At 35.5% G+C, this 57,671-nt stretch carries 54 protein-coding genes, 5 tRNA genes, 1 other RNA gene and 1 pseudogene (1 of these 61 cut by a window edge); 29 read left to right on the plus strand and 32 right to left on the minus strand.

Annotated elements, in window-relative coordinates; all coding sequences use genetic code 11:
• Nucleotides 1-306 precede the first annotated feature (306 nt).
• From AC6H33_RS00930 to AC6H33_RS00970, 9 genes and pseudogenes are all read left to right on the plus strand, one after another.
• Nucleotides 307-561: pseudogene (locus AC6H33_RS00930) on the plus strand (flagellin); the annotation flags it as partial.
• A gap of 150 nt (nt 562-711) precedes the next feature.
• Complete coding sequence (locus tag AC6H33_RS00935) at nt 712-3,948, plus strand: motility associated factor glycosyltransferase family protein (protein WP_497605121.1); 3,237 nt, start codon at nt 712-714, stop codon at nt 3,946-3,948.
• 77 nt (nt 3,949-4,025) lie between these two features.
• The gene (locus AC6H33_RS00940; RefSeq protein ID WP_497605122.1) at nt 4,026-4,847 is read left to right on the plus strand and encodes a CheR family methyltransferase; all 822 of its coding nucleotides are present in this window, start codon (nt 4,026-4,028) and stop codon (nt 4,845-4,847) included.
• The gene (locus AC6H33_RS00945) at nt 4,844-5,794 is read left to right on the plus strand and encodes a polysaccharide pyruvyl transferase family protein (protein ID WP_497605123.1); all 951 of its coding nucleotides are present in this window, start codon (nt 4,844-4,846) and stop codon (nt 5,792-5,794) included. The genes AC6H33_RS00940 and AC6H33_RS00945 overlap by 4 nt, the downstream gene beginning before the upstream one ends.
• A complete protein-coding gene (locus tag AC6H33_RS00950; protein WP_497605124.1) occupies nt 5,791-8,355 on the plus strand; it encodes a radical SAM protein in 2,565 nt (854 codons plus the stop codon). Before AC6H33_RS00945 ends, AC6H33_RS00950 begins: the two co-directional genes overlap by 4 nt.
• Before the next feature lie 52 nt (nt 8,356-8,407).
• On the plus strand, nt 8,408-9,598 hold the full coding sequence (locus AC6H33_RS00955; protein ID WP_497605125.1) for a glycosyltransferase family 2 protein: 1,191 nt from the start codon (nt 8,408-8,410) through the stop codon (nt 9,596-9,598).
• A 64-nt stretch (nt 9,599-9,662) separates the two neighbouring features.
• The gene (locus AC6H33_RS00960) at nt 9,663-10,676 is read left to right on the plus strand and encodes a glycosyltransferase family 25 protein (RefSeq protein ID WP_497605126.1); all 1,014 of its coding nucleotides are present in this window, start codon (nt 9,663-9,665) and stop codon (nt 10,674-10,676) included.
• Complete coding sequence (locus tag AC6H33_RS00965; RefSeq protein WP_497605127.1) at nt 10,669-11,748, plus strand: glycosyltransferase; 1,080 nt, start codon at nt 10,669-10,671, stop codon at nt 11,746-11,748. Before AC6H33_RS00960 ends, AC6H33_RS00965 begins: the two co-directional genes overlap by 8 nt.
• Nucleotides 11,749-11,816: 68 nt before the next feature.
• Entirely contained in the window at nt 11,817-12,470 is a 654-nt protein-coding gene (locus tag AC6H33_RS00970) for a methyltransferase domain-containing protein (RefSeq protein ID WP_497605128.1), read from the plus strand.
• 12 nt (nt 12,471-12,482) lie between these two features.
• On the opposite strand, the gene AC6H33_RS00975 is transcribed toward AC6H33_RS00970, so the two are convergent.
• The 13 genes from AC6H33_RS00975 to pseB form a co-directional block, all read right to left on the minus strand.
• Entirely contained in the window at nt 12,483-13,847 is a 1,365-nt protein-coding gene (locus AC6H33_RS00975; RefSeq protein ID WP_497606010.1) for a glycosyltransferase family 2 protein, read from the minus strand.
• 9 nt (nt 13,848-13,856) lie between these two features.
• Nucleotides 13,857-14,912, minus strand: coding sequence for a Stealth CR1 domain-containing protein (locus AC6H33_RS00980; RefSeq protein ID WP_497605129.1), 1,056 nt, complete (start codon nt 14,910-14,912; stop codon nt 13,857-13,859).
• Nucleotides 14,902-15,930, minus strand: a complete 1,029-nt coding sequence (gene galE, locus AC6H33_RS00985) for a UDP-glucose 4-epimerase GalE (RefSeq protein WP_497605130.1) — start codon at nt 15,928-15,930, stop codon at nt 14,902-14,904. The genes AC6H33_RS00980 and galE overlap by 11 nt, the downstream gene beginning before the upstream one ends.
• Nucleotides 15,931-15,998: 68 nt before the next feature.
• The gene (locus AC6H33_RS00990; protein ID WP_497605131.1) at nt 15,999-17,429 is read right to left on the minus strand and encodes a CDP-glycerol glycerophosphotransferase family protein; all 1,431 of its coding nucleotides are present in this window, start codon (nt 17,427-17,429) and stop codon (nt 15,999-16,001) included.
• Nucleotides 17,419-17,844: an adenylyltransferase/cytidyltransferase family protein gene (locus AC6H33_RS00995; protein ID WP_497605132.1), complete on the minus strand. Its 426-nt coding sequence runs from the start codon at nt 17,842-17,844 to the stop codon at nt 17,419-17,421. Before AC6H33_RS00995 ends, AC6H33_RS00990 begins: the two co-directional genes overlap by 11 nt.
• Nucleotides 17,845-17,859: 15 nt before the next feature.
• The gene (locus AC6H33_RS01000; RefSeq protein ID WP_497605133.1) at nt 17,860-19,050 is read right to left on the minus strand and encodes an ATP-binding protein; all 1,191 of its coding nucleotides are present in this window, start codon (nt 19,048-19,050) and stop codon (nt 17,860-17,862) included.
• Nucleotides 19,051-19,104: 54 nt separating this feature from the next.
• Nucleotides 19,105-20,148: a pseudaminic acid synthase gene (pseI, locus tag AC6H33_RS01005; RefSeq protein ID WP_497605134.1), complete on the minus strand. Its 1,044-nt coding sequence runs from the start codon at nt 20,146-20,148 to the stop codon at nt 19,105-19,107.
• Nucleotides 20,145-20,816 carry an HAD family hydrolase gene (locus tag AC6H33_RS01010; protein ID WP_497605135.1) on the minus strand — a complete coding sequence of 224 codons (672 nt, stop codon included), beginning with the start codon at nt 20,814-20,816 and terminating at the stop codon, nt 20,145-20,147. Before AC6H33_RS01010 ends, pseI begins: the two co-directional genes overlap by 4 nt.
• On the minus strand, nt 20,806-21,741 hold the full coding sequence (locus AC6H33_RS01015; RefSeq protein ID WP_497605136.1) for an ATP-grasp domain-containing protein: 936 nt from the start codon (nt 21,739-21,741) through the stop codon (nt 20,806-20,808). Before AC6H33_RS01015 ends, AC6H33_RS01010 begins: the two co-directional genes overlap by 11 nt.
• Entirely contained in the window at nt 21,738-22,622 is an 885-nt protein-coding gene (pseG, locus tag AC6H33_RS01020; protein ID WP_497605137.1) for a UDP-2,4-diacetamido-2,4,6-trideoxy-beta-L-altropyranose hydrolase, read from the minus strand. Before pseG ends, AC6H33_RS01015 begins: the two co-directional genes overlap by 4 nt.
• Entirely contained in the window at nt 22,619-23,314 is a 696-nt protein-coding gene (gene pseF, locus AC6H33_RS01025) for a pseudaminic acid cytidylyltransferase (protein WP_497605138.1), read from the minus strand. Before pseF ends, pseG begins: the two co-directional genes overlap by 4 nt.
• Nucleotides 23,311-24,438, minus strand: coding sequence for a UDP-4-amino-4,6-dideoxy-N-acetyl-beta-L-altrosamine transaminase (gene pseC, locus AC6H33_RS01030; protein WP_497605139.1), 1,128 nt, complete (start codon nt 24,436-24,438; stop codon nt 23,311-23,313). The genes pseF and pseC overlap by 4 nt, the downstream gene beginning before the upstream one ends.
• Complete coding sequence (gene pseB / locus AC6H33_RS01035; RefSeq protein ID WP_497605140.1) at nt 24,438-25,439, minus strand: UDP-N-acetylglucosamine 4,6-dehydratase (inverting); 1,002 nt, start codon at nt 25,437-25,439, stop codon at nt 24,438-24,440. The genes pseC and pseB overlap by 1 nt, the downstream gene beginning before the upstream one ends.
• A 150-nt stretch (nt 25,440-25,589) precedes the next feature.
• Here pseB and fliD point away from each other — a divergent pair, with 150 nt between their 5' ends.
• The 4 genes from fliD to ffs all read left to right on the plus strand — a co-directional run bounded on the left by fliD (nt 25,590) and on the right by ffs (nt 27,815).
• Nucleotides 25,590-26,957, plus strand: a complete 1,368-nt coding sequence (gene fliD, locus AC6H33_RS01040; RefSeq protein WP_497605141.1) for a flagellar filament capping protein FliD — start codon at nt 25,590-25,592, stop codon at nt 26,955-26,957.
• A gap of 88 nt (nt 26,958-27,045) precedes the next feature.
• The gene (gene fliS, locus AC6H33_RS01045) at nt 27,046-27,420 is read left to right on the plus strand and encodes a flagellar export chaperone FliS (protein ID WP_497606011.1); all 375 of its coding nucleotides are present in this window, start codon (nt 27,046-27,048) and stop codon (nt 27,418-27,420) included.
• The gene (locus tag AC6H33_RS01050) at nt 27,407-27,661 is read left to right on the plus strand and encodes a hypothetical protein (RefSeq protein ID WP_497605142.1); all 255 of its coding nucleotides are present in this window, start codon (nt 27,407-27,409) and stop codon (nt 27,659-27,661) included. Before fliS ends, AC6H33_RS01050 begins: the two co-directional genes overlap by 14 nt.
• A gap of 56 nt (nt 27,662-27,717) precedes the next feature.
• An RNA gene (gene ffs / locus AC6H33_RS01055) (signal recognition particle sRNA small type) lies at nt 27,718-27,815 on the plus strand.
• 52 nt (nt 27,816-27,867) lie between these two features.
• Here the strand turns inward: ffs and AC6H33_RS01060 are convergent.
• Nucleotides 27,868-28,098 (minus strand): hypothetical protein, encoded by a 231-nt coding sequence (locus tag AC6H33_RS01060; RefSeq protein WP_497605143.1) that lies wholly within the window; start codon nt 28,096-28,098, stop codon nt 27,868-27,870.
• Nucleotides 28,099-28,165: 67 nt separating this feature from the next.
• On the opposite strand from AC6H33_RS01060, the gene rpmI reads away from it, so the two are divergent.
• Both rpmI and rplT read left to right on the plus strand, forming a co-directional pair.
• A complete protein-coding gene (gene rpmI / locus AC6H33_RS01065; RefSeq protein WP_497605144.1) occupies nt 28,166-28,357 on the plus strand; it encodes a 50S ribosomal protein L35 in 192 nt (63 codons plus the stop codon).
• Nucleotides 28,358-28,463: 106 nt separating this feature from the next.
• Nucleotides 28,464-28,817, plus strand: coding sequence for a 50S ribosomal protein L20 (gene rplT / locus AC6H33_RS01070; RefSeq protein ID WP_497605145.1), 354 nt, complete (start codon nt 28,464-28,466; stop codon nt 28,815-28,817).
• Nucleotides 28,818-28,898: 81 nt separating this feature from the next.
• On the opposite strand, the gene AC6H33_RS01075 is transcribed toward rplT, so the two are convergent.
• From AC6H33_RS01075 to AC6H33_RS01110, 8 genes are all read right to left on the minus strand, one after another.
• Nucleotides 28,899-30,578: a response regulator gene (locus AC6H33_RS01075; protein ID WP_497605146.1), complete on the minus strand. Its 1,680-nt coding sequence runs from the start codon at nt 30,576-30,578 to the stop codon at nt 28,899-28,901.
• Nucleotides 30,578-32,554, minus strand: a complete 1,977-nt coding sequence (locus tag AC6H33_RS01080; protein ID WP_497605147.1) for a methyl-accepting chemotaxis protein — start codon at nt 32,552-32,554, stop codon at nt 30,578-30,580. Before AC6H33_RS01080 ends, AC6H33_RS01075 begins: the two co-directional genes overlap by 1 nt.
• On the minus strand, nt 32,551-32,844 hold the full coding sequence (locus AC6H33_RS01085) for a hypothetical protein (protein WP_497605148.1): 294 nt from the start codon (nt 32,842-32,844) through the stop codon (nt 32,551-32,553). Before AC6H33_RS01085 ends, AC6H33_RS01080 begins: the two co-directional genes overlap by 4 nt.
• A 77-nt stretch (nt 32,845-32,921) precedes the next feature.
• Nucleotides 32,922-34,103, minus strand: a complete 1,182-nt coding sequence (locus AC6H33_RS01090) for a replication-associated recombination protein A (RefSeq protein ID WP_497605149.1) — start codon at nt 34,101-34,103, stop codon at nt 32,922-32,924.
• A gap of 3 nt (nt 34,104-34,106) precedes the next feature.
• The gene (locus AC6H33_RS01095; protein ID WP_497605150.1) at nt 34,107-35,090 is read right to left on the minus strand and encodes a pseudouridine synthase; all 984 of its coding nucleotides are present in this window, start codon (nt 35,088-35,090) and stop codon (nt 34,107-34,109) included.
• The gene (locus AC6H33_RS01100; RefSeq protein ID WP_497605151.1) at nt 35,087-36,049 is read right to left on the minus strand and encodes a KpsF/GutQ family sugar-phosphate isomerase; all 963 of its coding nucleotides are present in this window, start codon (nt 36,047-36,049) and stop codon (nt 35,087-35,089) included. Before AC6H33_RS01100 ends, AC6H33_RS01095 begins: the two co-directional genes overlap by 4 nt.
• A gap of 46 nt (nt 36,050-36,095) precedes the next feature.
• Nucleotides 36,096-37,115 (minus strand): cytochrome-c peroxidase, encoded by a 1,020-nt coding sequence (locus tag AC6H33_RS01105; protein ID WP_497605152.1) that lies wholly within the window; start codon nt 37,113-37,115, stop codon nt 36,096-36,098.
• 98 nt (nt 37,116-37,213) lie between these two features.
• Nucleotides 37,214-38,650 carry a catalase gene (locus AC6H33_RS01110; protein ID WP_497605153.1) on the minus strand — a complete coding sequence of 479 codons (1,437 nt, stop codon included), beginning with the start codon at nt 38,648-38,650 and terminating at the stop codon, nt 37,214-37,216.
• A 207-nt stretch (nt 38,651-38,857) separates the two neighbouring features.
• On the opposite strand from AC6H33_RS01110, the gene AC6H33_RS01115 reads away from it, so the two are divergent.
• The 4 genes from AC6H33_RS01115 (at nt 38,858) to AC6H33_RS01130 (ending at nt 42,266) form a co-directional block, all read left to right on the plus strand.
• On the plus strand, nt 38,858-39,244 hold the full coding sequence (locus AC6H33_RS01115; protein WP_497605154.1) for a Fur family transcriptional regulator: 387 nt from the start codon (nt 38,858-38,860) through the stop codon (nt 39,242-39,244).
• 95 nt (nt 39,245-39,339) lie between these two features.
• Nucleotides 39,340-40,074: an ATP-binding protein gene (locus AC6H33_RS01120; protein ID WP_497605155.1), complete on the plus strand. Its 735-nt coding sequence runs from the start codon at nt 39,340-39,342 to the stop codon at nt 40,072-40,074.
• Between the two features lie 2 nt (nt 40,075-40,076).
• Complete coding sequence (locus tag AC6H33_RS01125; RefSeq protein WP_497605156.1) at nt 40,077-41,441, plus strand: NAD(P)H-hydrate dehydratase; 1,365 nt, start codon at nt 40,077-40,079, stop codon at nt 41,439-41,441.
• A gap of 45 nt (nt 41,442-41,486) precedes the next feature.
• Nucleotides 41,487-42,266 carry a thiazole synthase gene (locus AC6H33_RS01130; RefSeq protein WP_497605157.1) on the plus strand — a complete coding sequence of 260 codons (780 nt, stop codon included), beginning with the start codon at nt 41,487-41,489 and terminating at the stop codon, nt 42,264-42,266.
• On the opposite strand, the gene AC6H33_RS01135 is transcribed toward AC6H33_RS01130, so the two are convergent.
• Nucleotides 42,263-42,763, minus strand: a complete 501-nt coding sequence (locus tag AC6H33_RS01135; protein ID WP_497605158.1) for a GGDEF domain-containing protein — start codon at nt 42,761-42,763, stop codon at nt 42,263-42,265. The genes AC6H33_RS01130 and AC6H33_RS01135 overlap by 4 nt on opposite strands.
• 169 nt (nt 42,764-42,932) lie before the next feature.
• On the opposite strand from AC6H33_RS01135, the gene AC6H33_RS01140 reads away from it, so the two are divergent.
• On the plus strand, nt 42,933-44,297 hold the full coding sequence (locus AC6H33_RS01140) for an IS4 family transposase (protein WP_497603908.1): 1,365 nt from the start codon (nt 42,933-42,935) through the stop codon (nt 44,295-44,297).
• Here the strand turns inward: AC6H33_RS01140 and AC6H33_RS01145 are convergent.
• From AC6H33_RS01145 to AC6H33_RS01160, 4 genes are read right to left on the minus strand one after another with little or no spacing between them, the layout of a single operon-like run.
• Nucleotides 44,229-44,660: a response regulator gene (locus AC6H33_RS01145; RefSeq protein WP_497605159.1), complete on the minus strand. Its 432-nt coding sequence runs from the start codon at nt 44,658-44,660 to the stop codon at nt 44,229-44,231. The genes AC6H33_RS01140 and AC6H33_RS01145 overlap by 69 nt on opposite strands.
• On the minus strand, nt 44,657-48,616 hold the full coding sequence (locus AC6H33_RS01150; RefSeq protein ID WP_497605160.1) for a PhnD/SsuA/transferrin family substrate-binding protein: 3,960 nt from the start codon (nt 48,614-48,616) through the stop codon (nt 44,657-44,659). Before AC6H33_RS01150 ends, AC6H33_RS01145 begins: the two co-directional genes overlap by 4 nt.
• A 57-nt stretch (nt 48,617-48,673) precedes the next feature.
• Nucleotides 48,674-48,949: a hypothetical protein gene (locus AC6H33_RS01155; RefSeq protein ID WP_497605161.1), complete on the minus strand. Its 276-nt coding sequence runs from the start codon at nt 48,947-48,949 to the stop codon at nt 48,674-48,676.
• The gene (locus AC6H33_RS01160) at nt 48,946-50,391 is read right to left on the minus strand and encodes an alanine/glycine:cation symporter family protein (RefSeq protein ID WP_497605162.1); all 1,446 of its coding nucleotides are present in this window, start codon (nt 50,389-50,391) and stop codon (nt 48,946-48,948) included. The genes AC6H33_RS01155 and AC6H33_RS01160 overlap by 4 nt, the downstream gene beginning before the upstream one ends.
• A gap of 171 nt (nt 50,392-50,562) precedes the next feature.
• On the opposite strand from AC6H33_RS01160, the gene AC6H33_RS01165 reads away from it, so the two are divergent.
• The 5 genes from AC6H33_RS01165 (at nt 50,563) to AC6H33_RS01185 (ending at nt 51,055) form a co-directional block, all read left to right on the plus strand.
• A tRNA-Pro gene (locus AC6H33_RS01165) sits at nt 50,563-50,640 on the plus strand.
• 22 nt (nt 50,641-50,662) lie between these two features.
• Nucleotides 50,663-50,739, plus strand: a tRNA-His gene (locus AC6H33_RS01170).
• A 36-nt stretch (nt 50,740-50,775) separates the two neighbouring features.
• A tRNA-Arg gene (locus AC6H33_RS01175) sits at nt 50,776-50,852 on the plus strand.
• Nucleotides 50,853-50,862: 10 nt separating this feature from the next.
• A tRNA-Arg gene (locus AC6H33_RS01180) sits at nt 50,863-50,939 on the plus strand.
• Nucleotides 50,940-50,971: 32 nt separating this feature from the next.
• Nucleotides 50,972-51,055 (plus strand) — tRNA-Leu (locus tag AC6H33_RS01185).
• Nucleotides 51,056-51,287: 232 nt separating this feature from the next.
• Here the strand turns inward: AC6H33_RS01185 and AC6H33_RS01190 are convergent.
• Nucleotides 51,288-52,418, minus strand: a complete 1,131-nt coding sequence (locus AC6H33_RS01190; protein WP_497605163.1) for a Fic family protein — start codon at nt 52,416-52,418, stop codon at nt 51,288-51,290.
• 320 nt (nt 52,419-52,738) lie between these two features.
• Here AC6H33_RS01190 and AC6H33_RS01195 point away from each other — a divergent pair, with 320 nt between their 5' ends.
• Nucleotides 52,739-53,176, plus strand: coding sequence for a nucleoside deaminase (locus AC6H33_RS01195; protein ID WP_497605164.1), 438 nt, complete (start codon nt 52,739-52,741; stop codon nt 53,174-53,176).
• Nucleotides 53,177-53,183: 7 nt separating this feature from the next.
• Here the strand turns inward: AC6H33_RS01195 and AC6H33_RS01200 are convergent, their stop codons facing one another.
• Together AC6H33_RS01200 and AC6H33_RS01205 are read right to left on the minus strand one after the other, a co-directional pair.
• On the minus strand, nt 53,184-53,648 hold the full coding sequence (locus AC6H33_RS01200; RefSeq protein ID WP_497605165.1) for a NanQ anomerase/TabA/YiaL family protein: 465 nt from the start codon (nt 53,646-53,648) through the stop codon (nt 53,184-53,186).
• Nucleotides 53,635-54,291: an MqnA/MqnD/SBP family protein gene (locus AC6H33_RS01205; protein ID WP_497605166.1), complete on the minus strand. Its 657-nt coding sequence runs from the start codon at nt 54,289-54,291 to the stop codon at nt 53,635-53,637. Before AC6H33_RS01205 ends, AC6H33_RS01200 begins: the two co-directional genes overlap by 14 nt.
• 106 nt (nt 54,292-54,397) lie before the next feature.
• On the opposite strand from AC6H33_RS01205, the gene AC6H33_RS01210 reads away from it, so the two are divergent.
• Genes AC6H33_RS01210 through AC6H33_RS01220 form a run of 3 tightly spaced genes read left to right on the plus strand, consistent with a single transcriptional unit; the run spans nt 54,398 to nt 56,268 of the window.
• A complete protein-coding gene (locus tag AC6H33_RS01210) occupies nt 54,398-54,619 on the plus strand; it encodes a MoaD/ThiS family protein (RefSeq protein WP_497605167.1) in 222 nt (73 codons plus the stop codon).
• A gap of 3 nt (nt 54,620-54,622) precedes the next feature.
• The gene (locus AC6H33_RS01215; protein WP_497605168.1) at nt 54,623-55,060 is read left to right on the plus strand and encodes a molybdopterin synthase catalytic subunit; all 438 of its coding nucleotides are present in this window, start codon (nt 54,623-54,625) and stop codon (nt 55,058-55,060) included.
• On the plus strand, nt 55,057-56,268 hold the full coding sequence (locus tag AC6H33_RS01220) for a molybdopterin molybdotransferase MoeA (protein WP_497605169.1): 1,212 nt from the start codon (nt 55,057-55,059) through the stop codon (nt 56,266-56,268). Before AC6H33_RS01215 ends, AC6H33_RS01220 begins: the two co-directional genes overlap by 4 nt.
• Nucleotides 56,269-56,283: 15 nt before the next feature.
• On the opposite strand, the gene AC6H33_RS01225 is transcribed toward AC6H33_RS01220, so the two are convergent.
• On the minus strand, nt 56,284-57,276 hold the full coding sequence (locus tag AC6H33_RS01225; RefSeq protein ID WP_497605170.1) for a chromate resistance protein ChrB domain-containing protein: 993 nt from the start codon (nt 57,274-57,276) through the stop codon (nt 56,284-56,286).
• Nucleotides 57,246-57,671, minus strand: partial view of a multiheme c-type cytochrome gene (locus tag AC6H33_RS01230; RefSeq protein WP_497605171.1) — the final stretch only. It continues 894 nt past the right edge of the window; only the last 426 of its 1,320 coding nucleotides appear in the window; its start codon lies beyond the right edge, outside the window; it ends in the stop codon at nt 57,246-57,248. The genes AC6H33_RS01225 and AC6H33_RS01230 overlap by 31 nt, the downstream gene beginning before the upstream one ends.

A 57,671-nucleotide genomic window follows, 5' to 3' on the forward strand; every position in this document is an offset into this window, starting at 1 on the left:
AAAACAGCGGCAACATTTACGTTGGGTACAACAGTTTCCAGTGCTGATTCAACTAGTTTGGATAATGCTCAAGCACTTGCGGATGGTTTTAATGCTTATTCTCAAGAGAAAGATTCAGGTATCCGTGCTAGCGTTGTTGAGACGTCAACAGCTGGAACATATACTATTAGATTGGATGCAGCGGAAGCAATTGATGTTACTTCTGATGCAAGCACGGGTGTGGCTGATGCAACTAAAGATTTTGTTAATGCGCTAAGTACTATTGACGTTGAGTCACGTGATGGAGCGGAAAAGGCTATTATTACAGCCGATTATGCATTGAAAAATTTAGATACGATACGTTCGGATCTTGGTTCGGTTCAAAATCAGCTTGAGTCAACTATCCGTAACATTTCTGTTACACAGGTCAATGTTGCAGCGGCTGAGTCAGGAATCCGTGATGTTGACTTCGCAGCAGAGTCAGCAACTTTTGCAAAACACAACATTCTTGCTCAGTCAGGCGCTTACGCTATGAGTCAAGCAAATGCTGTACAGCAAAACGTTCTTAGACTACTTCAGTAGTTTAAGTAAAGCAGCTTAGGCTGCAAGAACGTTTTTTATGCCCGCACACCGCGGGCATTTTTCTTTTTTAAACTTTTTTTATGAAGTAATAGTGAGTTAAACAATGTAGCGCTATAATGCGCTGTTTTTTAACTAGCGATTTGGACTAAAATGACTATTTTTCAAAAAAATCTCCAAGCACTCTCAGAAAATCAATCTGAATTATCACAAAAAGTTTCTTCCATCCAAACCAATGTTATATATGAAGTTTTTACCGATAACAATCCCATTAACACTAATTTTTTAGACAACAAAACACAAACTCCCATCTACACTAAAAGTCCCGCAGAGGAGACGATAGAGCAGTTTCAAACATACGACAGCTTCTCCTACTATCCATACCTCTACTTCTTTGGTCTTGGCAATGGCATGCTTTACAAAGCTTTGTTAGAAAACCAGAGATTAAAGAAGCTTACTATTTTTGAACCTGAACTTGAGATGATTTATGTCGTTTTAAATCTTGTAGATTTTTCACAAGAACTTCGTGATGGAAGGTTGCTCCTTCTCTACTCCAAAGATGTGACGCTGGATGTAATGACTCATGTTATGGAAGAAGCCAAGCTTTTTATGAAAACGTATGATCTGCATCAGCTACTTCCTTACTATGATTATGCACATGAAGAGATGGTGCGAATCAACAAACTTAACCTTCGTGCGATGCAGTATGTTTTGTATTCACTAGGCAATGACCCTAAAGATGCGCTAGAAGGGGTGGAAAATTTTATAGCAAATCTGCCAGATATGGTGCAAAACCCAAAACTTAGCGATGCGCTTCGTGCTATTAAAAAGAGTAAAACAGCCATCATCGTATCTACTGGACCCTCTTTGGCAAAACAGCTTCCACTTCTTAAAGAGATTGCGCCGTATGTCACCATCATCTGTATCGATGCGAGTTTCCCCATCCTTTATCGCCACAGCATTAAGCCCGATGTCGTAGTTTCGCTGGAGCGAGTTGTCACGACATCTGCGTTTTACAAAAATGTTCCAACTGATTTTTATGAAGGAGTTCTCTTCTTCATCTCATCTTTGGCACATAAAGGATTGCTCCATAGCCTTGAGAGAGGGATTGTGCAGCTAAGCATGCGACCATTTGGCTATATGTCCTACTTTGGACTTGATGAATGGGGGTATATCGGCATCGGGTCAAGTGCCGCAAACATGGCGTTTGAAATCGCTTTTCATGCAAAATTTGAAAATGTAGTGTTCATCGGGCAGGATTTGGCTTACGGTGCGGATGGAAAATCACACTCTGCAAATCACATTTTTGGGGAAAATGAGATTCATGCCTCACGAGAATACATCCAAATCGAAGGCTACGGCGGAGGACACACTGTCGCAACGACATCAGCATGGAAAAATTTTCTTGATTTTTTTGAGAGAAACATCCCGCTTGTAAATGCCCAAATATGGGTAATCAATGCCACAGAAGGGGGTGCACGTATCCATGGGACGATTGAGCAGCCTTTTGCAGAAGTGGCGAAAGAGATTTTAGCGACCAAACATCCAAAGCTCTCTCCTGCTTTGAGTGCTCCCGACACAAAAGAGGTTGGAAAAAATATCCAAAAGATTGAGCAAAAAATTGCCGAGTATCTGTCGTATGGGCAAAAAGTACAAAAACAGATAGAAGCGGTCTTTTTAAATGTCGCTGAGTATTTAAAAAATTACGAAGAGATAGATTTACAAAACACAGCTCTCTCCCCGCTTGAAGTTTTGGTTGCGCAGATTGACACCATAAAAGCTCTGCTTGATGATAGTACATTTACACAACTTTTTCATGAGAGCTATAAGTCGGTGACGATACAGCAAGAGATAGAAAATGCGCCCATACGAGTAATGCCTGAAGATACAGAGCAAGAGAAAAAAGAGAAATATTTTTTATGGGTAAAAGCGCATAGACAGTGGCTCTTTTTTCTCGCAGGAGCTGTAAATGCAACGCTAGGAAGCATAGAGAGAGGAAAAAGCAGTTGGAGCAAAAAGAAGTGTTTTGTCTCCAAAGTGACACTAAAAAACAACTACCTCTGGGGATACATTTACGATATTTACTCCCCATCAGAGAACTTAACGGTCGAGATTTGCATGGATGATGCGCCGATTGTAGAAATGATAGCAAATCGTCCTCAAGCAGCTCTTCAGATACTAAGTGAAGAAAATCGCCATCATGGTTTTTTAGTGGAGATGCCCGTAGAGTTTTTTGATGCAAAACCCCATACGCTGATACTACGAGAAGCTACTACAAAAGAGATGCTCAAATACGGATATGCAAAGTTTCAACTGAGTGAAGCCGATAAGATTCAAGGCAGTGCTGTGTCACGTAACCATGTACTCTATAGCGGCTGGTGCAAAAAAGTAGGCTCAAGTGAAAAACAGCTGGTCAATGTCAACATCGATGAGCAACACGTCGATACGGTAATCGCAAATCGAGCTATACCTGCGTTTAAACACCTACACGGAGACGAAAAACACGGATTTGAGTTCATCATCCCAGAGGCTTACTTTGATGCAAAAGAGCACACTATCAAGTTCACTCCAGTCGCAAACCCTTTAGCTATGAAAGAGAATGAAGATACATTTGTTCTGGGTGAAGCAGATTTGGGAAAACAACGAGAAGCGATGTTCCTACGCTCACTAGAAGAGGTAGACCCAGAGAAGATCAAAGATGTGTACTGCCCAAATGCGATAGGGTTTTTGATGATTGATAAGTATTTTGATAGTTGTTATATTGGGTATTTGCAGAAATTAATGCAATATTTTTCAGATAAAATTTTTAAAGGGGTATGCTTTACTGATAAACAAAAGAAAATCTGTTTAGACCAGTTTAGTGACTATGCAAATTTTCAAATTATTAGTCCACAAGATATTTATGAATTAGCCAATAATATTGAAATTTTAAGTATAGATTTTAGAATAATGCATGAAAAAAATTCGAGATATCAAAGTTTAATTAAGTCTTTTATTGCATCATCTGATTCGATTTTTGTTTCTTTGTACAATGGTACACCTGTGGATAAGCCAGTTCTTAAAAACTCTTATCTTTACGAAGATAATATTGTTGTGAATAGTGTGAATGAACACATTTTAGAGACACTTGGCATAGACAATCAAATACGTGAATTGGCTAATAATAATTTTTGGCTAAGTATCTTAATTTGGGCTAGTCAAAAGAAAATTGTTGATTATCAAATTAATAGGCAGTTGGATAAATTCACTTTTTATTTTTATGATTTAATTGAGTTGAGTTTAAAATATTCTTGTTTCAAAATGATATTGATTGTGGTAAATACAATGAAGTTAGATATGAAAAACGACATCTTAGATATCATACTGATGAAGTTAAAAATAATGGATTAGAATATTAAAAAATAAAAATAATTAAGATTGATCATTTATTTAAAGTGTTTAATTTAAAAAAGAGGAGAAATGTTTTATTGGTAAGTTTTATTGGAACTTCAGAAATTGTAAAGTATAGAATATTTAAATTTTTTCTTTTTTTTGGAATCAATATTTTTAAATCAAAATATGATTTAATACCCCAAGCTACAAGATTTATGAGAAATATACCATTGCTTGAGAATATATTTGAATTACTAAAACTAGAAAATAAAGAAATAAGATGTTTTTTTCATGCCGCTAGTACAGGAGAAGAAGTATATAGTTTTTTAATTTTTAATGACTTGTATTATAAATTAAAGGTGAATGTCATAGCTGGCGAATATGAAAAAACAGCATATGAAAAAATCAAGGAAGCAATGTATACTAGAGATATTATAGAAAAAAACAATAAAGTATATTTAAATAGTGAATTTTTACAATATTTCATTAAAAAAGAAGAAAATTATCATATTTGTGATGAAGTAAAAAGAAAATTAGCAAAAGTTCTATTATGTGATTACATAAAAATGGATGATAAATTCATTCATGAGTATACTTCCGATATAGTATTTTGTAATAATACATTACTTTACCATGAGCATAATATACAAAAAAAGGTGCTTGAAAAGCTATGTGTTCAGTCAAAAAAGTATTTGGTGATTACTGGTGCGGAAAATAAAGTCTTAGAAAATGTATTAGTTAGGTATGGTTTTTATCCATATAAAAAAGATTGGGAATTGATTTATGATAATTGGAAGTTGAGAAGAAGAGTTTCTGGGCGAATATATCCAACACCTACTACACCATACTTGACAGATGATGATAAAAACAAAGATCATTATTTTAAGTATTCAATTTTTATAAAGAAAGAGCTATGAAAAATGTAATTATTCTAAATGATACTCGAAGAGAAAAAACACATATTGGTTGTAGGCATGTTATGGAGAATCTACTACTTTTGTGCGAAAAATATTACTTGAAAATTGATAGCACTTATCAGCAGTTAGATTTAAAAGAGTTTGATGAGATACAGATTAAAGCAGTTAAACTAGATGCTATTATTGTGAATGGTGAAGGAACCTTTCATGATGATCAGGCAACAGCTGTAAATATCGTAAAAGCTGTAATGATTGCAAAACAAGCAAATAGCAATTTAAAGGTATATTTAATAAATACCGTATGGCAAAATAATATGATTTTGGATCATTTTACAGGATTGTTTGATTTGATTTTTGTTCGAGATGATTATTCTAAAAAATTTTTACTATTAAACAATGTTTCTTCAACCGTTGTTCCTGATTTGATTTTTTATGGAAATCCTAATATGTTTACAGACAATCGGTTTGATGTTGTAGTCATTGATAGTGTAATAAATAGAAATGCAAAAAAATTAGCAAGATTTGCTGTAACTTATTTTCTACCTTTTTACAGAATGGGAACCAGTAGACTTGATCAACAACTTAGGGATGAATTAATACAAACAATAGGTGGAGAAAGGGTATTGTATGGAGACAGTGTTATTTATAATTCACGCATGGTAGTAACAGGAAGATTTCATGTAGTTTGTTTGGCATTGATGTATAAAGTATATTTTCAATATTTGCCTTCAAATACACATAAAATAGAAGCATTAATTGATGAAATTGGATTAAATCGTGATATTTTCGAATTAAATTTTGAAAAAATAGAGAATTTAAATCCAAGACGAACTTATCAGTATACAGAGACGGAGTTAATTTTAATTAATAAATTTCTTCAAACTGCAAAATATAGAATTGAGAATATGTTTGAGCAAATAATTAATCATCTTGAAGCCGATACATGAAAATTGTTTTTTTTATAACCTCTAAAAAACATTTAGACTATATAAGATTAGTGAAGACATCAGAACTTTTTCTTCAAACTGAAATATTAATCATTTCGGACTGTATCGTAGATAGTGCTGTAAAAGAATGTGGGGCAGTAGTGGATTTTGAGCCAGATAAAATTGTGTTGTTTATGGCTTATCCAAAAAACGAAGTTTTGAAACTTCAAGAATATGCATTGGAAAAAAATATACCATGTATTGGTGTACAAGAGGTACATCAAATGAGTTTGACTCACTCTAGAGTAAACCACTATTTTTCTCCACTAGATAAACTCATTGTTAATTCTAATCATGAAAAAAACTTATTATCTTCAGTTAGTATATATTGCACAGATGTAAAAGTAGCAGGATTTGGTTTTGTAGAGCCAAATATTGCAGATTCAAGTATTTTGTCGAGCAGTAAAAAAGCACTATTGTTTTTGTCTCCATTAATGGTTGATGATATGGTATCTGACGAGACTTTTGAACGCAGAAAAACAAATATCGAAAAAACTTGCAGTATGTTAGGAAAAGAATGGACGTTATTTATTAAGTTTCATCCCATAGATGTACACAAATATATTGATCCACTTCTAATTAACAATGGTGTCAAAATATTAACTCTGAATAAAGAAGAGGATGTTAAAGACTTTTTAGATATCTACGACATTTATTTTAATTATGGCAATTCACAAACTACATTTGATGTATTATCACACAATAAGTCTCTTTGTATATTAGATGAAAACAATAGCTTTTTTCCTAAACATATGATTTACAAAAAAAATATGTCTGTAGAAGATTTTTTATTGGCATATAATACTAAGGATTGCCAGTTTGTATTAAAAGAGTTTTTATTTGAAAATCTTCAAAAGGGCAAAGACAAGAAAAGAGCTCTAAATTATGTTGCAGATGAAATAAGGAGTGGTATTACAATACAAAGGGATGAAGAAAGATTTGCATTACATTTGGCATTACTTTATTTAATCAATAATAATATAGACAAAACAATGTGTCTTATAAATAAATTCTGTACGAAGCAAATTTTGAAAAAAATAATTATTCATTTTATATATAGTAGGAATTACTTAACATATAAGTTTCTTGCTTTTTATTTTAGAAAAGATTTTTTGTTGGTCTATTATTTTGGCATGTTGGTTGCAGCTTCAAGTGTCATAAAACCTCAAGGAGGTTATGTTCCATATTTTTTCAAAAGAAAATCTATTATTCTTAAGCCAGTGTTTTTTGTATCGGCATTTAAACAGGCGACTATATATAAAAAATATAGGTTATTAAAAAGAGATTTCTACAGGTTTTTAGCGTCCTATAAAAAGTTTAAAACTTTATTGCCGAAAGATCTTCGTACAAGATTTTTAGTATTGCCTACTACATATCGGTGTGATTTGAGCTGTTGTATGTGTACGTGTCCTCAACAGGCTAAAGAGATTGGAGAGATGGACCTCGATCAAATAGCAGTTGTGATCAAAAATTTTGGATCAGAGATTGAGCATGTGAACTTGACAGGTGGTGAGCTTTTCCTTCGTGAAGATATTGAAAAGATTGTTGAGTTACTATTAAGTAGTGGTACTAAAACTATAGGTGTATCATCTAATTTTTTTGCCAAGTATATTTCTGCATTTAGATTTCTTACTCTTGTAGAAAAATATCCAGCGATACGATGGTCGATTCAGACATCCCTTGATGGAGATGAGGAAGTTCATAATCAAGTGAGAAACAATAAAAAAGCTTTTCAAAATACTTATGAGACCCTTAGACTTTTAAAGTCATATCAATCCAGATTAAAATTTGGCTTATCTGTCAATACAACAGTTAGTCCTATCAATATATCTTCTGTCAGAGAAGTTGAGTCTAAATTAGCAGATATCAAGATTCCAATGGGATATACATATGCGATAGATTCAGATGTATATATTAACTCGGATAACAGTAAAGTTTCACATCGTTTACATGAGAATGAATACATTAGCGCATTGAAAAAACTTTCAAAAGAGCTATTTTTGACCAGAAAAGATCTTTTTTCATTAGATGTGTATTTAATGCTACATAGATATGCAAGATTTTCTCCATGTTCGTTCTACTATGGAGGATATTTTTTGGAACCAAGTGGTGAAGTGTATAAATGTTCTGTAAGTAAACGATCTTATTTATGCAATGGGCTTACTCAATGTTTACCTGAAAAATCTGATATAGAAAAAGTTGTTAGAGATTTACAAAAAAAAGAATGTGATTTTTGTATGAATAATTGTGGTAACGCATTGTATTCCTCAGAGTATAGAGATTTTTATAATTCAAGTTTTATTCGAAGTCGAACAAAAATATATGTAGATACAAAAGAAAATGATTTTATAACTACAAATTCCTTGCGGCAACAAGGCTTAGATGTGCATAAATATAATAGAGAAAGTCTAGAAGAAAATGAATTGGTACTCTATACAAAGTTTTCTGAATTTTTTGAGAAGAATGATGATTTGTTGCATTATATATTGATACCTGTTGGAGGTTTAAGCTATGCAATATAGTTTAATGAAATATGTCAATAAAACGATTTAAAGATTTGTTAGGTGTGAATCTATGGTAAAAATTACTGTACTTATGCCAGTTTATAATGCTGAAAAATATCTTAAAGAAGCAATCGAAAGTGTATTAAATCAAAGTTTTACAGACTTTGAATTTATTATTATCAATGATTGTTCAAGTGATGATAGTAAAAGTATAATTTGTTCATTTCATGATAGTCGTATTAAATACTTTGAAAATACTGATAATCTTGGAGTAGCTAATTCTCTAAATCAAGGGCTTTCTTTGGCACAAGGAGATTATATTGTACGCATGGATTCAGACGATATAGCTTTGCCTGACAGATTCGAAAAGTTAATTTTTTATATGAATAATCATCCAGATGTCTCAATATGTGGTAGCTGGATTGAGTATATAGGTCTTAAAAAAGAAAAGCATTTGTGGTTCACTTACGAGGAGCACAATGATATTAAGACGGCTTTATTATTTGGAAATGCGATAGCTCATCCTGCGGTCATACTTAAAAGAGATATATTTCTTAAAAACCAGGAGTTTTACAATCCTTTGTTTTCTAAAAGTGAAGATTATGAACTATGGACTCGTTTAATTTTCAAGCTTAAATTTGCTAATTTACAAGAATCCTTATTGAAATATAGATTACATGATGAACAATCAAGTAAAAAAATTCAATATATTGGTGATGATCAGGTTGAAAGAATCAAACAGCAGTATCAGAAAGGTATTTTAAAAAAGATTGGATTAGATATAAGTTATATGGATATCCTAGAGGATCTACGCAAAAAAGATATTAAGAACTATTGTAAAACAAAAATACTGATTGAAACTATGAGTAAGAATGCTTTTAATAAAAATATTTTGTTAAGTGGTATGAATTTTAATCGAAATTCTTTTTATTATATGAGAGATAATATCGACGTGGGGGTAAATCAGATTGCTGAACTTCTGATTAATATTTTTTGCGGTTCTGAAGTAGTGCTAATTGGATATGGAACGCTGGGAAAAAAAATTCATAATGTGCTTTTAGATAAGATTAATTTTTGTGCGATTGCAGATAAAAATATATCCGAAGATGGAGACATATGCAATCTTATTAGTAAATTAGATAAGTGCTATAAATATACATTCTTAATGAGTATTCTATCTATTGATGAACATATAAAGATTGAAAAGTATATCAAAATCAACTTTGAACATTCTACAATTATTGGTTTTTATATCTCATAAGATGGATATTGGTAGCTTTGTTTTGGCTCAAAAGTTGGAAAAGATGAACTGGAAGGGATTTTTAATGAAAGTTTTTATTGTTAATTTAGCTCAAGATGAATTGCGTAGAAAACACATGAAAACGCTAATAGAATCATTAGGACTGTCATATGAGTTTATCAATGCGATTTATGGAAAATCCCTCTCAAATATTACTGATTATGTGGAAAAAGGTAAGGAGAAATCGATTAGCTTGATTGGACGAGAGCTTGTGCCTGGTGAAATCGGATGCATTTTAAGTCATCATCTTATATATAATAAAATGATAGAGAATCATATTGAAATGGCATTGATTCTTGAAGATGATATTGAGATATTGTCCGATATTAATCATATAATTGCTCAAATTAAAATATTTAAAGATGATTGGGATGTTGTTTTACTGGGTTATCATGGGGTTTCTTCTAGAGCGCATGTTGACCTTTCGGGAATACATGTTAAGGATTTTAATCAGCAATATCAAATCAAGCAATTAGCTGAAACGGCACACGGCACATATGGGTATGTTATCTCTTTGGAAGGTGCAAAAAAAATTCTAAAACAAAGTGTAGATTTTATTTTACCAATTGATCATTACACAGGCGATGTCATCACCAACAATGTTTATGGTGTATATCCGCAAGTGGTGAGAATCAAAAATGAATTAAGTGATCAAAGTTTGTTAACTGTAGAACGTGAAGAATTGAGACAAAAGTATAGATTTAAAAAAGTTTACAAGTATTATGAATTACTGAAACCAGAAATAGACAAAAGAGCTACAAGCCAAATTATTTTATATGGATTTAACGACTTGGCAAAATTAATATATCTCAAGTATCATAATGATATTCATGCTATTTTGGATCAACAAAAATATGGTCAATGGTATGAGAATATGAAAGTTATGACAATAGACGAGATAAAAATAAATAATTTTGTATTTATTATTTGTGCAATTAATAGTAATGCTATTGAAGAAATTACAAATATTATTATGAAATATTACAAGGAAGCAACGATAATTAGTTGGCTTGAACCTAAAAGGATTGCCTATGCATGAGATGCCATTGGTATCTATCATCGTTACAACTAGAAATAGATCTGAATTATTAAAAAAGTGTTTAACATCGCTAATATGCCAGACATATAAAAATATAGAAATTATTATTGTTGATGATGCATCGTCTGATTCAACGCAGGATGTGATTGAATCATTTCAAAAAGTAGATAATAGAATTTTAACTTTAGCTACTAAATGCCCTATGGGGGCAAATGTTTGTCGAAATAAAGCGATTAAAGTAGCAAATGGTGATTTTATTGCAGGGATTGATGATGATGACGAATTTTTGCATTTCAGAATAGAAGCGCTTATAAAAGAATATGACGATAATTTTGCATTTATTACGTCCAACAATTTAATCGTAAGTGATGTAGACACAAACTGGGTGAGTAATATCCCAAGGTGGGTGTCGGTAGATCAGATGATGCGTAATAATATTATCATGAATCAAGGGCTCATTAAAAAGCAAAGAATTATTGAGGTGGGTTGGTATGATGAAGCGTTGACTGCTTGTCAAGATTATGATATGTGGATGAGGCTGATGTTGAAATATGGTCACGTTAAAGTGCTTAAACAAGTGACGCAAATTATTAATCAATATCAAAACATAGTGAGGATATCAACTAATTCAAAAACGAAAAAAAATGGTTATTTAAAATTTTATCAAAAATATAAGAAATTAATGAATAAGACTGAGCGATTAGTCCATTTGAATAGGATTTATAATATCCGCAAAAATATAAAGAGTTCTCATCAGTTATTAATTAAACTAGGAATATTTAATATTCGAAGACTCGGTTTGGATTCGATTAGCGTGTATGGTTCTGGGGGAATTTTTGAAGAAATGTATCGTAGTTTAATAGCTGAGAATATTCAAATCAACTGTGTCGTCGAAACATTACCATCCAAAACGCACGCCAGCTTTGGGTATCCCATAGAAAAAATTGGGGATGTTCTGAGCAAGGGAGAAAAAAATTTTATTATCGCTTCTTTAGTCTTTTATGATGAAATTAAGGAGACAATACTTGTACAAAGTCAAATGCAGGGGTTGATTGGGATAAATGTTATATAAGATCGTATCAATAAGTTGTCTAATGATCCAAATATCGTGTAAAATCAATCATTATAAAAAGGATGAAGATGCAACCAAACTATAAAAATAACTCAGAACTTGAGTATTGGAAAAAAAGGTTTAGAGCAGAAGGTAATACTTTTCAAAACAGTTGGTATAAGAAGCACATGTTAGATATGGTAAATTCTGGTGAATCTTTTTTTTGTGATAAAGTTATTGCAGATTTTGGATGTGGACCCCGTGGAAGTTTGGATTGGCTGAAAAATTCAAAATTGAATATTGGCATAGATGTTAATGTTGGATTGTATGCAGATAACTTTAAAAGTGGATTTTTAAATAAAAATATGATATTTATACAATCCACTGAAAATACGGTTCCGTTACCCGATAACTATATAGATGTATTGTTAACAATGAATGCATTGGATCATGTTGACAATTTATCTGAGATGTGTTTAGAACTTTTACGTATACTCAAGCCAGATGGTATTTTTGCAGCTTATTTCAATTTAGAAGAGCCTGCCACTTCCTGTGAACCTCAATGTTTGAGTGAAACATTACTTCATGAAGTACTTTTTTCTAAATTAAATATCATTCACTATAAAACCGCTATTGTTCCTGAACCTCCACATACAAGATACGATGCACTTCACAATGAAGGATTTCAAGAATATGTAGCAGGAGAAGAAGGAGTTTTATGGGTGCTAGCCACTAAAAAATAAATTGATAGCTGGTTAAAAGGTTTTGAGAAGTTGTTCATAGGTTATAAAATCAATATTTATTTTTCTCTGATGACATATAGTTTTTAAAATATCTTCTATTTCGCTTGCATGAGTGATACTTGTGACTAGAATCATATCATTATCTTTTAAGGGTGTATGATGAACTGATCTGGAAACATGTATATCCTTATTGTATTGAATTCGCTTTGTTTTTTTGTCGATAATTCCTAAGATATTTATATGTAACTCATCGAAAATTGGTAGTAGGATATTTAAAATATCACTTGCACCATAGATATAGATACTTTTAGCCTGAAGGTTTTGTCTAAAATACTCAATAGCCCCTTCCATGAGCCCTAATGGACTTTGTGTATATCTTTGTAATGTTTGAATATGTTCTTTTGAAAGATTAAAATATTTGAAAAAATCATAATATTCGAAATTTTTAAAATGTATCAGTGTAAGATAAACAAGGTGAAGCTTTTTGGATGTGGAAAGCTTTTGAAAAAGGCTGGATGAAACTGCGTGCTCCCAGATACTTTCTAATACGTCTCTTGTATGTTGGGTAGTATCATCGTTTGAGCCTATTTTATTTAATAGGTATTTGAGATAGTTATAAACACGTTGATGAAGAGAGTTCTTGCAGAGAATATCAAGTTTATGATGAGTTAAAAAAGCTTTTGTTGAGTCAAAAATAAAAAATAAGTCTTCAATGTGTTTGAATGAGATCGTATTGGTAATCGAGCCTTCGTTTAGATGGTAATAATTGTAGAGGGGCTCGTTGCAAATACACACTGATTTTGCATAAAAAATTGCCTTGTATTGAAACTCAGCATCTTCAAAAAACAGGTGGTTTGTAAAAAAAAGGTGATTGTCGCTAAATAGCTTCTTTGAATAAATGCAGATACAGGGGGATGAAGAAACTTCATTTGCCAGCACTTTATGAAAAATGGCATCTTTGGATAATGTGTCATTGATTGCGGGGCTGAATTTTTGTATGTTTCCAGTTGCGTCAAGATGTTTATAGCCCCCCATAACGATATCACTGTATTCTTGTCGAATAGTCTGGTAGAGTGTTTCAATCATAGTTGGTTCGATTGTGTCGTCGCTGTCGACAAACATAATATATATACCAGTGGCTTCTAAAATACCTCTATTTCTTGCTCTGCTTAAACCTTGGTTGTTTTGAGAGATAATTTTGATTCTATGATCAATCAAGGAATAATATTGAAGAATTTCCAAACTATTATCTGTTGATCCATCATTAATGCAGAGGATGTCAAAGTTTTGAAATGTTTGAGAAAGAATTGAGTCTAAACATCGTTTCAGATACTTTGCGGTGTTATAAACAGGAATGATAAGGGTTACTGCCGGCATTCGCAAAGACTATCTTTCAAAGCTTGATTTGTTGGGGAGTAATTTGTCTAAGGCATCGTTAATGACACGTTTGCTTTTTTCAAAATCTGTTTCACTCATATCCTCTTTGGTGTATCTCCCTTTTGAAGTGGCATCATTGATGCAGTACATTTGATAATTTTTATTCTCTATATCTTTGGCAACATTGAGTGCATCGATCTTTGTCTTGATTTCGGCATGTTTTCTTTTGGTTAGAAATTCTTTATATTTTCCTGGTGTAAATTGGCCAGTGATCAGTTGCCAGTAGCGAAAAAGATATTGATTGACGTCTTGATTATCTCTGAATTTGGAAGTTGAGGTTTGTAAAAGCCTCTCTTGCTCTTTTGCCCAAACCTCTCGGAGAGTACTTTTTAGATAAGGTTGAGGATGGTGGTTACTAATGAATCCCGTATGCCCTTTCCATCGCAGTAAAAAAAAGGTTTGCAATGATTTGAAGCCATAATTTGGATGGAACCATTTAGAAAAGTTATCCAAGATCACATTCTTTTTAGAAAATTTTGGATTTACATGGCGGTTAAAGTTTTTATTGATGATATCAATGTCATTCAAAATAATATGTGAAATCAAACCATCATGCAATGTATCAAGAACTGCGATATCGACAGGCAGATTATTTTTGAAAAATGATTCCGGTTGGAGTGGTTGAAGAATAAAAAAATCATCATTAAAGTAGACAAAATGTTCGCCCAACTCTTCGATTCGATGTAGATTTATCTCTATGGGATGAGAACTAAACGTGGGTAAATACTCAGTAGGTATATAATCGGTATGTTTCACGATCACGAGCTTAGGATTATCTGTATTTAGCCATGAAGGAAGATGCCCATAGGTGATAAAAAAGATTTTATTCACCCATGGGGTAAACTTTTCGAAAGCTCGAAAAATGTAGTGGAGATTGTCCCAATCTTTATATCTGCTTTGAGTATTCAAGTTAGTATTTATCGGTGAATATTTTTGGAATTCTTCAAGCCATAAAGGATCACTACCATCAACCCATGGGATGACAAAATCAATTTTATAATGCATTGTTTTGCTCCCAAATGTAGGCACTGCGACAAATGAATGTTAAGTCATTATATTTGGATTTCCAATGCATTTTATATATAATTTTTTGATTATCGGCAACTAAAATGGCTGGATCACCTTCTCTTTGTGGTGCGCTACTTACAGTAAAGTTCGTTTTTGACACTTGTTTTACAGTGTTTATCACTTCCTTGACGCTATACCCTTTTCCATATCCTAGATTAAATATATCACTTTCGTTGCTATCGAGATACGTGATAGCTTTGATATGTGCATCGGCTAAGTCTTCTACATGGATATAGTCTCTTACTCCACTACCATCTTTTGTGTCAAAATTATCTCCAAATATATACATCTCTTTTCTTTTTTCAATTGCACATTCACTGGCAATTTTAATTAAATGGGTTGCATTTGGTGTTTGTTGCCCTATTCTGGGTGAGAGTATACCATTGCTAAAGTGCATATCTGCCCCAGCAACATTAAAATAGCGAAAAATTACGTACTTCATTGTTGCTGAAGCTTTTGTGGCATCTTGAAGAATTTGTTCACTCATTAGCTTGCTCATTCCATATGGGTTTATAGGTTTTGTTGCAAATGTTTCATTGATCTTTGCATGCACACTCTCGATTTTTGGCTCCCCATATACTGCCGCAGTACTTGAAAATATGAATTTTTGGACCCCTGTGTTAAGTGCACAATTAATTAGGTTTGTTGTGTTTACAGTATTGTTCATATAATATTTCATTGGATTTTGCACCGACTCAGAAACAATTATATTTGCTGCAAAATGCATAATAACATTAAATTTGTTTTTCTCTAAAAATTGGTTTATTTTTAAAAACTCTTTTAGGTCTAGTTCAATAAAATCAAAATTTCGCATTTTTTGTAAAGTTTGTATAGTTCTTTTATGTCCAGTAGAGAGATTGTCGAGTACTGTAACTTCATAATTAGTTGTTTCTAAAATCTGCTTGACAACATGTGAACCAATGTATCCAGCTCCACCAGTGATAAGAATTTTCATCAGTCGATTCCTAAAATTTGTAAAATTTTCTCGATTATATCATTCATGCTAAAATAAATTCTTCAAGATTACGCATTTAAAATCTCCTTTTGAATTCTCTGCGCATTTTGTGCATCCCTATATGCAAAGAGTTTTTGGCTAAGCATCTCTCTTAGTGCTTTAAATCCATCATTTTCTTGCGTTATAATCATCCTAAGTGCATCATGCAACTCTTCTTGATTTCGAACGTGCAGCCCTGGAGTAAACCCTTCATAATCATATAAAAAACCTTGCATATTTACTTCATACTCTTCTTTGTCGTAATCAAAAAAAATGATGGGGCGATTGAGCAACAAAAAGTCAAAATAGACTGATGAGTAGTCTGTGATGAGTATATCAGTATATTTTAAAAGCGGATAAATATCTCCTTGTGCGGAGTGAAAAAGAATGTTTGAGTAGTTCTCTTGGGTGTAAAGCTCTTGAACAAAGTGATGAAGCTTGAGGATGAGTGTTGTGTTGTTGTTTTGTAAGTGTGTGTTGAGTTTTTCAAAATTCAAAGGGATTTTTGCTGTCTTGCTTGATTCTCTGTGTGTTGGCATATAAAGAGCTATTTTGTGGTTTGTAGCAAAGTTTTTCTTTGCAAATTCATAAATCTCTTTATCACAAAAAAGCAGGTCATAGCTATCGTGACTCTCTTTTAAAAAGAGATCGTTTCGTGGGTAGCCAAAATCTTTGTACTCCTTCGCATGTATCACCTTGCCAAGTGTTGTTTCATTCACAAAATCGCTTGTCGAGATAAGGTAGTCATAAGAGACTGTGGTGAGCTTGTTGAGGCGTTTGAGTGGTATGCCGTGCCACATTTGTACGCTTTTTTGTTTGGGACTTAGAAGGTTTATCTCTTTGGTGAGATTGGCTTGATCTTGAACTATTATCTTGGCATGTGCCATAAGAAAGTATGCATGCCAACTCTCTAGGCAAACAACTGGCATCTCAAGGGCTTGGAGCTCCTGAAGCTGTAGCATGTTGTCTGTGAGCATAACGACATCTAAACCCTCTTTAAAGCAGTGTATAAAAAGTGCTTTGTTATTTGAAGTAATCGAGCCTTTGGAAATAAAGACAATTTTTGTACGTTTGAAATGAAACCAATCAAGAAATTTTGTAAAAGCTTCCAGAAATCTTTGTTTTTGTTTTTTGCTACGCTCATTGGCAAGAGACTTAAGTATCTCTTTTTCTTGAAGAAACTTGTACGCGCCGTTGATTGTCTCTACTTTTATGAGTTTTTGCGCAGGGAACTTTTTGCTAAAATCTTCATAGATAGCGTTACCGTGGTTTTGTGAAAGTATAACAATAAGATCATATTCTTGCATGACATTTTCAGGTTTTACAATATTTTCACCCTCTTGAAAGTTATCGATAAAGCCTAGAAAAATAAAATTATGTTGCTCTTGCAGCTCTTTTGCAAACATCGTTGTTTTCGGGGTATAGGGAGCAATATAGATTTTTTTGTCATTAAACTCCAAAACCTGCTCCATGTTCTTGTAAAAATTTGTTGAGCGCGATTTTAAGCTCAGTTGTTGAGATATCTTCTGTACGAGGTAGATAAAGCACTTCGCAGTGCATTTTTAAAAAATCAAATTTTCCTTCCCAGTCATTTCCCATGGCGAAAATATTAATATCGTATTTCTGGATATCTTCAATCTTTTGCTCCCAAGCCTCTTCAGCGATTACTTTGTCAACGCATTTAATATTGCGCACAATTTCCACTCTTTGTTCATAAGGGATAAGCGTTTTTTTGCCTTTGAGTGCATTAAACTCATCAGTAGAAACAGCAACAATAAGCTCATCGCCTAGTTCTGCAAGACGGCTTAAAAGGTTAAGATGCCCGATGTGAAACATATCAAAAGTGCCGTAAGTGATGACTCTTTTTTTTCCCATTTTCTGCTCTTTCATTTAGTATAAAAACCCAAACATCCAAAGAGGAATCTTGTTGCCGCTTCCTATCTCTAGTCCATCTATGGCGAGATAAGAGTTCTCAATATCTTTGATTTGCTCAAATGTTTTTGAACTTCCACCTACTTCAAAAGTATATGTATCATCGACGATAAAGTCACCTTTTGCAGGATAGTGCAGTGTATGCTCAAAACCTACTTGATTGGCAAAAAATTGCTCTCGCAGGCTTCCTATTTCCCTGCTATCACAATACGAGAAGCTCAAGTTTGTGTTGTGCAAATACAGTTTTTCGGGTTTTGTTAAAATCCCGTCTCCTTTTGCTTTTGACTTGACTGTTTTTATGATAGAACCAGCTTCAAGATAGTGCAAATAACTATAGAGCGTGTTACGATTTATCTCTATTTTCGTTGCGAGTTTTGAGATGTTGAGCTCATAAGGCTTGGCACTACAGAGCATGGATACAAGTTTTTTGAGTTTAAAAATATTTTTCGGTTCAATGTTGAAAACATAAGGTAAATCAGTTTCTATTACTAGGTTGATAATCTCAGAGAGCTTGTGTGAATAGGTTTTTAGATTCTCTTTATAAAAGGGATAGTATCCATATTCGAGATATTTTTGCCAAAATTCATAAGGTTTTAGCTCTTGTGTTATTTTAAATGCTATCTCTATGTGGTTTTTTAAAAGCTCTTGAAGTGAAAAAGACGGAAATGTTTTACCCATTTCTAGTTCGCAAAATTCTCTAAAACTCATTCCATTAACCGTGTATAAAACCGCTCTTCTGCTTAAATCGGCTTTGCTATGAGAGAGTCTTAGAGCAGAGGAACCTGAAAAAATCACTTGTAAATCAAAACTGTCATAGATAGATTTGAGCTCTTTTTCAAAACTTTCATACTTATGAATTTCATCAATCACTAAAAGTTTGCCCCCTTGCTTGGCAAACTCTTTCGCGATGGCGTAGAGTGAACGCTCTGCAACTTCGACATGGTCGGCACTGAAATAGAGTTTTTTTTCAAAATCTAAAGGGTGTTCTTTGAGGTATTGAAGCAAAAAAGTGGTCTTTCCACATCCACGAGGTCCGATAATGCCAATAAGTTTATCATCCATGTTGAGCGTGTTGTGCATAGAACGCTTATAGGTAGCAGTTGTAAGTTTGAGAATAGAGAGAAAATTGTTTCTTAGACTATCGATCATACTGCCACCTTGTTTAGTTAATTAAGCAATTATAGTTTAATTTTGCTTAATTGGTTATTGTTTTTCTAAATCACTAAGCCGTATTGGTGTTGCAAACTCTAAATCACAGCCAGCTTTTTTTCCTAAAATTTCAAAGAGATATTTTGGGTGCAAACCATTGTTTGGACGTACACTTTTAACATTTTCCTCCGTAAAAATCCCCCCCCTTTTGATGGGTTTGCTTACATAGAGGCTACGACAAAAACGGCGGTTATGTTTACGTTTTTCATTGAGCGTGTAATCGACTTTGCCTAAAAGTTTTTCAGTATCACGAACTGCTTGAACCATTGCTTGAAACTCTGTTTCATCAAGAGAAAAAGCTTGGTCGGCACTTGGGATAGATTTGTCAAGGATAAAGTGTTTCTCTATGACTCTCGCACCTAGGCTAACTGCAACAACGGGTGCGACTATCCCTAGTGTATGATCTGAAAATCCAGTGATTACACCAAAAGTTTCCGCTAGATTTGGAATCATTCTTAGGTTGGCATCTTCAAGCGGGGCAGGGTATGCAGAGGTACATTGGAGTAAGATAATCTCATGGTTTCCCTCTGCTTTGCAGATGTTGACCACATCTTGAATCTCATCTGCAGTCGCAACTCCAGTTGAGATAATCATAGGCTTGCCCTTGCTTGCCGTATGGCGGACAAGTTCATAGTCCGTAATCTCAAATGAGGCGATTTTATATGCAGGGGGATTGAACTGCTCCAAAAAATCGACTGCACTTTTGTCAAAAGGGCTTGAAAAACATAACATTCCTTCTTCACGAGCGACACGAAAAAGCTCTTCATGCCACTCCCACGGCGTGTAAGCTTTTTCGTACAAAGAGTAGAGATTTTGGTCATCCCAAAGCTGTGTCCCTTTGATGATAAACTCTTTGTTGTTGGAATCAAGTGTAATCGTATCGGCACGGTAGGTTTGAAGTTTTATAGCGTCAGCACCAGCACGTGCGGCAGCTCTGATGGTTTCTTTTGCAGTTTCTAAGCTTCCGTTATGGTTGGCGGAGAGTTCGGCGATGATGAAAGTACGGGTACTGCTGAAATCAAAAGTTCCTATTTTCACATCTTGACCTTTAGTAATTGTTTGAGTTCTCTAAGTGAGTCTATCTCTTGGTGTGCCTGAAATGCAGCATCTTTTTGTACGCTCTTAAACATCCCTTGGCGTATGCGAATCGTTTGAAAGCCAAGTTTTTTAATCCCCACAAAATCTTTGTTGTTATTATCGCCAATATAGACAATCTCTTTATACTCTACAGCCTCAAAATGTGCGATTTTTTCAAAACAATAAGTAGAGGGTTTGGCATTGATTATACCATATCTGTGGGTGACGAGGCTTTTTTTGACATAGTTTTGTAGTCCTAAAGCTTTGATTTTATTGGCTTGGACGATTTTGTTGCCATCTGTTACAAGATAAAGTGGAATCTTGAGCGCTCCATAATACGCAACTATCTCAAGGGCGTCATCGTTGAGGCTTATCTTTGGTGTGTGGGTTCGGTAGATGTTGAGTGCTTTTTTGATGTTGCATTTCGTGCCAAGTCCAAAATGCGTGAGTGTTGCATCAAACACTTTGCCTCTCCCCTCATTTTCTAAAACAGCCATCATTGTTTCAAACATAGTATCTGAATCGTTTGGCAAAAAGTATTCTGCGACAGCACGAAAACCACTTTTGACAAAAGCTATCTCATCATAAAGTGTGTCGTCCAAATCAAAGACAATAACTTTAACTCTCAAAGTAATAATCCTCTTGTGCGCGCACTTGTCTGATGGTTTTTGGTGTGATATTTACCTCAAAACTTTGTTTATTTGCTTCTAACAAAAACCATAAAAAACTTCTTAGCCCTGCATAGTCACTCAGCGTAGAAGCTCCACCAAAACGCGTGTTGCACTCGATAAGGTAAGAACCACTTTCGTTTTGTAAAACTTGAAGTACGCTGTGCCCTTGAATCTTATGGCATGTGACAAATTCTGCTGCTTTTTGTGCCAACTCCTCATTATGCACGATGGTTGTGACTTTTGACTCCCCATCTATAACAACATCGCGTGAACGCACAACAGCACCTCTGCATACCATGGTTGCATCGACGTAGCAGTCGATACTATATTCACGCCCTTGGATGAATGGTTGAAAAATTGGCTGTTGAAGTTTTTTGGCATGTGCGAGTGCTTCGGTCTTGGTGACGTTGCATGCCATGTTTTTTGCGCCAGCACCAAATCTCTCTTTGACTACAAAAGAGTCCGTTTGCAATGCATCTATACAAAGTGCAGCAGGAATTGCCCAAAGATTCTTTGTGCCCTCATAAAAACGAAGTTTGTCATAGCAGAATCGCACTGCCTCTTCATCCGCGACAAAAACGTCGATGCCCTCTTTTTTAAAAGCTCTTTTATGGAGCGCAAAAAAAAGCAGTTCTTCGTCGCGTGTGGGAATGATATAGCGCACACCATGCTTTTTTGCGTACGCCAAGAGAGCCTCTGGTGTCAACTCCTCTAAGCGTGGCATCTGCCAAAAATCATCGACAAAAAAATGCCCCAAAACATCAAGATTGGAATCAGCACCGAGGATTTTTAAAGAGGGGTCAAAACTCTCCTTTGCTCTTGTAACTGTCTTGATAAGAGGAGTTTTTGCTCCGATACTTGTGATAAGAATCGCTTTTTTCATGACACATGGCCCTTTAAAAGTATTTTGAGTTTTTTGCGTGAGAATTTTTTAAGTACGTCATACCCCTTTTTCTGCAAAAACTGCCTCATATATTTTTGGTTTTGAGCACTTTGAATGGCTATAAATGGAGTTTGAAGTGCATAAAATTCATTCGCCAAAACGCTTGGCGTGATGATGGCAAGGCGTGCTTGTTTTGCAAGTTTGGCAAGCTCGTTTGTTTGGATATGCAGGGATACAGAGGGCTTCTCTCGTACATACTCTTGGAGCTGTTCTAGGTTTTTGTTGGCATGCGTGGTGATAATATTTACATGCCATGAAAAGTTTTTTGGCAGGAGTTTGAGAATTTTTAACGTCATGTTTTTCGTATCGGCTCCCCCCATCGCTATGAGAAGAGAGTCTGTTTTGCTAACTTCTGCAGTCTCTAAAAACTCCCCTCGCAAAAGAGTATATTTTTCCCCGCAGCGAATTTCGCAATGTTTGGGCAGAAGCCCTTTGTAGTGTTTTTTTTTGGCATAAATATTGTGGTTTAGAAGAGTGTCGCAGAAATGTTTTTTGTAAGTGTCCTCAACAACCATTAAAGTAAGGGACGGATGCTCTTTTTTAAGACTTTTTTCAAAGTTGTAGCCAAGTTCATAGTGGTCGATTACAAGTAAATCGATGGCATGATGGCGCACAATCTGACTTAACTCTGCTACGGCATTGGTAGCCAAAGAGTGGATTTGAAAACCAGCCCTTAAGATGAGTGCATCAAGATTGCCCTCAAGCGGGCGTGTTGCAAAGGAGATGGAGTGCGCGGCAAACTCTTTGGCAAGAACGATATCGCGCATCACATGTCCTGTGCCGATGGTGTTAGAAGCGTCTGATCGAATTAAGACATTCATCTTTGTTTCATCGCTTCATAAAGATATTCCGCACGCACCCAATCTTCCATATCGTCGATATCTTGAACTAGATAGCGAGGCAGAATAATTGGGATAGAGTCTTTACCGAAGATGATGTCCTCAGAGTTTTTACTCAAATCGTTCCAATAAAACTGTCCTGCATCTTGGTACGCCCTCTCCAAATCTTGACTGCGTTTAGCAAAGTTTTCTCTCCAAAACATCTCGCATCGACCCTCTTGTGTTATCTTAAAGGTGCGTTGAATCGGAAAAGGCATGGAGGTTGCGCCAAAGGCGTATTTTGCATCGCTTTGTTTGAGTTTTTCAAAACCCTCTTTAAGATATTTCTCATCCAAAAACGGTGCAGTTGCGTAGATAGTGCAAAGGTAGCGAAACTCTTTGCCCCTTGCTTGGAGCCACTCTTTGGCATGTGCGACCACTGCACCTGTACCCGTGAAATCATCACTCAGCTCTTTTGGGCGCAAAAACGGCACGCTCGCGCCGTAACTTTTGGCAATATTTGCAATCTCTTCATCGTCGGTGCTCACTATCACTTCATCAAAAAGCCCACATTTTAAAGACGCTTCGATAGAGTAGGCGATAAGCGCTTTGCCATGAAAAAGTTTGATATTTTTACGCGGTATGCGTTTGCTACCGCCTCTTGCGGGGATAACAGCTATGGCATCTTTTTTCAAAAACTACATCCTCTGTAAGTAAATCCTTCTAGCACTTCCAAAAGGGTATCCGCCACAAAAGCAGCATCATCAAGTGTCATCTTTTGGTGGCAGGGAATCGAGATTTCACTTTTGTAAAAATCATCCGCCACTTGAAGCCTCACATCGCCAAATCGCTCTTTGTAAAAACTGTTTTGATAAATTGGCTTGTAGTGTACTTGAACGCCCAATCCTTTTGCTTGAAGCTCTTTAAAAATATCCTCTTTGACGCAGTGAAACTCTGGATTTAAGATTATAGGGTAGAGATGTCTTGAGCTAATCATGTTTGGCAAAATAGCTTGTGTGAGAAAAAACTTCTTGTTTTTAAAACGCTTGTCATAATAAGAGGCAATTGCGTCTCTTCTTTTGATAAAGCTATCTAGTTTTTTAAGTTGGCTAAGCCCAAGAGCGGCGGCAAACTCAGTGAGTCTAAAGTTGTATCCTAAACTTACCATATCAGAGTTCCATAACTCTTTTTTAACCACACCGTGTGCGCGAAAAAGTCTCAGTTTTTGCGCCCACTCTTCACTGTTGGTTAAAACCGCTCCGCCCTCACCTGTAGTTATGGATTTGATGGCATGAAAACTCAGTATCGTCATATCGGCGAATGAACCCGCTTTTTTACCATCCACGCTTGAGCCTAGTGCATGAGAAGCATCATCTATAAAGAGTAGATTGTGTTTTTTTGCTATCTCTTTTATCTTTAAAAATTCAAGGGGCTTTCCCGCAAAATCAACTCCTACAATCGCTTTTGTGCTGGGAGTTATCAACTTTTCAATAAGCTTTTCGTCCATATTTCCATCAAGCTTGACATCGCACCACACGGGCTTTGCACCAAGAGAGACAAACATATTTGCTGTTGCAACAAAGCTGATGGGCGTGGTAATAATTTCATCATTTTGAGTAATCCCGCAAACCGAAAAAGCTGCCAAAAGAGCCGAGGTTGCAGAATTTAAAACCACTGCATATTTCGCCCCTGTATAACTGCATAACGCCTCTTCAAACTCTGCCACTTTGGCACCTTGTGTTAAAAAAGGGCTCTTTAAAACCTCTACGACGGCGTCTATATCATCTTGTTCTATAAGCTGCGTTGAGTAGGGTAGCATTACACATTATCCGCCAATTTAATCTTCTCAAGAAGTGCTGCGCATGAAAGCCACTCTGTATTGTTTCCAGAGTTGTACTCAAATCCTTGAGAAACACTTGTGCCCCTTTCGCCTAAAGCATTGGTAGAAAAATCAGCTTTTTTTGTAAATTGGATAGTTGGTTTGATGACATAGTGATTCTTGAATTCTAGCGTGAGATGACTATCATCTGAGGGGCACATAATCTCATGGAGCTTCTCTCCAGGGCGGATGCCGATGATTTTTTGAGGAAGGTCTGGAGCAAGTGCGAGAGCGAGTTCGGTTATTTTCATAGAGGGGATTTTTGGTACAAATATCTCTCCGCCATACATCCTCTCAAAGTTTTTAAAGACAAAATTAACGCCATCTTCAAGAGTGATGAGAAAGCGCGTCATCCTCTCATCGGTTATAGGAAGCTCTTTGGCACCCCCATCTATAAGTTTTTGAAAAAACGGCACGACAGAGCCACGAGAACCTATGACGTTGCCATACCTTACAACAGAAAACAGAGTATCTCTATCTCCAGTTAGGTTGTTTGCAGCCACAAAAAGTTTATCGCTTGCCAATTTTGTCGCACCATAAAGATTTACAGGATTTGCCGCTTTGTCGGTGGAGAGAGCAATAACTTTATTAACCCCGTTTTCAATAGCAGCATCGATGACGTTTTGTGCACCCATGATATTTGTTTTGATGCACTCCATGGGATTGTATTCAGCAATGGGAACATGCTTAAGTGCTGCTGCATGAACAACAAAATCAACGCCATGCATCGCTTTTAAAAGTCTTTTTTCATCCCTTACATCACCTATAAAATAACGCATACACTTATCGTTAAAAATCTGCGCCATTTCATACTGTTTTAGTTCGTCACGGGAGTAGATGATAATCTTGTTAGGTTGATATTTTTTTAGAAGAAGCTGTGTGTATTTTTTACCAAAACTCCCAGTTCCACCAGTGATAAGTATATTTTTACCATTAAACATATGCAAACCACCCTCTGTTTTTATCTAATTATACAGCAAAAAAAGTGTCATATAAATTTTTATTTTTTCTAAAGAAATAATAGTTTTAGTCGATTTAGAACTTAGTAAAAAATTGACAAACAATTCAAATTATTTTAAAAAGGATTTGCTATGGCGATAAGTTCATTAGGCGCAGGAGCTGGGGTACTTACACAAGATCTTTTAGATAAGCTAAAAAAAGCAGATGAGTCGCAATACATTGACCCAATTGATGCCAGAAAAACAACAGAAACAAAAAAGAAAGAGGCTTTTAGTGTCATCAATGCTTATATGGATAATGTGACATCTAGTTTGGAAAGTTTAAGAGAGTATGGTGTTTTTGAGTCAAGAATAGCGAGTAGCAGCAATGAAGATGCCGCAACAGTGAGTGCGGCAGAGAGCAGTGATATACAAGATTTTTCTCTCGAAGTTTTAAATTTAGCGACAAAAGAGATAGAGCAAAGTGGTGCATTTACTACAAAAACAGCAACCGTTGCCACAGGTTCTGGAGAGCTTAAACTGACAGTTGGAAGCAATAATTTTACAATAGGTTATGACGCAACAACTACGCTTGAGGAACTTAAAAACTTAATCAACACAGAGGCTGGGGAGAGTGTCAGTGCGACTATTGTTCAGATTGCAGATAATGATTTTAGACTTTTCTTAAGCGCAAAAGAGAGTGGTGAGGGGCAGGAAATCTCCATTACCGATGTAGTCGGCGAGGGCGAAGCTCTCCGCAGCGCGCTTACATCTGGTATGACAAATGTCCAAAATGCAGTTGACGCCACTTTTAAGTATAACTCGCAAACAATTACTCGTACTAGCAATGTTGTAGATGACTTGCTCTCTGGCGTTACCATAACTCTTAAAGAAGCAGGAACAACCAATGTTTCTGTAAAACAAGATATAGAAAATATAGCTTCAAAGATAGAAAACTTTATAACCAAATATAACTCTGCGCTTTATCAGCTCACACAAGATACAAAATCAAGTGAAAATGCTGATGAAAGAGGCGTTTTTTCTGGTGAAAGCGTTATGAAAACCATGAAAGTGGATATGCTCAACATGATAGGAACTGTTGGTGGTGTTGGCAGGGTTCAGGATTATGGCATAGAGGTCAATGACGATGGAAGTCTAAAGCTTGATACTGTAAAGTTAAATGAAAAATTAGAAGAAAATCCAGATAACGTCCAAGCGTTTTTTGCAGGTGGAGCATTTACAAGAAGCGATGGTTCTCAAGTAGAGCTTGATGGCGCTTTTGTAGAGATGCAAGAAGAGATGCAAAAATATACAAAGTACAATGCAACGCTTGATCAGTACAAAAATCTAATTGATCAGCAGCTCGAGAGTTTGACTGAGCAAAGAACCAAAGCGATGGAGAGACTTACGTCTAAGTATGAGATTATGGCAAAGCAGTTTGCAGCGTATGATGCGGTTATCACACAGCTCAACAGTGTCTCATCTATGTTTACAAATCTCGTAAATTCTGAATCGGCATAATAACAGTAAAAAAGCTAAAGTAAATCCTAAAATAGCCGATTTGCTCTGCATGAAACAAGAAGAAAAAGATGATACTAAAGGGTCTAAAATGTATGGAAATACAGCTTACAATATCTACTCACAAAACAATGTAGGGATAGGATCTCCTGAAAAGTTAGTAGAGATGATGTATGAGGGAGTGCTTCGTTTTAACGCACAAGCAAAAAAAGCGATAAGAGACGGCAATATTGAAAAAAAAGTTTACTGGGTTAACCGCTCTATTGCAGTGATAACAGAGCTTATCGCTGTTTTAGATTTTAAACATGGGAAAGTTGCATACTACCTTGAGGGGCTTTATAACTATCAGATTCAGCTTCTTAATTTGGCAAATATCAAAAAAGATGAGTCAAAGATTGATGAAGTGAACAATGTTTTCAAGGGACTTCTTGAAGCGTGGAGAGAGACCACAAATGTGGCTAGATAAACTCAAAATCGCCACTATAGAAAAAGATGTTGCCTCACTTGAAAAACTGCTGAGAGATGTTCCTGAGTTAAAAGAGAAAAGAGAGAGAGAAGAGGCGCTTTATCTTCTTAAAGAGGCAACGTTTCAGATGCAAAAACTAAAAGATGAAACACTTATTTCTATGCAGCAAATAAAAAAAAATCTTGACTTTTTGCGTGCAACAGATTCGCGTTCCTTCAAAAATTTAGATATCCGCCTCTAAAGCTGGCAAATCTTTATTTTGCTATTTTGCTTTTTTTAGGTATAATTCGCCGCTTCTCTTTAGACCTGTGCAATGGTGCTTTGAGGTACTGTGTCAGGGTAGGAATACAGCAGCACACCTTAGTGTATTATGTGCCGCAGGTATCTGGAGAGAAGTACTTCAAGTAAACTCCTCAATAAAATAAAATTTCGCCTCAAATTTGCATTTTAATTATCTTTTCTATGTTTAGATATTCCGCATGCCTGATTTGGTTTTGGCGGGTTGTTTTTTAGGTAGGTTAAATCCTCTAGCGTCTGTGTTAAGACCCTTTTTTGTTGCAAAAGCGGGAGCATGCGGTTGTCTTTTTCGTTCATTGGAAGGCTCATGTCAAGCAGTATTGCCTCCACCTCTTTGTCTAAATCATGAAGTGCGTTATTGATGTGTTTTATGGAATTCATAGCAAAATTATAGCTGATTTGAAAAAAATTTGGGTATAATTGCGCTTCAATTTACAAAGGAGTTTCGATGCCAAAGATGAAATCTGTTAAAGGCGCTGTGAAGCGTTTTAAAGTTAAGAAAAACGGTACAGTTAAACGTGGTACAGCGTTTCGTAGCCATATTTTAACTAAGCAAGATCCAGATACACGTTCAAGACAACATCAACCAAAAGTTATTGCTAAAGTTGATGAAAAAAATGTTAAGGCTATGATTAACTAATTTTAGTTAATTGTTAAATCTCCAACTTTATTAGTTGGGCAAGACCACGTACAGTGTGGCACCTTGAACACAAAAAGTGTCATAGGTAAAGAAAAAAGGAAATAATATGCCAAGAGTAAAAACTGGTGTTGTTCGTAGAAGAAGACACAAAAAAATATTAAAATTAGCAAAAGGTTTTTATAGCGGACGCCGTAAACATTACCGTAAAGCTAAAGAGCAATTAGAACGCTCAATGTACTACTCATTCCGTGACAGAAAGCAAAAGAAACGTGATTTCCGTAAACTATGGATTATCCGTATTAATGCAGCTTGTCGTTTAAATGGAATGAACTACTCAACGTTCATCAATGGTTTAAGCAAAGCTGGTATCGAGCTTGACCGTAAAATCCTTGCTGATATGGCAATGAATGATGCAGCAGCATTTAGTGCAGTTGTAGCTTCATCAAAAGCAGCTCTATAAGTAAATAAATATCGAGTGTAACTATGTTGCACTCGGTTATACACAAATCCACTCACAACCTAACTCTTACTTCTTACCACTTTAAAGTTTATGTAAAAATAGTACGCTTGTTCCTTTGGTGTTGTAGTATATTCCAAGTGATGATTGTCTTGAGATATAGACACCTCTGCCATTGAAGTTTTTTCTATCTCTAAAAATATCACTAAGTATTTGGGTATTAAAGCCAGTTCCCTCATCTCTTATGGTTGTAGTAATGTATTTATTTAGATTGTACTCAATAATATTTATACATACAGATATTTTTTTTTTGCAGTTTTTCTCTAGCTCTTCTAGAGTTGTAAAATAGTTGTCTTCACTTATTAACTTGTGTTTGGTTTGTGAGTCAAGTCCAAGACTTCCGTGCTCATAAGCATTCATAAATAGCTCAGTAAAAACTACACCAGCATTATAAATAAGCTTGTAGTCACTACTAAAAGAGCTCCAAAAATCACTATACCACTCATTTGCTGCCTCTATGGCTTCTAGTGAACTATCAAAGCTTTTTTGAATGTTAGAGGTGTATTTCATCAGATTGAGTCTATTTATAAAGATGAAAGTCATATCATCTTCTTGTGTATCTATTTTCCAAAGAATTTTTTCTCTTAACTCATCTTTGGTAAAAGATGATAGAAAGTCATTTTCTAAATAATTTGCATAAACCTTGTCCTTCTCTCTAACACTATTTTCAATAACACCATCGCTAAAAAAAAGAAATTTTGTTACATCTGATATATCCATCGATGAGACAGTTGAGCTTTTTGTATATTTGCTTAGTGGAGGATTGTTTGATTTTATTTTAATTATTTCACTGTTTGTTGTTTGCATAAGAGAAGAGGGCATTGCAAATTTTGAGTAGTGCATTTTTGAGTTATTGTAGTCTATCAAAATAAAGTCTGCTGCCACAGCTTCTTCTTCAAGTAAAACAGGCTTTATATAATCAATAGCACTGTCTATGATAGTTTTTAAATCAAAATCCCCAACGCTCTTGTCAACAATATGATTTATATATGAAGTTAAAAGCATAGAGCTTAAAGAGGCAGAGAGACCTTTACCCATTCCATCTATGATGAAATAAAACTGAGTATCTTTATCGATTTCTCTAGCACTATAAGCATCCCCGCTTAATACATCAAGCGGCTTGTAAAAAAAGTCTATAAGAGCAATGGATTTATTTTCATGCATCTGATAGTAAAAGTCATTTCTGATAATATTTAACTCTTTAGAAAACGCCAACTCTTCTTGAATGGAGTTATACTTCTCCTTTGATTCAAGATCATGGAGTTTTTTCTCTCTTTGCTCCCTTAGATAGCTATCCGCAATGAGTAGTTTTGATACTTTTTCAATAGCTTGTATAACTTCTTCAATAACGATTGGTTTTTTTAAAAAATTATTTACATTTAGCTTAAGAGCCTCTACTATAATATCAATCTCTTGTACCGCAGATACTAGTATGATAGGAATCTCTTTATTTGTTTCTCTGATAAGCCTTATCATCTCAATACCATTTAAATTTGGCATCTCATAGTCTGTGATAATAATGTCAATTTTTTCTGTTTTTAATTTTTCTAGCCCATCTTTAGCGTTATTTGCAAAGATGATATTTTGTGTGATATTTTTAAATATTGAGCTATATATAAGTTGAGTTGTTTGATTGTCTTCAACACAAAGAAGTGTTAAAGAGTGAAGGTAATCTAATACAGAAGTATCAATATTGCTAGGCATTATATTTTGAATTTATTTAATTCATTTTGTAGTTTATTGGCGTCAATTGAGAGTTTTGTTGCTGCTTCATCTACAAGCCCTCTATGCGCTGTATTTTTCTTAGAGAGCTCTATGATCTCATCCATATCGCGGATAAGTTCTTTAGTTTTTGTTGCTATGTAAGTGCTTTGATGCATTACATTGCTTGATTTATCGCTTGTTTTTGAGAGATTCTCTTTAGTTTGCTCTGAAGAAGATATTAGCTCTTGTGCAGAGTTTGCAATGTTGCCCATATTTTGTGATGTTCTTTGTGTCTCTTCTGATATTTCTATAACATTTTGTGTTATAAGATTTACATTTGCACTAATCTCGCTTAGGCTTTTTTGTGTTCTCTCTGCAAGTTTTCTAACTTCATCTGCAACAACAGCAAAGCCTCTTCCATGCTCTCCAGCACGCGCTGCTTCAATTGCTGCATTTAATGCTAGAAGATTTGTTTGGTCTGCGATATCTGAGATAATTGCTAAAACATCTTTAATATTTTTAGCTTGTTCAGTTAAAGAAGAGACCTTTTGAACCAAATCTTGTTGATGTTGGCTTCCATCTTCAATTGCTCTTACGACTGAATCAAGCTCGTTCACAAAAGAGTCAAGAACATTATATGTATGATTAAGATCCTCAGTAACTGTAATCGAGGACTCCTCAATAGTATCTAGTCTTTCGCCTACTTCAGTTACAAGGACATTGATGTTTGAAATTTTTTTATCTGCATCTTCACCATTTTTTGTAAGTTGATTAACAATATCATTTAATATTTCGCTCTCTTTTGATGTTCTGATGGAGACATCTTTTGCTTGATAAACACTCTCTTTAAATGCTACTACCATGACATGCAGAGCTCTTGAAATTTGAGAAATTTCATCTTTGCCCTCAACTATAATATCACATGTCAAATCTAGGTTGTTAGAGACACAGCCAATTTTTTCTAGAGAGCTTCTAACGCTCTTATTTACGCCTTTACTTATGATAAAAATTATAATAAATATAGCGATAGCAAAAGCTAAGTATCCACCAATAGAAACAGTGGCATTTTTGATAGAAGTAGCTTTTAGCTCTTCTAATAATTGAGTATTGTGTTTTGCAAGTTCATCATCTATATCTTTTAATATATCTATTTTTTTAGTAATTGTTGAAAACCACACAACGCTATCTACATCAAAGCCGCCATCAATTGCTTTTGATTTTGCGATATCTCTTAGTTTGGCTACTTCGGCAATTACTGGTGAATCTATTTTTTGTTTATATAAATCTTTTGAGTTCTGATTTGACATTGATAAAAATGCATCAAGATATGCGTCTTGTTCCGCAACAAGCGTTATCCACTTGGCAAAAGTACCATCAGAGAATTTATCAGCAGCAAATACAGCACTCAGTATTGCTCGTTCGATTCCTGCTCTCTCTTTTGATTTTAAAAAGCTGGTATAGGCACTTAGAGCTTTTACAAGCTCTGGAGAGTTGGCTATTTTTGCGCTTAATGAGACAATAGTTAATATTTTTGAGTTCATTGCAGTATAGTATGAAACAGCCTCTTTAGTCGTTATTGATAGTTCTGTTACTTTTGAGCGAACCTGTTCTATTTTTGCCATATCGCCATTAAATGCTGATATCTCATCTTTAAGCTCTTTGGGAAAAGAATTTAAATCAAGAGTGTCTATATATGCTTTTAGATTTTCGTACTCTTTTGTTGTTGCAACTCTTTGATTGGGCAATATGTTGCCAAATTTCTTTCCAAGAGAACCTATAAATCCAGCACTAGCACCTCTCTCTTTTTGTGTTTCATGAATAACTAGACTTAATTTTTGAGAGAGAGTATTTAGGTTTTGTGATCTTGATATATTTTCTTTGTCATCAATAGCTTTAAATGTTGCGATTGTAATTATGATAAGCGCAAAAGATACAACAATTGCCGTTATTAGATTTAATTTATATTTTATCGTCATTTTAAACTCTTTTTGGCTTTAAACATAGATGCTAGATTTAAATCATCTAAAAGATGTAAGAGCTGCTCATTACCAACATTCATATGAAGATCGATGTTGTCTTTTAGAACAAGTTTATTAAGATAGCCTATTACTGAAGATGTTATCGATAAAGAATCAACTACATTAAGATGAATTGATTTATGAGTAATAATGACGCTATCAACACCCTGTTTAATTACTTGAAAATCATTGATACTTTTTATGTTACCTGTTATCGTAACTATGTTGGAAGATATTTGTAGCTCCATCTTTTTTAAGTCCTTGTTTTAATAAAATTTGAATTTAGCATTAGAGTGTAGTCTATACTTTAAACTATTAAAAACAACTAAAAAACTCTTATACTAGAGAGCCAATCAATCATCTTTTTCTCATAGCCAATAGGCTTTAGAGCTACAAACTTTAATGGCTTTGATAGATAGTTTTGTTTGACATATCCTCCAAAATCGTGAGGGTATAAATAATTGCTATTTTTCTGGGTTATATTTTTTGGTATATCTAACATAACTCCATCATTTACGGCTTTTAATGCTTCATTTATTGCCAGATAGGCAGAGTTTGATTTTGGAGATGCACAGAGATAAATTACGGCTTGAGATAAAATTATCCTAGCTTCAGGATAGCCAATCTTTGAGACACTACTCATAGCGCTGGTTGCTAGAGTCAGAGCTTGAGGGTTTGCGTTTCCTATATCTTCACTAGCGAGTATTACAAGGCGTCTAGCGATAAACTCTGCACTCTCTCCACCATCAATTAGACGGGCAAGATAGTAGATGGCTGCGTCCGTATCAGAACCTCTGATGGACTTAATCATAGCACTGCTCAAGTCGTAATGAACACCCGCTTCACTGCTTCCCGTGCTTAGTGCATTTGGACGAAGTGATTTTAAAATACTAAGAGTAATGTGCGTCTCTATATTTGAGGCAAACTCTAAGAGTTTTAACATTGAGCGAGCATCACCACCACTGCTTGCTATGAGATACTTAGATGCTTCATCATCACAAGTAATCCCAGAACTCTCTATCGCTCTTTGAAGAAGCCCATTTAGTGCCTCATTTGAGATGTAATTAAGCTCAAAAAGCATTGAGCGGGAACGAATAGCAGAGGTAAGTGAAAAAAATGGATTTTCAGTGGAAGCACCGATAATGAGTACAGAGTTATTTTCCATAACAGGCAGAAGGACTTCTTGCTGGTTTTTGGCTAGACGATGTACTTCATCTATAAAAATAAGTGGTTTTTGCAGAGTGTTTTTGTACTGCTCAAATATCGCTCTGAGCTGTTCAATTTTTATGCTTGTTGCGTTAAATTCATAAAATGGCAACTCCATCGTTTTTGCGATAATTCTAGCGATAGAAGTCTTTCCAGTTCCTGATGGTCCAAAAAAGAAGCTATGCCCAAGAACGCCTTTTTGGCATAAAACTCTAAGTGGGGCTTTATCTTTGCTAAGATGATCTTGACCGATAAGTTCATCAAAATTTGAGGGTCTTAAAAGATGGGTAAAATCCGCCAACTTTTAACCTCTTTTTTTTGTTACTTTCTTATCTTTAAAAACCTTTTTTTTGTCGTCTTTCTTTTTATCGTCTTTGTAGTTTGGTTTTTTTATATCTTTATCACTCTTTTTATCGTCTTTATATCTTGGTTTTTTTGAATCTTTGTCACTTTTTTTGTAATCTGTTTTTTTATTATCAGTTTTATCATATTTTTTTACAGAAGGTTTCTTCTCACTTTTTTCTTCTGCTTTTTTCTCTTCTTTTAAGAATTTTGAGAGTGCTGAATACTCGCTGCGTGAGAGAAATCTAACTTTTCCAGTTGGAAGATTATTGAGCTCAATTTCAGCAAAACTGATTCTCTTTAGATCAACTATATCTGTTCCAAAGTGTGCAAAAAAGCGTCTAAGCTCACGATTTTTGCCTTCACTAAGAGCTACTTTTAAGATAGAGTAGTTTGGTTCATTTTTTTGGATTTTATATCCTATAAAAGGTTTAAACTCCATAGAGGTAACTTTAGAGTGGCTATGTCCACCAGCAGTTGCGTCATCTAAAATCATTCCATTTAACATGGCAGCTTCCATCTCTGATGTAACTTCACCTTTAATTTTTATCTTATAGATTCTCTCCAAATCGGACTCCATAAGAGCAGAAGCAACTTTTGAAGCATCCGTTAAAAGAAGTAAGCCCTCAGAAGCGTAGTCAAGTCTTCCAACTGGGACATAGTGTTTATACTCTTTTGGCAAAGTATCGTAAATAGTTTTTCTCTCTTTAGGGTCACTCTTGGTAACTAACTCACCTTTTGGTTTGTTATATACGATAACGGTATATTTATCTCGTACTGTTACTTGTTTACCGCTTACGTAAACAACATCAACACCCTCATAAACATCTGTTGCTGGGTTGTTTTGTATTTCGCCGTTTATTCTTACATAGCCATCTAGTATGACTTTGTCTGCCTCTCTTCTTGAGTAGCTTGAGTGGTGTGCGATATATTTGTTCAGTCTCATGATATGCCTTTTTCTATGAGAGTATGGATATGAAGCACACCAAGGACTCTCTTTTGTCTATCTGTTACAACTAAAAGCTGTATCTTCATCTCTTCAATTATAACAAGTGCTTCACTTGCTAAAATATTCTCATCTTCTATAGTTTTTGGGTTTTTTGTAGCGTATTTTAAAACGCTCTCATTGAGTGAAAAATCCTCACTCATCAAAGCTCTGCGAATATCGCCATCGCTCATAAGTGCTAGAAGTCTATTCTCATCATCTACAACCAAAACAGTTCCAAGTCGTCCTTCGCTAATCTTTACAATCGCATCTTTTACTTTTGTATCTTCTCTAACGATAGGCAAATCTTTTACTCTCATGAGGTCTTTTACTTTTACAAATAGCTGTTTTCCTAAAGCTCCGCCTGGATGGAAAGAGGCGAAATCGCTTTTTTTAAAGTTTTTTGCCTTCATAAGACATACTGCAAGTGCGTCTCCAAGGGCAAGAGTCAGGGTAGTTGAGCTAGTTGGTGCTATTCCAAGAGGACAAGCTTCTTTGTGGATAATTACATCAATCACAAGGTCGCTGTACTTTCCAAGTGTTGAGTTTTTATCTCTTGTCATGCCGATAAGTGGAGTTTGAAATCTCTTAATATGAGGGAGGATTGAGCTTAACTCTTCGCTCTCTCCGCTGTAACTTATAGCAATGACCACATCATTATGGCTTATCATTCCAAGGTCGCCATGAAGCGCTTCTGTTGGATGTAAAAAAAAGCTAGGAGTTCCAGTAGAAGCAAATGTTGCTGCCATTTTTGCACCAATTAGTCCTGATTTTCCAACACCAGTTATGATTAACTTGCCTTTACATGCAAGAATTATCTCAACTGCTCTATCAAAAACATCATCAATTTTATCAGCACTCTCTAGGAGTGTTTGCGCTTCTATTTTAAGGGTTTCTTGTGCTATTTCTTTGTAATTCATGGTGCAATTATACCCATTTTTTGGGTATAAATTGCGAGGAGAGTGACTATTTTATATCTGGTTTTGGAGTTGTAGAAGTTGATACTGGAAGTTGAGGTAAAACAACTGGCTCTTTTCTTCCATCAAGAGCTTTTAGGAACTCTTCAATTGAAGCAGCTTCTGTGTCACTGATGTCAGCACCAAGTTGGATACGTCCCATCTCTTTTATAGCCTCTTTTAACTCCCAAATTTGACCATTATGAAAATATGGTGCAGTTTGAGTGATGTTTCTTAATGTAGGTACTTTTACCATACCGTTTGCATCGCCTTTAAAGTCGCCTACATCTTGAAACTTGTAAGTTCCTGTGATGTTAAACGCATTCATCTCTCCACCAACAGCGATACCGTTATGACAAGTTGCACACCCTTTGTCTATGAAAGTTCTAAGACCATCTTTTTGAGCTTTTGTAAGAGCATCTTTTTTACCATTTAAAAAATCATCATAAGCCGATGGAGTAACTAGAGTTCTCTCAAATGTTGCGATAGTATCAGCTACTTTTTCAAAAGTTATCTTTACATCTTTGCCATACGCAGCTTTAAAATCAGTTACGTATTGAGGCATAGAAGTTACAGTTGCAACTACATGTTCTGGCGTTGCAGACATCTCTGGAGCAGCTTGAATAGGGCCTTGTGCTTGAGCTTCTAGGTGTGGATCACGTCCATCCCAAAATTGTGAGTTAAAAAACACAGAGTTATAAACAGTCGGTGAGTTTAAATGGTGAGGATTTGGAGTCCACATATGCCCAATAGCCGCAGGAATACCATCATCTCCGCCTTCACTAAGGTTGTGACAGCTGTTACAGCTTATAAAACCGCTTTTTGAAAGTCTAGGGTCAAAGTATAGTTTTTTACCAAGCTCAACTTTTTTAGCACTAATTGGGTTTTTTGGGTTGTCGGTTAGCTTTAGTAGCTCTTTTTTATCATTAGGAATTGGCTTCAATCCAGCTTTTTTAGCATCTGTTAGTAAATCAGCTGCACTAAGAGATGAAGTTGCTATTGCAACTGATAGTAATATTTTAGTATACATGTGTCATTCCTTGTTGTAATATTGTCATAAATCTTACATTTAATATGCTTAATGGCATATAATTTACTCAGCTTTTGTATATAAAAGCCAACTTATTTTTAATCTTTTACTCTCATGCCTAATGCTTTTGCAACACCAGCTCCATAGGCAGGGTCTGCTTTTGTACAGTTGTCTATATGTCTTTGCTTAATCATCTCAGGAGCATCGCCCATCGCTCTTGCTGTATTTTCAAAAAGAACTTGTTGCTGTTCTTTACTCATAAGTTGAAATAACATTCTAGGTTGTGTGAAGTTATCATCATCCATCTCCCATCGGGAAGCTCCGCCATCTATATCTAACATCGGCTCAGCATACCCTTTTTGCTCTTGCCACGCCTCGTAAGAGTTTGGCTCATATCCTATCGTAGCACCTGCGTTTCCATCAACTCTCATAAGACCATCTCTGTGGTAACTGTTAACTTGACATTTTGGCGCATTTACAGGGATAAGGTTGTGATTTACCCCAAGTCTATATCTTTGTGCATCTCCATACGAGAAAAGCCTTCCTTGAAGCATCTTATCAGGTGAAAAACCTATCCCTGAAACGACACTTGCAGGATTAAAGGCAGCTTGTTCTACATCTGCAAAGTAGTTCTCAGGGTTACGATTTAGCTCAAACTCTCCAACTTCAATGAGTGGATAATCTTTTTTGAGCCATACTCGTGTCAAATCAAAAGGGTTAAATTTATAGTGTTTCGCATCCTCTTCACTCATGATTTGGACAAACATTTTCCATTTTGGAAAATCACCCCTTTCTATACTCTCAAACAAATCTTGCTGATGGCTTTCTCTGTTTTGACCAACTAACATTTGCGCTTGGGCATCTGTTAGGTTTTTGATTCCTTGTTGTGAGACAAAATGAAACTTCACCCAGTTTCTCTCATTTTTATCATTGATAAAACTAAAAGTGTGGCTACCAAAACCATGCATATGACGGTATGAAGCTGGAATACCTCTATCACTCATCGTAATAGTTACCTGATGCAGAGCCTCTGGAAGGTTAGTCCAAAAATCCCAGTTATTTTTTGCACTTCGCATATTTGTTTTTGGGTCACGCTTGACGGCATGATTTAAATCTGGAAACTTCAGAGGGTCTCTTAGAAAAAAGACGGGAGTATTATTACCAGCTAAGTCCCAATTTCCCTCCTCTGTATAAAACTTCAAGGCAAAACCACGAATGTCTCTCTCAGCGTCCGCCGCACCGCGCTCACCAGCAACAGTAGAAAATCTAGCAAACATCTCCGTTTTTTTACCGATTTGTGAGAAAATCTTTGCTTTAGTATATTTTGTGATGTCATGTGTCACTCTAAATGTTCCAAATGCACCAGAACCTTTTGCGTGCATACGTCTCTCAGGAATAACCTCTCTATCAAAATGCGCCATTTTTTCTAAGTACCATACATCTTGAAGCAGCATAGGGCCTCTTGCTCCAGCGGTAAGAGAGTTGTTATTGTCAGCAACTGGTGCGCCAAATGCAGTTGTTAGTCTCTTTTTCATTTTTTCTCCCTTTTTTCTTGAGTTGTTAACATTGAACAGTATTGCGAAATACAAAGAATATTTTTTAAAGGAAAAAAATTATCCTTTGTAAAATTATAATACTAAGATACTTAAAGGATAATTATTGTTATTTACTATATAAGATATATTTGTGTAATTAAATAAATAGAGAGATATAATTTTAACATGATGAATTATGAAAATAAATTGAGAGAACATAATCTTAAAGCAACCAACCAAAGAGTTGCTATATTGTCGATTATAGAGCAAAAAGGGCATATCAGTATAGAAGACTTGTATGAAAAAATTAAGCCTGATTTTCCTTCTATATCACTTGCAACTCTATATAAAAATATGCATGCAATGTTGAAAAATAAGCTTTTAACAGAAGTAAAATTAGAAAATTCAAAGACTCATTTTGAAATATTTAGTGATAATCATGCACATCTGTATTGTGAGATATGTAGAACACTTATTGATTTTGATATAGAGTTTGAAAAACTTAACAGTGAGATTTTAAAGAGCCGCGGATTTTTACTAAATAAAACAAACTTAACATTCAGTGGCATTTGCATCTCCTGTCAAAACATTTAAGCATCTTAGATAAATTTTTGAGAGTAAATGTCTTATAGATATATGTTATTTCAGAATAAGATATAATAGTTGTTAAATTTTTTAAAGGGAAAAATATGAGACAAAGACTTGGAAAATATGTCAGCAGTATTAATACACTAAATGTTGAGGAGAGAGCACTTTATACTAATACATTGATTTTAGCAGAAGAGGGCTCAGGTAAAACAAACCTAGCATGTAGAATAAGAAACTTTGTAATAGATAGCAATGTTGCAACTCTCTACCTTGACTTCTCTAACTCAGATGAGCATAACATAGAGATAAGATATAAAGATGAAAATTTTAATTATATAAGATTTGATGAGAGTGATAAATTTCAAGCAGAGTTTGACGCTTTGGTTAGCGCAAAGAAGCATATTTATATGGCAGTTGACCCTAGTTACTTCTCAAACAAGAGAGATATTACGAGTAAATTAACCCTTACTCTTCAGCATAAAGGGCTTTTAGCTAACTATTACTACTTTTTTCACGATATCGAAAATCTAAATGGATTTTATACAAGATTTGAAGACTTCTTGCTCTACATGCTAAACTTTTTAAATCTTAAAAAATATGGGCTTACGTTTTTAGCACAGCCTCACTCTTCATTTGAAAATCCTCAACTGAAACTTCTTTTTACATTTTTGTATCTTGGAAAGTGCTCAAATTTAGAGTATTTTAATACTGCAAATTTGAAAAAATTACCAAAAAACAGATTCTTTTATCAATACAGAACAGACTATCATACGCTTCTCTTTAATGATATAAAAAGCAATATAGTTCAAATCGATGAGTATCTTTTCGAAGAATAATTATGCAGAAACTTTTTGAAGAAGTAGCGTCTCTCGATGATAGATGCTACAAAGAGTTTTATTTAAGCGAAGATATTTTGATGGAACATGCCGCTTCTGGTATGGCTGAGTATATTCGCAACAACTTTAAAAAAAATGCAAAAGTTACGATTGTTTGTGGAAGTGGAAATAACGGAGCCGATGGTTTGGCTCTTGGAAGGCTTTTGCATGGTGACTTTGACGTAACTCTCTTTTATGCAAAACCCGCAAAATCAAAAATGGCTCTCTTACAAAAACAGCGTGCAACTACCATAGGGATTAAAGAGTCTACTCAGCTATTAGCTTGTGATGTTCTGGTTGATGCGATAGTTGGTACTGGATTTAGCGGAGAGTTTGAAGTAGAGATGGCTCAGCTTATAGAGCAGATGAACTCTATGGACGCATTTAAGATTGCATGTGATGTTCCCTCTCTTTATCTCTTTGAAGCCAATATAACGCTTACTATGGGTGCTCTGAAGAAGAGAATGTTTTTAGATGAGGCAAAAGAGTTTGTTGGCGAGATAAAAGTACTAAATCTTGGAGTTAGCAGAGATATTTATGAGAGTAAAACAAACTGGAATCTTCTTGATTTGGAGGATTTAAAACTTCCCTATAGAGATAAAAAAAGTTCTCATAAGGGTAGCTATGGGAATTTAGCCGTAGCTTCAGGTCAAAAAAGCGGTGCTAGTATCATGAGCGCACTCTCTGCTTTGCGTTTTGGAAGCGGTTTGGTAACGCTTGTTGGATTTGAAAATATTGTACCTCCACACTCAATTATGTATTCTCATGAAGTTCCAAAAAATACAACCGCTCTTGCTCTTGGAATGGGGCTTGGAGCAGAATTTAGCAAGGTAGAGTTAGATAAATTTTTAGACAACACTCACAGCATGGTTGTAGATGCAGATATATTTTACATGCCAATAATCGCTGAGCTGCTCCAAAGAGAAAATCTTGTACTTACCCCTCATCCAAAAGAGTTCGTATCTCTTTTAAAGATTTTAAATATCGCAGATATTAGCGTCAAAGAGCTCCAATGTGAGCGTTTTAAATACGCTGAGATATTTTGTAAAACCTACCCAAGCGCAACACTTCTTTTAAAAGGCGCAAATGTCATAATAGGCAAAGATGACACTTTTTATATAAATCCCCATGGAACTCAAGTTCTTGCAAAAGGCGGAAGCGGGGACGTTTTGAGCGGTTTGATAGGTGCTCTTTTGGCGCAAGGGTATAGTTCTCTTGATGCAGCGATTCATGGCTCTTTAGCACATGTAAAACTAGCACTTCTTTACAGTGGTGCTGATTTTTCACTTACTCCAGATGATTTGATAGCTGCAATTGGTAAACTATAAGATGGCATATGTTATAAGATTTCAAAAAAATATTTAGGAAATAAAATGCAAAATATATTGAAAATAGGAAAGTATGAATTAGGCTCTCGCCTTATTGTTGGAAGTGGAAAATATCAGGATTTTCAAACAACAAAAGAGGCAACTTTAGCAAGTGGAAGTGAGCTTATCACTGTTGCAGTTCGCCGCTTAAACATAACAGACCCAGATAAAGAGAATCTGCGTGATACATTTAAAGGTACAAATGTAAAGTTTCTGCCAAATTCTGCAGGATGCACAACTGCCGAAGAAGCGATAACAACTTTCCGCCTGACTCGTGAGGCAACTGGCATAGATTTGATAAAACTTGAAGTAATCGGCGATACACAAAAGACTCTCTATCCAGATGTTTTAGAGACTATAAAAGCGTGTCAAATCCTCTCAAAAGAGGGCTTTACCATCATGGCATATACTTCAGATGACCCGATTATGGCAAAGAGACTTGAAGATGCTGGTGCTCATGCCATCATGCCTCTTGCTGCTCCAATTGGTAGCGGTTTAGGGATTCAAAATCCTTACAACATAGTTTTTATTCGTGAGGCGGTAAATTTGCCAGTTATAGTAGATGCTGGAATAGGGTGTGCAAGTGATGCAGCTTACGCTATGGAGCTTGGAGCCGATGGAGTTTTAACAAACACAGCAATAGCTTGTGCTCAAAATCCTATGATGATGGCTGAAGCTATGAAACATGCGGTTATAGCAGGACGCATGAGTTACCTATCTGGAAGAATTGCAAAACGCCCATACGCAACTGCATCTTCACCGATTAACGGAATGATACAGTTTTAAAACCCCGCGCAAAATCTATTTCTACCGCTATCTTTTGCGCGGTAGAGTTCGTTGTCTGCCTCTTTTAAAAGTTCATCTTTTGATATATCGCTATCTTCATCTTTTATAGAGACTCCTGCGCTTATAGTTACATATTTACTAACAAGAGAGTGCTCATGTGCAATTTTTAGATTTGAAACTGCATCTATTAGTGATTGAGCGACTTTTTGAACGCCATTTTTGTCTATGTTTTTTAGCAATACAACAAACTCCTCTCCACCATATCTAGCAACAACATCTGTCGGACGCTTAATTGTTTTTTTTAGAGCTAGGGCTACCTTTGTAAGACACTCATCGCCCATCCAGTGCCCGTAGTTGTCATTGTATAGTTTAAAATAGTCAATATCTATCATAATAACAGCAAGGCTCTTTGCATCTCTTAGCGTCTCTTTGTACTTTTTTTCTAAAATCTCATTGAAAAATCTTCTGTTTGAGATGCCAGTTAGGCTATCGCACATTGATAGCTCTTCAAGTTTTTTACTTTTTATCTTTAGCGTAAGATGATTTTTTATTCTAACTCAACTTTCGCACATAGATTTTGATGTTTAATTTATCTACGAAAGCCCATAAATAGGCGCTTTTTAGTATAATTATGTTACCACTAACATCATTATAAAGGTCTATTTTATGGAACTTGCAAATTATATAGAAACTGCTATGAAAAGCATATTAAAGAATCCAATCCTTGAAGTGCTAATAGAGATAAAAATCACAAAAATACTCAAGCAGAGCAACTTCATTAAACGAAATGTCGGCTATCCACCATTTCAAATAATCTTACACTTCGTGTATATGCTTATCATGAATAAAAGACAGTCTACATTCATAAAAAAGAGCGATAGTGCATTTGGCAAAGACGCTTATTACCGATTTATCAAAGAGAGTCGTTACAACTGGCGAAAGTTTTTAATACTAAGCACTACTGCGCTTTTGCAAAGAATAAAACCTCTACATAAAAACGGTGAACATCGCTTGCTCATTATTGATGACACAGTCGAAGCTAAAAGTGGTAAACATATTGAAGGAAGCTGTAAATATATTTGGAGCAATAAAGAGCACAGAAGCATAAATGCGCTCAATATCGTATCTCTAAATTATGCAGATTCACATTCAACATTTCAACTTGATTTTTCCATCAAGATGAATGATAGTCGTCGAAAAGATATATCTGAATTCACTTCAACTGTTCATCATCGTAGTAATTCTCATAAGCGTAAAGTTGAATCTCTCAAAGGTAAAAACATTTTAGCTATTGAGATGCTTGAGAGAGCGTTAGAGCAAGGGGTAGATGCAGACTACCTACTTATAGACAGTTGGTACGCTAAACCAGACTTCATACATCAAGCTAATGAGCTTGGCATGCCAGTAATAGCAAGACTTCCAAATAATAAACTCATTTGGAACTTTAAGGGCAAACATAAAACTATGAATGCAATCTATGATAGTATGAAAAACTCTCGTCATAAACAGAGTGGCAAACATGGAAAAATATCTTATAAATATTTCGATGCAATTGTAGAACATGCTGTTCTAGGCAAAGTCAAGCTCGTATTTTTGCACACAGGTAAAGACTTGTTGGTTTTTATCTCAACTGATATTATCATTATAGGCAAAGAGATTCTAGCAACTTATAAAAAGAGATGGAATATTGAGCAAGGTTACAAAGATTTGCGAAACCTGTTTGGGTTTGGCAAAGAAGAGAATCGTATCTATGAATCACTAATTGCAAAAATAACTCTCTCAATGTTTGCCTACAACATTGTAAGCTATATCAATCGCATAAAACATGAGCCACAAACTCTAGGAGAATTATTTAGAGACTTAGAGTGTGAGCTTGAAACTCTTGCAATATCAATGCAACTCTTCATTCAAATACTGACAAAAATCTCTGAAATTGAAAATGTTGTCAAGGATAATAAAGATTTACTGACTATTCTCGCTGTACTCAACGCTTATACTCAAAAAGAGTTGGGTTTTATGTGCGAAAGCTGAGATTCTAATCTTTATAATAGCGGAGTGAAAAGGCTTTTTAATATAGTCAATTGCTCCAAGATTTAGTCCATACTCCTCATCTTGGGCGCTATTTTTAGCAGTTACAAAAATGATAGGAATGTCTATCGTGTCTGATGATGATTTTAGCTCTTTACAAACAGCATAACCGTTTATTTGAGGCATTTCAATATCCAACAAGATTAGATCTGGTTTCTCTTTCGCTCTTGCTAAATCTAAGGCTCTTTGCCCACTGTTTGCTACTTTGATTTTATAACTATCTTTTAGCAAATCAGAAAGAATTGCTATATTTGTAGCCATATCATCAACTATCAATATAGTTGGTATGTAGTTATCATCTATCATAATTGCCACTCTTTCATAATGTTATAGGCTTTGTCATAGTCAAAATTGTCCATGGCATTCATCCATAGATCAAGTTCATATCTATTTACCTTTGGCTTAAGGAGATTAAATAGAAGTTGTTGATTTTGCAATTGTACCATTGTTCCATTTTTAATATCTTCAAAATGAGTCAAGTAGAGGTTTTTAAAGTCATTTTCTATCAGTTTTTTGTTTAGAGTCGGCTCTTCTTGCAGAGGAGGGTTCTCTTTTAAGTAGAGTTTGATTTTATCTTCAACTCTTTTTATAGCATCTTTTAAAAGCTCTATATTTTGGGCTTTAATAGGTATAGATTTTTTTAGTAAAGCATCTATATGTGTTGTGATAGAAGCCAACTCTTTTGCTCCTATATTTGAACTTACTCCTTTTAGTGCATGTGTCAATGATTTTGCTGAATCATCATTTTTATATAAAAATTCTGGCAAAGAGACAAAATCATCTTCAAGTTCTTCTAAAAACTTTGATAATATCTTATATAGAAGATTGCTGTTTGCGTTTAGTGCGCTCATCGCATACTCCAAATCCAAAACAGCAGTGTCTTGAAGTGCAATGTTGTGAGAGTTCTGCTCTATTACAAAATCAACATCTAGCCACTTTACGATATTTGATAACATCTCATCCCCATCGATTGGTTTTGAGAGATGATCATTCATCCCAGCGTTTAGAGCTTTTGTTCTATCTTCGATCATGGCTGCGGCAGTTAATGCGATTATCGGTATCTCTTTGTTATGTTCACGTATGATTTTAGTAGCTTCATAGCCGCTCATTATAGGCATTTGAAGATCCATAAGAATGATGTCATAGTAGTTTGGATTTGCTACAAATATATCTACCGCTTCTTTGCCGTTATTTGCTATATCAGCACTTATTTTTACTCTCTTTAACATCTCGATGGTAATCTCTTGGTTTATCTCATTATCTTCAACTAAAAGAAGCTTTACATGGCTTAAATCAGGATAGTTTGACACTTTTTGTATCTTTTGTAAATCTTTTGCATCTTCTATATACAGAGCATTATTAAGCCAAGAGTTTACACCAACAGTTAACTCAAAGCTAAAAGTAGAACCAACCCCTTCTTTGCTGCTAACTTTAAGTTCACCGCCCATAGCAGATGCAAGTCTGTATGAAATTGATAGTCCAAGCCCAGTTCCACCATATCTGCGTGTTATGGTGCTGTCTGCTTGAGAGAATGGTTTAAATAATTTTTCAATCTGCTCTTGGCTTAGACCGATACCTGTATCAATTACATTAAAGAGAATAGTTGCACTTTTTTCATCTTTTTTTGTAACTTCCATATTGACTCTTATAACACCTTCTTTGGTAAACTTTATAGCATTTCCTAAGAGGTTGATTAGAATCTGATTTATTCTGAGTTCATCAGAGACTACAAGGTTAGGTACATTTTTTCCTACAATACAATAAAACTCTATGCCTTTATCAGTAGCGCTCTTTCTGAAGATAGCTCTTAGTTTATAAAGTATATCTTTTAAAGCGAACTCTTTACTTTCAATCTCAAGCTTATTTGCCTCTATTTTAGAAAAATCTAAAATATCATTTATTATATTGAGCAACAGTTTTGATGAATTTTGTATTTTATATATATAGTCTGCTTGTTTAGTATCCAAATTTGTATCAAGAACAATCTCGCTTAGCCCTAAAATAGCATTCATCGGAGTACGTATCTCATGGCTCATATTTGCTAAAAAGGCACTTTTTGACTCATTTGCTCTCTCTGCTTCTTCTTTTGCTTCTTTTAGAGCTTGTTTATCTAAAACCTCTCCAGTAACTTCCCTTTGAACTCCGAAATGCCCTGTTATAAAGCCTCTCTCATCATATAAGCAGATATAGTCTCCGTTTATTATCATATCACTGCCATCAAATTTTTGTTCATGTGTATCTATGTGGAGCTGCCCTTTGTCAAACAACTCTATCCATATATCTCTTCCGTGTGCTATGTTGTGTTCAAAAAAATCTTTAGGTCTAAAGCCTATAAAATCACTCTCCACCGCTCCATACTGCGAGAGCATCGCTTTATTTATCTTCGTAACCCTTTGATGCTCAAATATATAATCAAGAGCTTTCTCTTTATCAATAGTATCATTCCACTCAATTGGCTCATCCATCATCATAAAGAAAAATCCGTACATTGATTGGCGGAAAAATAGTTCAAGTAGTTTTTCACGTTTTAAAAGCTCTTGCTCACTCTTTTTAATCTGCGTTAAGTCTCTTCCCACCCCAAGTATACCAATGATTTCGCCATTGCTATCTTTTACAGATACTTTTGTTGTTTGAATAAACTCGGTATGCCCGTCTTTAGCAAATGCTATCTCCTCAAAATTTGTTAGTGGAACATCAGAATTCATTGCATTTTCATCATGCACTCTAAATGATTCAGCTAAATCTTTAGGAACAAAATCATAATCAGATTTGCCCCTAATCTCATCTCTTGATGCTCCAAAGAAATCCTCAAATCGTTTGTTGCATGTAATATAGATGCCATTTTTATCTTTCATCCATACTAAATCTGGAATAGATTGCAGTAGAGACTCTAACTGATTGTTTAGCTTCTCTAGCGCTTCTCTTTTTTCTATCAAATCAGACATGTCTCTAAAAATAACTATAGCTCCATCGTCTTGTGTAGGAGTAACAGTTAAGTTTATAGGTATAAATGAGCCATCTTTTCTTATAAAACTTTCATCTAAGCTTCTTGTTTGTTTGTCTTTTGATGTAACATAGATTGGGCACTCAATAAGAGCATAGTTCTCTTTTGTAGGTTTGTGGTGGTGAAAAAGTATATGTTGGTCTTTGCCTAAAACTTCATCTTCACTATATCCAAGCATCTCAAGTGCTTTTTTGTTTATCCAAGTACATTTTCCATCTTTATCTATGCCATAAACTCCATCGCCTATATTTGAAAGCAATGACGTGATAAATCTTTTTCTCTTTTGTTCTCTAAAATGATAAAGCAAACCTATAACCATAAGTATAAATACAACTATTATATCTATCTTGTATTGGCCAAGAATATCCGTGTATGTAATCTTAGGAGCTTTATCAAAGGGAGGAAGTCTAAGCGCTCTTGATAAAGATTCAACTTCAAGGTAATCAGCAGGAAGACAGTAACCATAAATACCTGCATCTTGAAGCTTTTGTGTCGGTTTGATTGATAAAAGCGCTGCAACAAACTCTTTTGCACTCTCTTTGTTTAGGCTAGGCATAGCAAAAACTGGCCACTCAGGGTAGAGTTTTGTAGAGATTTTATATGGATGAGATGGAGAATTTTGCAGATTTATAACTCTTATGTCATCCTCTTTAATCTCCCCTCTCTCTATCATCTCCTCTAAAATGCCATCTCTGATAAATCCTACTTCAGCTTCCCCAGCTAAGACAGTATATAAAACTTTTTGATGAGAACTTTTTGTCTCTATAATCCTTTTGCTATCTTTTAAAATATTGATTCCATTTAGATATAGCTCGTATGCTTGAGTGCTAAAACCACCTAGATGTTTTTGGCTAGGCGTTGCGATAATTTTGTTTTTTAAATCTTTAAGCTCCTTAATATGGCTCTCTTTTTTTACTATGATGGCACCTGCAAGTTTGCTTGTTGCTACACCTTTGTTAAAGCCTCTTAGAGTTGCTATTGCACCGCTTAGTTCAAGCTCTTGTCTTAATCTTAAAAAGTGTGTTGGATTTGTAGTAATGATGTCAAGCTGAGAATTTTTAATCTTCTCGTTTAGCTCTTCTTGAGTTAAAATTTCTAAGACTACACGGTTATCAAGTTTTTCATTGAGTATATCAACAAGAGGTTGATACTGCTCCCTTGTCTGCTCAACCCCCTTGTATGCAAAAACGCCAAATCTAATGCTCTCTTGAGCATAACTAGATAGAACTAAAATGAGAAGAAGGAGTATTTTATGCATAATTTCAACTTAATAACAATATTGGTTTATGTTACATATAAAAAGTTTAAAAAAGAGTTAAAGCTCTATTTTTTGAGATAAATGTGTCATAAGAAGAAGTTGTCCCATGTTTTGAAAAAAGCTCTCTATCCCACTGCTTCCTAAAAGAGACGCTTTTTGAAGAGCGCCTAAAAAAGATATTTGTGAGTCAATTGATGCCATCATAAAAGTCTCTATAATGTACTCAAAAGAGAGAGTATGTATCTCTTCATTTACATTAAAATCTATCTCTGAGTCAATATTTATCTTATTTGCACTCAAAAGTTCTCTGCAATCTAACTCTATTTTATTCATCTAAGTGCCTCCGCATCAAGTTCACCGCTTTTTAGTTTGACTAAGTACTCTTCAAGCGCTATTTTTACATCTTTACCTAAAATAAAAAGTCCAAGTATATTTGGCAGAGCCATGGTAAGAAAGAGCATAAAGCTAAAATCAACAAGAAGAGCCGTATTTACAGCTGTTCCCATAATTATAAGAAGCAAAAAACTCAGTTTGTAAATTACAGAGTATTTTGAACCAAACAGGTAAACCCATGCACGTTCACCATAGTAAGACCATGCGATAATAGTTGAAAAAGCAAACAGAGTAATACTAACTGATAAGATTATTGGAAACCAGCTTATGACAGTTCCGTATGCCGCGCTTGTAAGTGCTGCACCCTCTTTAGCCTCGATAAGAGCCATATATGCGCCATTATGCTCATAAACACCAGTTATGACAATGACTAGAGCCGTCATAGTACAGATTACTATCGTGTCGATAAAAGGCTCATAAAGCGCAACTAACCCTTGTCTCACTGGATATTTTGTTTTAACTGGAGCATGTGCAACAGGAGAAGAGCCAATCCCTGCTTCACTTGAAAATACTGCTCTTTGAAAACCTTGCACAATAGCACCAGCAACACCTCCATATATAGCACTTGTTGAGAATGCTTCACGGAAAATAATAGCAATAGCGTCATCTATTTTTTCAAAGTGATAAGCCAAAATCCATAAAGAGGCGCCAATGTAGATAATTGCCATGATTGGCACTAGGAACTCAGTGATTTTAGCTATTCTAGTAACTCCGCCTATTATTACAAATCCAACAAATATAGCGATAATAATTCCAAAAATAATTGGAAACTTATCAAAGAAGGCTATCTCTTGCGATACTGCTCCAAGCGCCTGAGAAACCTGAAACACATTTCCTCCTCCTATCGCTCCGCCAATCATAAAAACGGCAAAAATTAGTGATAAAATCTTGCCAAATTTAGCATAACCTTTTTGCGCTAATCCCCTTGAGAGGTACTCCATGGCACCACCCATAACAGTTCCGTCTTTTAAAAAAACTCTATGTTGCAAAGAGAGCGTTACTTCTGTAAACTTAAGACTCATGCCTAAAAAACCAGCAACTATCATCCAAAATGTTGCCCCTGGACCACCAAGAGCAACAGCTAGTGCAACACCAGCGATATTTCCAAGACCAACAGTTGCACTAAGAGCCGTTGTTAAGGCTCCAAAAGATGAAATCTCTCCAACGTCATCAGCTGTGCGATACTTACCTCTTATAATGTCAAAAGAGTGTTTGAACATTCTCAAATTTATAAATTTTGTCAATAATGTAAGATAAATTCCGCCTGAAATTAGCCAAACAACTAAAAATGGGAGCTTGACCCCATCTACCATTCCAAATAAAATGTCAAAAAATAGAACTGCCTCTAAAAAAGAGTTAGCACTGCTAAAAAATTCACCCATAATTCACCTTTTAAACCAAATCGCTATTATTGTAACAAACTAATCTTAATCTCTTTTTGTACATGTTAGAGAAAAGTTTGCAAATATCTAAAAATACTATTGACATTTTAATAGTTATTGACTATAATTTCGCCTCATTAATCAGCTGCAAGGCTGTTTCAATGTGTAGGTCGGGGTGTAGCTCAGTATGGTTAGAGTACCTGGTTTGGGACCAGGGGGCCGAAGGTTCGAACCCTTTCACCCCGACCACTTTTTTATTTTTTCAAGCATGGTGGGATTAGCTCAGTTGGTTAGAGCACTGGTTTGTGGTGCCGGGGGTCACGGGTTCGAGCCCCGCATCCCACCCCATAAAGATAAAATAAAAATATAATAATAAATTTTGTGGCGTTCGTGGCTCAATTGGATAGAGTTTCGGACTTCGAATCCGATGGTTATAGGTTCGAATCCTATCGGACGCACCATTTAATGAGCGCGTTCTTAGCTCAGCTGGATAGAGCAATGCCCTTCTAAGGCATCGGCCTCAGGTTCGAATCCTGAAGAGCGCACCACTGTCTGAAGAGACATAAAATACTTAAAATGTGCGGATGTGGTGAAATGGCAGACACGCTAGACTTAGGATCTAGTGCCGCAAGGTGTGGAGGTTCAAGTCCTCTCATCCGCACCATCGAGAAAAAGCCCTAAACTAGGGACTTACAGTAGACATAATCATTTAAAAAACAAATCAATACAAAACCTCAAAACTTGCAAAAGTTGTCAAAATATGGACAGTTTGCATACAGAAACTTGCAAAGAACTTGCAAAAATCTAGTAGCAACTTGCAAAATGTTTTAGCTTCAAAAAGACAAACCCCTTCAGTCTTGAAAAAAGGGTTTATTATACTTTGAAATGTCCCCTATTTAATGGACAATATCATATCTGATATTTCTTCCTTGAGTACCTTCAATCTGATGTAAACAACCCAATTTCACTAGCTCTTGTATATCTCTTTTTGCTGTTGCCAAAGATGTTTTGGTCATTGCAACATATTTTTTTGTAGTAAGCCCGCCTTGAAATTCTCCTTCGTTATACTCTAATAACTTGCTTAGCACTTTTAATTGGCGCTGATTTAAAGTAATTTGACGCACCTTATCCCAAAACTTTGTTTTTTGTATAACTCTGTTGATTGCATCAAGTGTCTCTTGAAGTGAGTCGTTAAATCTATCTAAATACCATGATACCCAAGCTGTACAATCTAAATCTGGATTGTCTATCAAGTTTTGAGACATCTCTAATTTGTCATAATAATTTTTACGATCCTTTGCTATTGCACTAGAGATAGAAAAATATTTATACTCTATCCCAAAATCTTTTGAGATTATGTAATCACTTATGATTCTTGCCATTCTGCCATTGCCGTCATCATAAGGGTGAGTAGTTACAAACCATAAATGCGCTATTGCACTTTTAATATAAATATTGTCATCGCTTGTATTAATATACTTCAACAAAGCATCCACATCATTATCTATTCTCTTAGCAGGCACTCCTACGAAATGTACTTTTTCTTTTCCAATTACGCCTGAGACAATTTGCATGTCATCATAATCACGAAACACTCCCAGTTTGATTTTAGTAAAGAGGCTTGGAGTCTGGGAAAGAAGTGAGATGTGCCATTTATGCAAACGCTCTAATTCCAGTGGCGTTGTGTTGAGTATGGTATCTATTAAAATATCCGCGAGAGAGTCAGTGTGATGGGTAGACTTGTCATATACTTTGTCAAATGTTGCATCTAGTTTTTTTCTTATTGAAGATCTTACACTCTCTCTTTGAAGATGTTCCCCCTCTATTGCAGAAGTGGAAACAATCTCGCTTGTAAAAAGATCTATCTTAATGTTGGTTTGAGTATCTTTATCAAGAAGCGTGATTAATGCTTTTACTTGACCTATACTCTGAGATATTTGTGTGATTTTAGGAAGAAGCTCACGAAGGTTATAATTAAATTTTGGATAATTGGGATGTTGCCAAATCCATAGTTGTTTCTTTTTCATTTTTACCTCATGAGCTGATTAGTTTTCTAATCGTATCATCATATGAGCTACTTGTCAATTATAAATAGCTCATATTTTAGATAGTTCCAAATCTTACTGTTTTAGTAATTGTCTAATTTATAGGGGACATTCCATTCGTTGCTTTGCAGATAATTCCAGAGATTATTCCCCCAAAAATAAGCACTTATACAACTTCAAAAATACATTTTTTCAATTAGTGATACTTTTTAACCTCATTTGTGATACTTTTTCAAGGTCAAGATAGTGAAGTATATATTTCATTAAGAATTGGCGAGACTTGAATTTGCACAGGATGATATATGGATCAGTTTTTACAAGCAGCGATAGAAGAGGCTAAAAAAGGTCTCCAAGAGGGCGGGATTCCTATAGGTTCGGTGCTTGTCATAGATGGCAAGATTGTAGGTCGTGGGCATAACAGACGACTTCAAGATGGTAGTGCGATTCTTCACGCGGAGATGGATTGTCTTGAAAATGCTGGGAGGATGCCCGCATCAAAGTATAAAAGGGCGACGCTCTACTCAACACTCTCGCCTTGCAGTATGTGTAGTGGGGCGGCGCTTTTATACAAGATACCTAAAATCATAATAGGCGAAAATCGTACTTTTAAGGGTCCAGAAGAATATGTCCGCTCGTTAGGGGTTCAAGTAGAAGTTTTAGACAATCAAGAGTGTTTTGAAATGATGCAAAAATTTATAGATAAAAATCCATCTCTTTGGAATGAAGATATCGGAGAATAGCTTGAGACTATAAAAGTTCCGCTCTTATCTTTATAACTACCTTCTTTATATACTCTTTTTTAATACCAACAGCTAGACATGGCATATGAGCGTCATGTGAAAAAAACATCGCAAAAGAGCCAACAGAGATACTTAATAGTGAATGTGCTTTTGCATCTGTCTCATAAAACTCTATATCTTTTTGAGCATCATAAGGTTCTCTTACAACAAGGGAGTCTACCGAGTGGCACTCAAATCCTTCAGTTCCTCGTAATGTTGCTTGAATATCTACATACTTTTTATGAGATTCAAGCATGGCGCCACTTCTTAAAACAGTCTCATAACTCATAACGATTGCATAAATATCATCGCCTTGAATCTCATATTTTCCATCTTCTGTCTCTGATGATAGAGAGTTTAAAAATGAAAAAGCTCTCTGCCACGCTTCACCAAATGGGTATTTTTGCCAATTTACTAACTTATCTACTACCATTTTTTACCTCTTTGTAAAATTTCTCAAGTCCATTTTTTGCTTTTTTATCAAAGTTATAAGATATATATTTTAGATAATTTAGTATATTTTCTTGGGATATGCCTGTTCGCATCGAGGCTTCACGAAGTATATATCTTGGTATTTTTATCTTTGTTTTTAGGAAGTTTTTTTCTATCTTTTTATAGAGTGCTTTGTCGTTGTGGTAGCATAAAAGTGCAAATACAAAAGGGAGCTTATATTTTTCATGCCACAATTTAGCCAAATCTACGTGAGGCTTATTTTGGAGATAGTATCTTAGAGCTTTGTCCCCTATGAGAACCTCTCCTTTAACATGGAGTATCTTTGCAAGAAGGTTTGAAGTTTCGGACTCACTATCTTGTGTGTTTGTTTCACTTGGAGCGACTAAAACGCTAAGTACCTCTTTTTTTGCGATAATCCCAAGATTTACATATTTTTGATTTTTTGCTCTGATGCTAGAAATAAATGCGGCATCAACTTTGCGGGAGAGGAATTTTTTATTTGTCTTTGCTGGAACATCTTTATAGTAATCCATGCTCATGCTCTGTTGAGAGCTTCTAGTAAATCTCTTCATAAAGAGATGAAATGGCAGAAGATTTAGATACTCAATTTTTCCAAAAACCACAAATTCCTCCATCATATAATTGGCAAAATTATACATCGCTTAACTTATAAAAAAGATGAGTTTGCTATAATCACAGCCATAAAAATATAGTTTGGGGAGCAATCTTTTGGTACGAGTAGAATTTTTAGGCCCAATACAAAAAGAGCCGTTGGAACTTGATATAACAAACTTAAATGAGTTGGCAGAGATACTTAAAAAAGATGAAACTATGCAAGGGTGGCTTGAAAACTCTGCTGTTGCTGTCAATGATACTCTTGTGTCAAGTAGAGATTTTGCACTAAAAGATGGCGATAGAGTTGCACTTCTACCGCCTGTTTGTGGGGGCTGAGGTATGCTTTATCTTTATGATGGAGCGCTTGATGTGCCACGTATTTTAAAAGAGTGGTATGAGCAAGAAGCTTCTAGCAATTATGGCGCTTATATCCCATTTGTTGGAACTGTACGAAGCGAAGATGGGATTGATGGGCTTAGTTTTGATATATATGAACCGATACTAAACTCTTGGTTTGATGCTTGGCAAAAAAAGGCAAAAGAGAGAGGCGCTATTATAAAAATGGCACACTCACGTGGAGATGTGATGCTTCATGAGTCATCGTATATCGCAGCTGTTTTCTCTCCAAAAAGACGAGTTGCACTAGAGTTTATAGATGAGTTTGTAGAGGATTTTAAAGCTTCTGCGCCTATTTGGAAATACGATTTAAAGGGTGGCAAAAGAATCTATGCGCTTGAGCGCTCAACTGCAATAAAAGGGAGCGGTCTTTTAAAATGAGTCTATTATCTTATGAAACAAGCCAAAATATGCTGGATTTGCTACATGTAAATTCTCAAAGAAGCGAAAATGTAGCCCTAAGCTCATCTCTTGGAAGGGTTTTGGCAGAGGATATCGTAGCAGAGTACAGTGACCCGCAATTTCCAACCGCCTCAATGGACGGGTACGCAGTAATGCACTCCGATTTGGATGGCAAAGTCATATCGATAGTTGGGGACAATCCAGCAGGAAGCGATGAGAAAAGAACTCTTAAAAGCGGAGAGTGCATTAAAACTTTTACCGGCTCGATGATGCCTCACGGAGCCGACACCTTAATCCAGATAGAGAATGTTACGGTTGAAGATGGAAAAATAATTATTAATGAGAGTGTTTCAAAAGGTTCATCTGTCCGTCCCGTGGGAGAGGGTTATAGAGCCGGAGATGTGCTTGTCAAAAAAGGTACAAAAATCGGTTTTGTTGAAATCGGCGTTATGGCGGCGCTAAACTGCGTGATGGTGAAAGTTGCAATAAAACCGCGCGTCGCCGTTATATCAACAGGAAGCGAGATTTTGGACCTCGGTGTAAACAGTGACAATCCTGCTCAGATAAGAAGCTCAAATAACTACACTCTTGCGGCACTTTTTGAGCAAGCAGGAGCGGAAGTTGTACAGCTTGGAACTGTCGGAGATGATAAGAATTTAATAATGCAAACTTTCGAAAACGCTCTTTCATGCGTTGATATCTTAGTAAGTACCGGAGGCGTCAGTGTCGGTGATTACGATTTTGTCAAAGATATAGTTCCTCGTATCGGCGCAGAGGTAATCTACAAAGGCGTAGCAATAAAACCGGGTAAACATATTTTGGTAGCGCAAAGAGCGGACAGATTTGTTTTAGCACTTCCTGGGTTTGCATATTCATCGACTGTAACGGCAATTCTTTATGTGCTGCCTCTGATTGCCAAGATGCTCGGACGTGAGAGCGCATATAAAACAGTGGCGGCAAAGCTCGGCGAAGATTTTACAAAAAGAAGCAGATTGACGGAATTTACAGCATGTAACGTAGTTGTTGAAGACGGCGAATATTTTGTAAACTTCAAGGGCAAAAAAGTCGGAAGTTCGGCGATACTTACCAACATGTTAGACTCAAGCGCACTGATGATTACCGGTGAAGATGACGGAAACCTCTCAGAGGGCACTTTTGTAAACGTTATTCTTCTGGATAATTTTTAAAAGAGAGTTTTCATACTATTTTTTTAATGTAAGATAGAGATAGTCGAAGATTTCATGGCTTTTTTCTATGATGGCATTATCATCTTTTTCGTTGTTGCGAATCGCACTTAAAATCATTTTGATTCCATCTGCTTCAGGGGTGATGTATTTATCGTCATTGAGGTCAAGATTGTGGATAATTTTTCCAATTTTTTCCAAAGCAACATCTTCATGAAGTAAAAACGATTGCAATAGTACCTCGTAGGTACATAAATCGCCTACATGCGTAAATGTTGCTCCGCTCATATCATAAGTAATTATATTTTGTTTTGAAATATCAATAGTATCATCAAAGATAAATGTGGCGTTGGTGTCAATGTGTCTTTTGATAAGCCATGCAGACGCCATTCTGTCAACAAATGATTTTTTTCTTGTTTGCCACACTTTATGTTTATACTCTTGTGCATTATATGTCCCAATTGTAGGTTTTGGTGAAGAAGTAGCATGGAGTTTTGCTTGAAGCGTCTTGATGCTTTCTTTTACCATTTTCCCTTTATATGATTCAAAAAAATCTACAACATGAATGGACTCAAAATCACGTGCTATCTTCTTAATTGCTTGTTCTAAATTTTGTTCTTGTTTTGAAGTAGCCTCGTTTAGCGGTAGTTCTAAGTTTAGTTTTTTTATTTTTTGTTCAATAATTTTATAAGAAGTTTCTGCTTGTAATTTGAACAACGCAATAATCTCTTCATCGTTTAGTGTTTCAAATTTCTCAATGATACTAAAGTGCATCTCTCCGCCAAGAGTTTTCATCTCTTGGTGTAGCCACATAAAAAGCTCTAGCCTATCTTCGCTAAAGGGAAGAATATGAACACCGTCTTTAAGCGCAAGCGTTCCCTCTTTTTGGAGTTTTCTGTAAACTCTCAGACGATTTCGCTCAGGTTTTGAAGGCATAGAGTAAAACATCAAAATCCATGCCGCAGAATTATGCCTTAAAATTATTTTGTCGCCCACTGGCTCATACCCCATTTTTTGAGCGCTTCCTCAGACCATTCAAGACTTTTATCTTGATGACAGCTATTGCAAGCATTTGGTACTTTATATTTTTTTGTTTCATCGGGTGTGATAAATCCAAACCTGTGTGTACGAACAGTTGCAGGGGAACTTGGCAGATGCTTACCGATTTTTGGCATGTGACACTCGATACAACTTGAACCTTTAGAGTCTGCTTTGTGGTGTGTATGCGCTTCAATCGTGCTTTGGTGCGGACCTATTGCCGAACCAAAAGAGTGGCATTTCATACAAGAAGCATCTCCCAGCGGCTTTGCAACCGTGTTGTCTAGCTTGTGAGGGTCATGACAATTGATACATGTGATACCATGTTTGTACATCATCGACTGGACATAGTCATTGCCTTGGGTTCT

Source organism: Sulfurimonas limnophila (assembly GCF_059705345.1).

Excerpts from the sequence above, each read along its gene's own strand:
- AC6H33_RS00965 (WP_497605127.1), top strand. The coding sequence starts at position 10,669 with ATGCATGAGATGCCATTGGTATCTATCATCGTTACAACTAGAAATAGA.
- AC6H33_RS01120 (WP_497605155.1), top strand. The coding sequence starts at position 39,340 with ATGAGACAAAGACTTGGAAAATATGTCAGCAGTATTAATACACTAAAT.
- AC6H33_RS01110 (WP_497605153.1), bottom strand. The coding sequence starts at position 38,650 with ATGAAAAAGAGACTAACAACTGCATTTGGCGCACCAGTTGCTGACAAT.
- AC6H33_RS01085 (WP_497605148.1), bottom strand. The coding sequence starts at position 32,844 with ATGGAGCTACAAATATCTTCCAACATAGTTACGATAACAGGTAACATA.
- AC6H33_RS01060 (WP_497605143.1), bottom strand. The coding sequence starts at position 28,098 with ATGAATTCCATAAAACACATCAATAACGCACTTCATGATTTAGACAAA.
- AC6H33_RS00970 (WP_497605128.1), top strand. The coding sequence starts at position 11,817 with ATGCAACCAAACTATAAAAATAACTCAGAACTTGAGTATTGGAAAAAA.
- AC6H33_RS01200 (WP_497605165.1), bottom strand. The coding sequence starts at position 53,648 with ATGGTAGTAGATAAGTTAGTAAATTGGCAAAAATACCCATTTGGTGAA.
- rpmI (WP_497605144.1), top strand. The coding sequence starts at position 28,166 with ATGCCAAAGATGAAATCTGTTAAAGGCGCTGTGAAGCGTTTTAAAGTT.
- AC6H33_RS01050 (WP_497605142.1), top strand. The coding sequence starts at position 27,407 with ATGTGGCTAGATAAACTCAAAATCGCCACTATAGAAAAAGATGTTGCC.
- pseC (WP_497605139.1), bottom strand. The coding sequence starts at position 24,438 with ATGCTACCCTACTCAACGCAGCTTATAGAACAAGATGATATAGACGCC.
- AC6H33_RS01130 (WP_497605157.1), top strand. The coding sequence starts at position 41,487 with ATGCAAAATATATTGAAAATAGGAAAGTATGAATTAGGCTCTCGCCTT.
- AC6H33_RS00955 (WP_497605125.1), top strand. The coding sequence starts at position 8,408 with ATGGTAAAAATTACTGTACTTATGCCAGTTTATAATGCTGAAAAATAT.
- fliS (WP_497606011.1), top strand. The coding sequence starts at position 27,046 with ATGTATGGAAATACAGCTTACAATATCTACTCACAAAACAATGTAGGG.
- AC6H33_RS01080 (WP_497605147.1), bottom strand. The coding sequence starts at position 32,554 with ATGACGATAAAATATAAATTAAATCTAATAACGGCAATTGTTGTATCT.
- AC6H33_RS01225 (WP_497605170.1), bottom strand. The coding sequence starts at position 57,276 with ATGGGGTATGAGCCAGTGGGCGACAAAATAATTTTAAGGCATAATTCT.
- rplT (WP_497605145.1), top strand. The coding sequence starts at position 28,464 with ATGCCAAGAGTAAAAACTGGTGTTGTTCGTAGAAGAAGACACAAAAAA.
- AC6H33_RS01155 (WP_497605161.1), bottom strand. The coding sequence starts at position 48,949 with ATGAATAAAATAGAGTTAGATTGCAGAGAACTTTTGAGTGCAAATAAG.
- AC6H33_RS01160 (WP_497605162.1), bottom strand. The coding sequence starts at position 50,391 with ATGGGTGAATTTTTTAGCAGTGCTAACTCTTTTTTAGAGGCAGTTCTA.
- AC6H33_RS01105 (WP_497605152.1), bottom strand. The coding sequence starts at position 37,115 with ATGTATACTAAAATATTACTATCAGTTGCAATAGCAACTTCATCTCTT.
- AC6H33_RS01220 (WP_497605169.1), top strand. The coding sequence starts at position 55,057 with ATGAGTCTATTATCTTATGAAACAAGCCAAAATATGCTGGATTTGCTA.
- AC6H33_RS01100 (WP_497605151.1), bottom strand. The coding sequence starts at position 36,049 with ATGAATTACAAAGAAATAGCACAAGAAACCCTTAAAATAGAAGCGCAA.
- AC6H33_RS01145 (WP_497605159.1), bottom strand. The coding sequence starts at position 44,660 with ATGATAGATGATAACTACATACCAACTATATTGATAGTTGATGATATG.
- AC6H33_RS00995 (WP_497605132.1), bottom strand. The coding sequence starts at position 17,844 with ATGGGAAAAAAAAGAGTCATCACTTACGGCACTTTTGATATGTTTCAC.
- AC6H33_RS00960 (WP_497605126.1), top strand. The coding sequence starts at position 9,663 with ATGAAAGTTTTTATTGTTAATTTAGCTCAAGATGAATTGCGTAGAAAA.
- AC6H33_RS01075 (WP_497605146.1), bottom strand. The coding sequence starts at position 30,578 with ATGCCTAGCAATATTGATACTTCTGTATTAGATTACCTTCACTCTTTA.
- AC6H33_RS00950 (WP_497605124.1), top strand. The coding sequence starts at position 5,791 with ATGAAAATTGTTTTTTTTATAACCTCTAAAAAACATTTAGACTATATA.
- AC6H33_RS01195 (WP_497605164.1), top strand. The coding sequence starts at position 52,739 with ATGGATCAGTTTTTACAAGCAGCGATAGAAGAGGCTAAAAAAGGTCTC.
- AC6H33_RS01190 (WP_497605163.1), bottom strand. The coding sequence starts at position 52,418 with ATGAAAAAGAAACAACTATGGATTTGGCAACATCCCAATTATCCAAAA.
- AC6H33_RS01095 (WP_497605150.1), bottom strand. The coding sequence starts at position 35,090 with ATGAGACTGAACAAATATATCGCACACCACTCAAGCTACTCAAGAAGA.
- AC6H33_RS00975 (WP_497606010.1), bottom strand. The coding sequence starts at position 13,847 with ATGCCGGCAGTAACCCTTATCATTCCTGTTTATAACACCGCAAAGTAT.
- AC6H33_RS01125 (WP_497605156.1), top strand. The coding sequence starts at position 40,077 with ATGCAGAAACTTTTTGAAGAAGTAGCGTCTCTCGATGATAGATGCTAC.
- AC6H33_RS00945 (WP_497605123.1), top strand. The coding sequence starts at position 4,844 with ATGAAAAATGTAATTATTCTAAATGATACTCGAAGAGAAAAAACACAT.
- AC6H33_RS00935 (WP_497605121.1), top strand. The coding sequence starts at position 712 with ATGACTATTTTTCAAAAAAATCTCCAAGCACTCTCAGAAAATCAATCT.
- pseB (WP_497605140.1), bottom strand. The coding sequence starts at position 25,439 with ATGTTTAATGGTAAAAATATACTTATCACTGGTGGAACTGGGAGTTTT.
- AC6H33_RS00980 (WP_497605129.1), bottom strand. The coding sequence starts at position 14,912 with ATGCATTATAAAATTGATTTTGTCATCCCATGGGTTGATGGTAGTGAT.
- AC6H33_RS01015 (WP_497605136.1), bottom strand. The coding sequence starts at position 21,741 with ATGAAAAAAGCGATTCTTATCACAAGTATCGGAGCAAAAACTCCTCTT.
- galE (WP_497605130.1), bottom strand. The coding sequence starts at position 15,930 with ATGAAAATTCTTATCACTGGTGGAGCTGGATACATTGGTTCACATGTT.
- AC6H33_RS01150 (WP_497605160.1), bottom strand. The coding sequence starts at position 48,616 with ATGCATAAAATACTCCTTCTTCTCATTTTAGTTCTATCTAGTTATGCT.
- fliD (WP_497605141.1), top strand. The coding sequence starts at position 25,590 with ATGGCGATAAGTTCATTAGGCGCAGGAGCTGGGGTACTTACACAAGAT.
- pseG (WP_497605137.1), bottom strand. The coding sequence starts at position 22,622 with ATGAATGTCTTAATTCGATCAGACGCTTCTAACACCATCGGCACAGGA.
- AC6H33_RS01000 (WP_497605133.1), bottom strand. The coding sequence starts at position 19,050 with ATGATCGATAGTCTAAGAAACAATTTTCTCTCTATTCTCAAACTTACA.
- AC6H33_RS01135 (WP_497605158.1), bottom strand. The coding sequence starts at position 42,763 with ATGTGCGATAGCCTAACTGGCATCTCAAACAGAAGATTTTTCAATGAG.
- AC6H33_RS01215 (WP_497605168.1), top strand. The coding sequence starts at position 54,623 with ATGCTTTATCTTTATGATGGAGCGCTTGATGTGCCACGTATTTTAAAA.
- AC6H33_RS01140 (WP_497603908.1), top strand. The coding sequence starts at position 42,933 with ATGGAACTTGCAAATTATATAGAAACTGCTATGAAAAGCATATTAAAG.